The sequence below is a fragment of the Coleofasciculus sp. H7-1 genome, assembly GCF_057473865.1.
The window spans coordinates 52,237-109,907 of the sequence record NZ_JBYCCT010000051.1 but is presented as its reverse complement, the minus strand read 5'-3'; the positions used below and the strand labels follow the sequence as shown (position 1 = coordinate 109,907).

The 57,671-nt window shown below is 47.2% G+C and carries 46 protein-coding genes (1 of these 46 running past the window's edge); 16 read left to right on the top strand and 30 right to left on the bottom strand.

Translation table 11 applies throughout. The features are described 5' to 3' along the window. The 3 genes from AC2VDX_RS12660 to AC2VDX_RS12650 all read right to left on the bottom strand — a co-directional run. On the bottom strand, nucleotides 1-1,405 hold the 5' portion of the coding sequence (locus AC2VDX_RS12660) for a xanthine dehydrogenase family protein molybdopterin-binding subunit (RefSeq protein WP_378180628.1). The gene continues 821 nt to the left of window position 1, outside the view; only the first 1,405 of its 2,226 coding nucleotides appear in the window; its start codon is at nucleotides 1,403-1,405; its stop codon lies off the left edge, out of view. Beyond that, complete coding sequence (locus AC2VDX_RS12655; RefSeq protein WP_378180625.1) at nucleotides 1,402-2,388, bottom strand: FAD binding domain-containing protein; 987 nt, start codon at nucleotides 2,386-2,388, stop codon at nucleotides 1,402-1,404. The genes AC2VDX_RS12660 and AC2VDX_RS12655 overlap by 4 nt, the downstream gene beginning before the upstream one ends. Nucleotides 2,389-2,455: 67 nt before the next feature. Further along, nucleotides 2,456-3,103, bottom strand: a complete 648-nt coding sequence (locus AC2VDX_RS12650; RefSeq protein ID WP_378180622.1) for a (2Fe-2S)-binding protein — start codon at nucleotides 3,101-3,103, stop codon at nucleotides 2,456-2,458. A 641-nt stretch (nucleotides 3,104-3,744) separates the two neighbouring features. Between AC2VDX_RS12650 and AC2VDX_RS12645 the strand changes: the two genes are divergently transcribed. Both AC2VDX_RS12645 and AC2VDX_RS12640 read left to right on the top strand, forming a co-directional pair. After that, nucleotides 3,745-4,254: a GNAT family N-acetyltransferase gene (locus AC2VDX_RS12645; protein WP_378180619.1), complete on the top strand. Its 510-nt coding sequence runs from the start codon at nucleotides 3,745-3,747 to the stop codon at nucleotides 4,252-4,254. Nucleotides 4,255-4,314: 60 nt separating this feature from the next. Beyond that, complete coding sequence (locus AC2VDX_RS12640) at nucleotides 4,315-4,770, top strand: low molecular weight protein arginine phosphatase (RefSeq protein WP_378180616.1); 456 nt, start codon at nucleotides 4,315-4,317, stop codon at nucleotides 4,768-4,770. 95 nt (nucleotides 4,771-4,865) lie between these two features. Here the strand turns inward: AC2VDX_RS12640 and AC2VDX_RS12635 are convergent, their stop codons facing one another. From AC2VDX_RS12635 to AC2VDX_RS12600, 8 genes are all read right to left on the bottom strand, one after another. Further along, nucleotides 4,866-6,077: a DUF3747 domain-containing protein gene (locus AC2VDX_RS12635; RefSeq protein WP_378180613.1), complete on the bottom strand. Its 1,212-nt coding sequence runs from the start codon at nucleotides 6,075-6,077 to the stop codon at nucleotides 4,866-4,868. Nucleotides 6,078-6,185: 108 nt separating this feature from the next. Then, on the bottom strand, nucleotides 6,186-7,772 hold the full coding sequence (locus AC2VDX_RS12630) for a mucoidy inhibitor MuiA family protein (protein WP_378180610.1): 1,587 nt from the start codon (nucleotides 7,770-7,772) through the stop codon (nucleotides 6,186-6,188). Between the two features lie 91 nt (nucleotides 7,773-7,863). Continuing rightward, a complete protein-coding gene (locus AC2VDX_RS12625; RefSeq protein ID WP_378180606.1) occupies nucleotides 7,864-10,113 on the bottom strand; it encodes a DUF4139 domain-containing protein in 2,250 nt (749 codons plus the stop codon). Nucleotides 10,114-10,235: 122 nt separating this feature from the next. Continuing rightward, a complete protein-coding gene (locus tag AC2VDX_RS12620; RefSeq protein ID WP_378180603.1) occupies nucleotides 10,236-12,497 on the bottom strand; it encodes a PAS domain-containing sensor histidine kinase in 2,262 nt (753 codons plus the stop codon). A 281-nt stretch (nucleotides 12,498-12,778) separates the two neighbouring features. After that, nucleotides 12,779-16,366, bottom strand: coding sequence for a PAS domain S-box protein (locus tag AC2VDX_RS12615; protein WP_378180600.1), 3,588 nt, complete (start codon nucleotides 16,364-16,366; stop codon nucleotides 12,779-12,781). 78 nt (nucleotides 16,367-16,444) lie between these two features. Continuing rightward, entirely contained in the window at nucleotides 16,445-17,446 is a 1,002-nt protein-coding gene (locus AC2VDX_RS12610) for a BMP family protein (RefSeq protein WP_378180598.1), read from the bottom strand. Between the two features lie 334 nt (nucleotides 17,447-17,780). Then, a complete protein-coding gene (locus AC2VDX_RS12605) occupies nucleotides 17,781-18,377 on the bottom strand; it encodes a 3'-5' exonuclease (RefSeq protein ID WP_378180596.1) in 597 nt (198 codons plus the stop codon). 73 nt (nucleotides 18,378-18,450) lie between these two features. Then, nucleotides 18,451-19,803: a UDP-N-acetylmuramoyl-tripeptide--D-alanyl-D-alanine ligase gene (locus tag AC2VDX_RS12600; protein ID WP_378180593.1), complete on the bottom strand. Its 1,353-nt coding sequence runs from the start codon at nucleotides 19,801-19,803 to the stop codon at nucleotides 18,451-18,453. Between the two features lie 427 nt (nucleotides 19,804-20,230). On the opposite strand from AC2VDX_RS12600, the gene AC2VDX_RS12595 reads away from it, so the two are divergent. Further along, nucleotides 20,231-21,511: a hypothetical protein gene (locus AC2VDX_RS12595; protein WP_378180590.1), complete on the top strand. Its 1,281-nt coding sequence runs from the start codon at nucleotides 20,231-20,233 to the stop codon at nucleotides 21,509-21,511. A gap of 718 nt (nucleotides 21,512-22,229) precedes the next feature. Beyond that, nucleotides 22,230-22,412, top strand: coding sequence for a 30S ribosomal protein S21 (gene rpsU, locus AC2VDX_RS12590; protein WP_378180711.1), 183 nt, complete (start codon nucleotides 22,230-22,232; stop codon nucleotides 22,410-22,412). 41 nt (nucleotides 22,413-22,453) lie between these two features. On the opposite strand, the gene pth is transcribed toward rpsU, so the two are convergent. From pth to rsmA, 7 genes are all read right to left on the bottom strand, one after another. Beyond that, nucleotides 22,454-23,107, bottom strand: coding sequence for an aminoacyl-tRNA hydrolase (gene pth, locus AC2VDX_RS12585; protein ID WP_486928169.1), 654 nt, complete (start codon nucleotides 23,105-23,107; stop codon nucleotides 22,454-22,456). 68 nt (nucleotides 23,108-23,175) lie between these two features. Continuing rightward, nucleotides 23,176-23,763: a protoporphyrinogen oxidase HemJ gene (gene hemJ, locus AC2VDX_RS12580; protein ID WP_378180585.1), complete on the bottom strand. Its 588-nt coding sequence runs from the start codon at nucleotides 23,761-23,763 to the stop codon at nucleotides 23,176-23,178. Nucleotides 23,764-23,831: 68 nt separating this feature from the next. Then, nucleotides 23,832-24,056: a DUF2811 domain-containing protein gene (locus AC2VDX_RS12575; protein ID WP_378180582.1), complete on the bottom strand. Its 225-nt coding sequence runs from the start codon at nucleotides 24,054-24,056 to the stop codon at nucleotides 23,832-23,834. A 522-nt stretch (nucleotides 24,057-24,578) separates the two neighbouring features. After that, entirely contained in the window at nucleotides 24,579-26,246 is a 1,668-nt protein-coding gene (locus AC2VDX_RS12570; protein WP_378180579.1) for an HD domain-containing phosphohydrolase, read from the bottom strand. Between the two features lie 806 nt (nucleotides 26,247-27,052). Beyond that, nucleotides 27,053-27,388: a DUF3082 domain-containing protein gene (locus AC2VDX_RS12565; RefSeq protein WP_378180576.1), complete on the bottom strand. Its 336-nt coding sequence runs from the start codon at nucleotides 27,386-27,388 to the stop codon at nucleotides 27,053-27,055. Between the two features lie 45 nt (nucleotides 27,389-27,433). Then, complete coding sequence (gene ispE / locus AC2VDX_RS12560) at nucleotides 27,434-28,381, bottom strand: 4-(cytidine 5'-diphospho)-2-C-methyl-D-erythritol kinase (RefSeq protein WP_378180573.1); 948 nt, start codon at nucleotides 28,379-28,381, stop codon at nucleotides 27,434-27,436. A gap of 150 nt (nucleotides 28,382-28,531) precedes the next feature. Further along, nucleotides 28,532-29,383 carry a 16S rRNA (adenine(1518)-N(6)/adenine(1519)-N(6))-dimethyltransferase RsmA gene (gene rsmA / locus AC2VDX_RS12555; RefSeq protein ID WP_378180708.1) on the bottom strand — a complete coding sequence of 284 codons (852 nt, stop codon included), beginning with the start codon at nucleotides 29,381-29,383 and terminating at the stop codon, nucleotides 28,532-28,534. A gap of 212 nt (nucleotides 29,384-29,595) precedes the next feature. Here rsmA and AC2VDX_RS12550 point away from each other — a divergent pair, with 212 nt between their 5' ends. The 5 genes from AC2VDX_RS12550 (at nucleotide 29,596) to AC2VDX_RS12530 (ending at nucleotide 32,824) form a co-directional block, all read left to right on the top strand. Then, nucleotides 29,596-30,261, top strand: coding sequence for a TIGR00266 family protein (locus AC2VDX_RS12550; RefSeq protein WP_378180570.1), 666 nt, complete (start codon nucleotides 29,596-29,598; stop codon nucleotides 30,259-30,261). A gap of 68 nt (nucleotides 30,262-30,329) precedes the next feature. Beyond that, nucleotides 30,330-31,007 carry a TIGR00266 family protein gene (locus tag AC2VDX_RS12545; RefSeq protein WP_378180567.1) on the top strand — a complete coding sequence of 226 codons (678 nt, stop codon included), beginning with the start codon at nucleotides 30,330-30,332 and terminating at the stop codon, nucleotides 31,005-31,007. Nucleotides 31,008-31,100: 93 nt separating this feature from the next. Then, nucleotides 31,101-31,796, top strand: coding sequence for a TIGR00266 family protein (locus tag AC2VDX_RS12540; protein WP_190674864.1), 696 nt, complete (start codon nucleotides 31,101-31,103; stop codon nucleotides 31,794-31,796). A gap of 61 nt (nucleotides 31,797-31,857) precedes the next feature. Continuing rightward, nucleotides 31,858-32,001, top strand: coding sequence for a hypothetical protein (locus tag AC2VDX_RS12535; RefSeq protein ID WP_378180563.1), 144 nt, complete (start codon nucleotides 31,858-31,860; stop codon nucleotides 31,999-32,001). A gap of 1 nt (nucleotide 32,002) precedes the next feature. Continuing rightward, the gene (locus tag AC2VDX_RS12530) at nucleotides 32,003-32,824 is read left to right on the top strand and encodes a M48 family metallopeptidase (protein WP_378180560.1); all 822 of its coding nucleotides are present in this window, start codon (nucleotides 32,003-32,005) and stop codon (nucleotides 32,822-32,824) included. A 152-nt stretch (nucleotides 32,825-32,976) separates the two neighbouring features. On the opposite strand, the gene AC2VDX_RS12525 is transcribed toward AC2VDX_RS12530, so the two are convergent. Beyond that, complete coding sequence (locus AC2VDX_RS12525; RefSeq protein WP_378180558.1) at nucleotides 32,977-33,489, bottom strand: hypothetical protein; 513 nt, start codon at nucleotides 33,487-33,489, stop codon at nucleotides 32,977-32,979. Between the two features lie 112 nt (nucleotides 33,490-33,601). Here AC2VDX_RS12525 and AC2VDX_RS12520 point away from each other — a divergent pair, with 112 nt between their 5' ends. Beyond that, nucleotides 33,602-34,027, top strand: a complete 426-nt coding sequence (locus tag AC2VDX_RS12520; protein ID WP_378180555.1) for a hypothetical protein — start codon at nucleotides 33,602-33,604, stop codon at nucleotides 34,025-34,027. Here AC2VDX_RS12520 and thrB read toward each other — a convergent pair. From thrB to AC2VDX_RS12505, 3 genes are all read right to left on the bottom strand, one after another. Further along, the gene (gene thrB, locus AC2VDX_RS12515; protein ID WP_378180552.1) at nucleotides 34,014-34,979 is read right to left on the bottom strand and encodes a homoserine kinase; all 966 of its coding nucleotides are present in this window, start codon (nucleotides 34,977-34,979) and stop codon (nucleotides 34,014-34,016) included. The genes AC2VDX_RS12520 and thrB overlap by 14 nt on opposite strands. Nucleotides 34,980-35,069: 90 nt before the next feature. Then, on the bottom strand, nucleotides 35,070-36,179 hold the full coding sequence (locus tag AC2VDX_RS12510; RefSeq protein ID WP_378180549.1) for a hybrid sensor histidine kinase/response regulator: 1,110 nt from the start codon (nucleotides 36,177-36,179) through the stop codon (nucleotides 35,070-35,072). A 6-nt stretch (nucleotides 36,180-36,185) separates the two neighbouring features. Then, a complete protein-coding gene (locus AC2VDX_RS12505) occupies nucleotides 36,186-38,522 on the bottom strand; it encodes a CBS domain-containing protein (RefSeq protein ID WP_378180545.1) in 2,337 nt (778 codons plus the stop codon). Between the two features lie 622 nt (nucleotides 38,523-39,144). Between AC2VDX_RS12505 and AC2VDX_RS12500 the strand changes: the two genes are divergently transcribed. After that, nucleotides 39,145-39,729: a Yip1 family protein gene (locus AC2VDX_RS12500; protein WP_378180542.1), complete on the top strand. Its 585-nt coding sequence runs from the start codon at nucleotides 39,145-39,147 to the stop codon at nucleotides 39,727-39,729. 219 nt (nucleotides 39,730-39,948) lie between these two features. On the opposite strand, the gene thrS is transcribed toward AC2VDX_RS12500, so the two are convergent. After that, nucleotides 39,949-41,775, bottom strand: a complete 1,827-nt coding sequence (gene thrS, locus AC2VDX_RS12495; RefSeq protein ID WP_378180539.1) for a threonine--tRNA ligase — start codon at nucleotides 41,773-41,775, stop codon at nucleotides 39,949-39,951. 171 nt (nucleotides 41,776-41,946) lie between these two features. Between thrS and AC2VDX_RS12490 the strand changes: the two genes are divergently transcribed. Further along, nucleotides 41,947-42,276 (top strand): DUF2605 domain-containing protein, encoded by a 330-nt coding sequence (locus AC2VDX_RS12490; RefSeq protein WP_378180536.1) that lies wholly within the window; start codon nucleotides 41,947-41,949, stop codon nucleotides 42,274-42,276. A 119-nt stretch (nucleotides 42,277-42,395) separates the two neighbouring features. Then, nucleotides 42,396-42,713 (top strand): DUF2973 domain-containing protein, encoded by a 318-nt coding sequence (locus AC2VDX_RS12485; protein WP_378180533.1) that lies wholly within the window; start codon nucleotides 42,396-42,398, stop codon nucleotides 42,711-42,713. A gap of 509 nt (nucleotides 42,714-43,222) precedes the next feature. On the opposite strand, the gene AC2VDX_RS12480 is transcribed toward AC2VDX_RS12485, so the two are convergent. Further along, nucleotides 43,223-45,520: an amylo-alpha-1,6-glucosidase gene (locus AC2VDX_RS12480; protein WP_378180530.1), complete on the bottom strand. Its 2,298-nt coding sequence runs from the start codon at nucleotides 45,518-45,520 to the stop codon at nucleotides 43,223-43,225. Nucleotides 45,521-45,944: 424 nt separating this feature from the next. On the opposite strand from AC2VDX_RS12480, the gene AC2VDX_RS12475 reads away from it, so the two are divergent. Next, nucleotides 45,945-47,444, top strand: a complete 1,500-nt coding sequence (locus AC2VDX_RS12475; RefSeq protein ID WP_378180525.1) for a glycoside hydrolase 100 family protein — start codon at nucleotides 45,945-45,947, stop codon at nucleotides 47,442-47,444. 19 nt (nucleotides 47,445-47,463) lie between these two features. Here AC2VDX_RS12475 and AC2VDX_RS12470 read toward each other — a convergent pair whose 3' ends face one another. The 3 genes from AC2VDX_RS12470 to AC2VDX_RS12460 form a co-directional block, all read right to left on the bottom strand. Continuing rightward, nucleotides 47,464-48,501 carry a glycosyltransferase family 4 protein gene (locus tag AC2VDX_RS12470; RefSeq protein WP_378180523.1) on the bottom strand — a complete coding sequence of 346 codons (1,038 nt, stop codon included), beginning with the start codon at nucleotides 48,499-48,501 and terminating at the stop codon, nucleotides 47,464-47,466. Between the two features lie 75 nt (nucleotides 48,502-48,576). Next, nucleotides 48,577-48,939 carry a hypothetical protein gene (locus AC2VDX_RS12465; RefSeq protein ID WP_378180520.1) on the bottom strand — a complete coding sequence of 121 codons (363 nt, stop codon included), beginning with the start codon at nucleotides 48,937-48,939 and terminating at the stop codon, nucleotides 48,577-48,579. 312 nt (nucleotides 48,940-49,251) lie between these two features. After that, a complete protein-coding gene (locus AC2VDX_RS12460) occupies nucleotides 49,252-50,634 on the bottom strand; it encodes a cytochrome P450 (protein ID WP_378180517.1) in 1,383 nt (460 codons plus the stop codon). Nucleotides 50,635-50,899: 265 nt separating this feature from the next. Between AC2VDX_RS12460 and AC2VDX_RS12455 the strand changes: the two genes are divergently transcribed. Continuing rightward, a complete protein-coding gene (locus AC2VDX_RS12455; protein WP_378180514.1) occupies nucleotides 50,900-52,180 on the top strand; it encodes a cation:proton antiporter in 1,281 nt (426 codons plus the stop codon). 351 nt (nucleotides 52,181-52,531) lie between these two features. Here AC2VDX_RS12455 and AC2VDX_RS12450 read toward each other — a convergent pair whose 3' ends face one another. Continuing rightward, a complete protein-coding gene (locus AC2VDX_RS12450) occupies nucleotides 52,532-52,834 on the bottom strand; it encodes an antibiotic biosynthesis monooxygenase family protein (RefSeq protein ID WP_378180511.1) in 303 nt (100 codons plus the stop codon). Between the two features lie 294 nt (nucleotides 52,835-53,128). Further along, on the bottom strand, nucleotides 53,129-54,868 hold the full coding sequence (gene mutL / locus AC2VDX_RS12445) for a DNA mismatch repair endonuclease MutL (RefSeq protein ID WP_378180508.1): 1,740 nt from the start codon (nucleotides 54,866-54,868) through the stop codon (nucleotides 53,129-53,131). A gap of 197 nt (nucleotides 54,869-55,065) precedes the next feature. On the opposite strand from mutL, the gene AC2VDX_RS12440 reads away from it, so the two are divergent. Then, nucleotides 55,066-55,599 (top strand): rhodanese-like domain-containing protein, encoded by a 534-nt coding sequence (locus AC2VDX_RS12440; RefSeq protein ID WP_378180505.1) that lies wholly within the window; start codon nucleotides 55,066-55,068, stop codon nucleotides 55,597-55,599. 2 nt (nucleotides 55,600-55,601) lie between these two features. On the opposite strand, the gene AC2VDX_RS12435 is transcribed toward AC2VDX_RS12440, so the two are convergent. Further along, nucleotides 55,602-56,987, bottom strand: a complete 1,386-nt coding sequence (locus AC2VDX_RS12435) for a DNA cytosine methyltransferase (RefSeq protein ID WP_486928168.1) — start codon at nucleotides 56,985-56,987, stop codon at nucleotides 55,602-55,604. Nucleotides 56,988-57,671: the final 684 nt, after the last annotated feature.

Here is a 57,671-nt window from a genome sequence, read left to right as displayed (position 1 = left end):
TCTCTTGGGAACCACTCTGCGCCAAGGCGGTGCCGTCTTGCAAAATGCGGACTCTAGCGCTAGCGGGAAAATGGTTCACGGGATACGTGGCGCTTGCCATGCCCATCCCAATCAAGTAACGACCATCCCGCATCGAACGCGGTTCGGGAGTGCGCCGCGACCAGCCAAATTTTTCTGCGCCGAGTTGGTAACATTCTTTGAGCGACTTGCTCGACCAAGGTAGGTTATTGCTGGGGTCTGTGTCTGCGTGATTGCGGAGGCGCAACTCAATCGGGTCGAGTTTCAAGGCATAAGCGAGTTCGTCCATCGCCGATTCCAGGGCAAACATCCCCGGAGTTTCGCCAGGGGCACGCATAAATGTCGGCGTCCCTTTGTTGAGACGGACGAGACTTTGCTTGGCTTGCAAGTTCGGAGTGGCGTACATCATGTGTGTCCCCACGGTGTACGGTTCGACGAATTCCTCGAAGGTTGAAGTATGGGAAATGCCCCGATGAGCGATCGCGGTCAATCGACCGTCGCGCGTTGCACCGAGTGCTACTTGTTGCTCAGTTTCCGCCCGGTGCCCGACGGTGGTAAACATCTGTTCGCGGGTTAAAACTAATTTCACAGGACGACGAACCTGACGGGCAGCGATCGCAGCTAGGGTTACGTGGGGCCAAACCGAACCTTTGCAGCCAAACGCACCACCGATGAATTGACACACGACGCGCACGTTTTCTTCGGGGATACCCAGCGTCGTCGCCATCGCCTGACGCACCCCGAAGTTGTACTGCGTCGCGTCGTAAACGGTGAGCCGATCTCCCTCCCACACGGCAGTTGTCGCGTGCGTTTCCATCGGGTTGTGGTGTTCGGTGGGAGTCCGGTAAGTTTCTTCAATCCGCACCTCCGCAGCGGCTAAGGCTTGCATCGGATTGCCGCGTATCGTCTCTGGCGGTCTGCCAAACACTGACTTCGGTGCGTATGCCTGCGCCTTTTCCATCTCCACCACCGGCGTTTCTGCTTCGTAATCGACGCGGACGAGGGATGCCGCGTAGGTGGCGTTTTCTAGGGTGTCGGCAATGACAACGCCGATGTGCTGACCGATGTGATGTACAACCGCTTCTTGCAGCACCAGGCGGTTTTCAGCGGCAGCGCCACCCCCTAACAAGGTGGCAACTGGGCGGAGTTTAGGCGCGTTGAGGTGCGTCAAGATGCCCAGTACACCCCCGCACTTTTCCGCCGCACTGGTGTCGATGCTTTTAATGCGTCCACAGGCGATCGCGCTGCCGATAGTGACGGCATAGGCGAGATTTTCTAGGGGGATTTCTGCCGAGTAGCGGGCACCGCCCGTCACCTTCAGGCGTCCATCCACCCGATCCATCGGCTTGCCCACAGCTTGGTTTGTTGCATTATCAGATTGACTCATACCGTGCCTCCTGCTGCCTTTGTGAGTGCCCGCGCGATCGCTCGTTTCGCCATTTCAACTTTGAATCGGTTGTATTTTTGGGGTTTGGCTTCGCGTATCGTTGCCTCTGCCGCTGCTGCAAAGGTTTGCTCGTTTGCTTTGGCACCAACTAGAATTTTCTGGGCCTCTACCGCCCGCCACGGCTTATGTGCCACGCCCCCCATCGCCACTCGCGCCGCTTTAATGATGCCATTATCAATATCGAGGGCGGCGGCAACAGAAACCAGGGCAAATGCATAACTCGCGCGATCGCGTACTTTTAAATAATGCGATCGCTCGGCAAAGGGTGAATTGGGCAAGTCAACCGCCACAATTAACTCGTCATGTTGAAGCACCGTATCGATTTGGGGCGTATCTTCCGGTAAGCGGTGAAAGTCACTTATCGGAATTTGTCGCTCTCCGTTCGATCCCTCAACGCGCACCACGGCATCCAGCGCTGCCAGCGCCACGCACATATCCGAAGGATGCGTTGCAATGCACTGTTCGCTGGCACCGAAAATCGCGTGAATGCGGTTATACCCTTCAATCGCCGAACAACCGGAACCGGGTTCGCGCTTGTTGCACGGCATCGCCGGATCGTTGAAGTAGTAGCAGCGCGTTCTTTGCATCAAGTTTCCGCCGACGGTTGCCATATTCCGCAGTTGCGGCGACGCGCCAGCGAGTAATGCTTGAGAAAGTAACGGATAGCGATCGCGCACCAGCCGATTATTTGCTACGTCGCTGTTACGTGCCATCGCCCCGATGCGTAAGCCATTCGGTATTGCCGTAACATCTGCCAATGGTAGCCTGGTAATATCTACAAGTTGGTCAGGCTGCGCCACCCCTCCTTTCATCAAGTCAATTAAATTAGTGCCACCGGCGATGAATTTCGCTGCCCGATCCCCGGCAACTGTCTGGATGGCTGTGCCTTTTTCAGTAGCACGCACATAACTAAAAGGTTTCATTAAAACTCCTGTGCAGTTTTCTCCTCTCACGGGTAATGGATGATTGGTATTTCTTCCCCATTACCGACTACCCATTGCTACTCTGCATCTGATGAACTTCGCGCACGGCGGCAACAATACCAGGATAAGCACCGCAGCGACAGAGATTACCGCTCATGCACTCCCGAACTCCCTCATCGGATGTCGGGCACCCTTCTGCCAATAGACCCACCGCAGACACGATCTGACCGGGTGTACAATATCCACACTGAAAGCCGTCATGCTTAATGAAAGCCGCCTGCATGGGATGAAGTTCATCGCCGCGAGCTAAACCTTCAATCGTTGTAATTTCTGCGCCTTCCTGCATCACCGCCAACGTCAGGCACGAGTTGATGCGCCGTCCATCCACCAACACAGTACACGCACCGCATTGTCCGCGATCGCAACCTTTCTTGGTGCCTGTCAGACCGATGCGTTCGCGCAGTGCGTCCAGTAGCGTCACGCGCGGTTCTATTTGCAAAGTGTGCGCTTTACCATTGATCCGCAGCGTCACGTCAATACTACCAGGCTCCAGCGTTTTCGCTACTGCGGTGGAAGTCTTAGGGCTTGTTTGCATAAAAATATTTTTTGTAAGGTTTGCATTTGCGAAGCGAGATGCGATCGCGTCCTTGGCAACGACTAAGGTACTTGCGATCGTTAGCTGACCGAACCGTCGCCGTGTTATCCTCAGCTTCATTTTTGCACCGTCAAAATTGGTCTAATAATAAAGATAGTGCGTTTTACAATACTTGGCATGAAAACGGAGTTTATTGAGAATTCAGCTAGATCTAAAATTCCTCACCGTCGCCAATAACGTATTGCACCTCATATCTTGCACCAAAGTCATCACCCGCCAGGAAATCAATTTCTTTGCTGATAGCTTGCATTCCGTTAAAACGGACTAAAATTCAGAAATATCAAGGCTTTTAGTCCATTTCAATGGAATGCAAACTATAAGCTGTGGAATTCAAATTCCGAGCGGGTTATCGGTTTGGTGCAAGATATTAGCCAGGGGTTCAAACCCAACAAAGCTCCGGTAGGAATCTGGATTGGGCTTGTTGCAATAACCAGCCCGCCAGCCCGGGGTTCAAACCCAACAAAGTTCCGGTAGGAATCTGGATTGGGCTTGTTGCAATAACCCGCCAGCCCGCCAGGGGTTCAAACCCCTGGCTAATAGCTCAAGTCCACTAAAGTGGACTGGGGAAGAACTTCAGTCCACTTTAGTGGACTTGAGCTATTAGCCCGGAACTTGAGTTCCGGGCGGGATTGGCGGCTTGTTAAGAATGGTGCAAGATATCAGTTACACCCGGCTTTGTAGAACAGCCACCCAAAAATCAGATGATTGTAGCTGAAACACCTCGCTTAATTCTCCGACATCTCACCTGGGATGATGTAGACGACTTGGCACCCATTTTTGCAGATCCAGTCGTGATGAAGTTCTTCCCCAACACGCGGACATCCGAAGAAACCAAGCGCCACATCGAGTGGATATTCAGCTGCTACGAGAAACACGGCTTCGGTTTGTGGGCGACAATTCACAAAGCTGACAACAAGTTTATTGGTCGGTGTGGATTAATACCGCAGCTAGTGGATGGGCAAAAAGAAGTCGAGATTGGTTATATGCTTGCTAAGGAATACTGGGGAAAGGGTTTGGCAACCGAAGCTGCTAGTGCAATTCGGGATTATGGTTTTAAGATTGGTTGTAACCGCCTCATTTCCTTAATTGCTCCGGGAAACATCGCGTCTGTGAAGGTCGCAATGAAAGTCGGCTTGACTTACGAAAAAGACACAATTATTCAGGAAAAGACTGTTCGCGTTTATGCAATAAACAGACCCGATCTTCCGTAGAATTAACTACAGCAGTTTGATCGGCTGAGCAACAGCGAGATAGAAAAGGGAGGGTTACAAATGCGGATTTTATTTGTGTGTACTGGCAATACCTGCCGTAGCCCAATAGCAGAAGCGCTATTCCGACAAAAAGCCAAAGGAATGGAAGTCGAGGTGCGGTCGGCAGGCGTCGTGGCGTTTGCGGGAGATTCTGCATCCCCACAGACCCAGCGCGTCCTGAAGGAGTATGGTATCCATCACTACCATGAAGCGAAGCGACTGGATCGCCAGCTGATCGATTGGGCGGATTTGGTGCTGACCATGACGGGCGGGCAAAAGAAAGCGATCGCTGATGCATTCTCTGCTGCTGCCGACAAAGTATATACCTTAAAAAAATACGTTGGCTATCACGAGCGAGCTGAAATCGCCGATCCCTATGGTGGAGACTTGACAACATATCGACAGTGTGCTGGAGAAATTGAGCAAAAACTGGATCTGTTGTTAGAGAAGCTAGCAGATTTTCGTAGGTTGGGTTGACGGAGGAAACCCAACACGTGCATGGGTTACGCGATCGCTAACCCATCTTACAAATAATTAATCCCGCCTACTTAGGGGCGAGAAAATAATCGGGATTACTCAGTTTTGACGCAGTTGAGCATCCGCAAAGTGGCGGCGGCAGCATAGTTGCGGCGAGTCGGAGAATTTGGCTCAAACTTGCTACCGACTTCATTGACTGGGGAGGCAACGTTGCAATAAGAAGACATTTGGCTAATCAGCGAGGCAGCCCAGTGTTTTTCGGTGTCTGAGAAGGTTTTTGCTGAGTTTTTGATCGCTAATTCTGGGGCAAGTCCACGCATCGTTTTACCAAATTCAGCAGCACGTCGCAGCACTGCCATCAATTCAGCTCTGGTGACGGGTTGAGTGGGTTTAAAGGTGCCGTCTTGGTAGCCACTGACAATTTTGTTATCCCGCGCCCATTGAATTTTAGCGGCACTCCAGCGCGAAGCATCGACATCGGGATAGGGTCGAGATGCAGCTTGAGTAGGGATTGTGACATTAGCTCCTGGTAGCTTCGTTAAAGATTCCAACACCATAGACACCAGTTGCTCTCTGGTTAAGGCAACTTGAGGGCGGAAGGTGTTGTCTTCTTTGAAGCCAGCGACGAACCCCAGCGCCACAGCTTGTTCAATTTCTTTAGCGTAGACATCTGAGGCGATATCTCCGAAGGCGGAGCTTCCGGGAGTCGTTGCGATATCGCCAGGGTCGATTCCCGGCGCGGCTTGGTCGCTGGCAAGATAGACGTGACCGAGGGTTTTACCGTTGTAGGTTCTTTTGGCGAACCGCCATGCCGGATCGAGATTGATTTTTATAAAGCCATCGCTGATGCCGTTGGTTCTGCCAATTTCAATGGTTGGGACAGTGCGATCGCTAAAGTTGGTGCCGACGAGGACGAGTTCGCCGTTGCGCTGAACCAGGTTGAAGCTGTACTTCAGTCCCAAATCCGTCCCCGCCATACGGATAGAATAGCCGTTGCTGTCGGTACTGCGTCCGCAAATGCCGCTGAAGTCAAAGTTGAGTAGCAGCGGATCGACTGCCACCGGGCGATCGCCACTTTCACTCCAACACGCCCGTTTATCTGATATCTGTTCCAGAATTAGCAGTTGATGACTATTCGTGCCGTAAGGGGCAGCTACGGCGATAAATTTACCTTGTTCAACTTCTTTTTGAGTAAAAATAGCTGCGGGGCTGGGGTTGACGGCATTGAGGGTGGAGAGGACGACGGTGGCTAGGGCGGCAATCGACCGTCCAAATAGACGCTTGGAGGAGCTTGAAGGCAAAGACATGGTGAGGAGGTTATGGAGCTGGGTAGATTTCTTTTCTTTAGTTATGTGATATTATGCTTTACCCAAAAGTTCCCCGCTCATGTCGCCCAAATCAATATGAGCAAGGCGCTAGATGCCTTGTACTTCCGGTGCGGCTGAAACTTGGTAGACGAGGGATGCCTGGAGTTGAGAATAAGGTTCTAGGGTAAAATTCCAGGTGCAAAAGCCGTTTTCATCGGGTTGCAGGCGATTTGTAGTTTTATCGGAGATTACCTCAACTTTCACTTGCTCTAGCTCAGAAATTGGCACCCGCTCGGTAGTTTTAATTGCTCTCGGTTCTGCGCCAATATTGGAAAGGAACAATGTTGTTGTAGTTGTGATAATGTTCCATTTAGTAAGATGATCCTGTTTTCTTTTTTGGGTTTGGGTGCGCTGCACGCGCATTGCATTATCCGATCCCCATCCCAAAGCAAATTTCTCTCCAGGCGCGATAAATAGAACTGCGGTGCGACCGACAAAGCCAGAAGTCCGCACTAAATCCACTGGTCCGGCTAGAATCGGGAATTTAGAAGTGTTTGTCTGTTCGCTCTTGAGGATGACTTGATAAGACAACTCTGGCATCAAGACATACTCTACAGAGGCGGGAGAGTCGAAGGAGAAGATGGAAACGCGGTAAGGGCGACCATCTGAGGGAATGGTTGCTTTGGTCTGGCTGCGTAGGTTGCGGACTTCGCCGCCGTCATCAACGCCGGGTAAATCGACGGTAGCGGGGGCGGTGTCGGTTCCCAAACCTGTTGTCTGAACTTGTTGATCTCTAGCTTGAATGATGATCTGCTGAGATTTTTCTTGAACATTTAAAGGGTCATCTGTCAATAGTGGTGGTTCAGTTCCCAAGGAGGCGCGGGCGGTGGAAAAGACTAAATCTACGTCTTTCCAATCTTCTCCAGTGCGTTGCCAGACGCAGCCATCGAAGCGGAAAGAGAGACTCGGTTTTTCGGCGAGGAGAAGGCGTGCTTGGTGCCAGGGTCGCCATATAGCACCGGGAACCACGTAGTCGAAAGCGATCGCATACTCTCCTGCTTGGGGAATCATTAAGTCGGCTTCGATGTTGGCAGTGTAGACCCTATCCGGGCGGGATAAGGCTTCTGCTTGGGTAATTAAGTCGTTAATTTGTTGGTGCAGTTGTTCTTGAGTGTGATAGCTGCTGAAGATTTCCGATCGGAAATCTCGCAATTGTTTAAATAAACTGGAAATTTGCTCTCGCCAGGATTTGGGGTCGATTTGTCCCCAAATTGCATCCACGGGGAGTTCCTGCAAACCTTTAGCAAGTATGGTGTTTACTCGCTCGAAGCACGATTCGAGGTGCTGGCGGTCTTCGCTGATATTGTTGAAGGAGTTGAGTAGCGATCGCAGTTCTGCTTGTAGAGATGCGAAATTTCCCGTCTCTACATTGGCTAGTCGATCTGTTTCCTTAACCAACATCTGGCGGCGAACGCGAACATCGTCAATTCTTGCCTCTGGATATTCTTCACAAAACTCTGCCCGGAGAGATTTATCGGAGAGGACTGGGGCAACTTTCTGGACTTGGATTCTCCACAGTCCTTGGGTTAAATTAATTTTGCCAATTCGTCGCACCTGGGCGCGGTCTTCTAAGAGTGTGACAATTGAAACGGGTGCATCTAGGGTTAGTTCATTGATGACCTGATTTGCTTGCATGAGATGAAAGTGATGAGGGTTTGAACCACAGAGGCAAGAGAGAACACAGAGGAAGAGAGGGAAAGAGGAGAATTTCTCAATTAGCAATTTATTACTCTTCGCGTCGATTTCCGCCGATTAGTTGGCTATCGACAAAAGTTTTAATGGTGTAATCAACTGATAGGGTAGTTTCCTCCTTGGCGGGTACTTCGACTTGCCAGAAATAACCGCCTTTGATGGGTAAGTTGCGTTCTTGTTGTTCGTATTTTTCCCAAGGTGGCGAGACGCGATCGCACTGGATATCTACTTTGGCTCCTTCTTGGGCAATGGGGAGTCTTTCCCGTACTTCAATCTTGGCAACTCTTGGTAGATAGTTGTTAATATCGATTTTAATTTTGTGGCGCAGTTCGTTGAAGGAGACGATGGTTTCGCCGGAACGAACTTCTTCATAAACTGTGTTTCGAGCAACTTTGATGGCTTGTTCTACTCCTAGCCCTAATTCCATCTGTGCTTTTGGTGGAACTGTGGCAATATTTGTAGATAAGATGTACTCGCCATCGACGTAGATATCCGCAGGACCAGCTAGTAGCGGTGCTTGTAGGGGGTTGCGGAGTTGGGCAATTCTGAAGACGTTGGTATCTTCGCGGGGAACGACAATGTAGCGCAAATCTACATCTGTACTGTTGCTAGTTAGGGCGACGGAGTGAAATTGAGCGTCTGAGGGGACATCAATTCGTCCATCGGCGCTGTAGGCATAGTCGAAGGAACCCGCAACGCTTCGCACGTTAATACCACCGGGAGGAAGTGCAACTGAGAGACAGTTTTGGGCGTTAGATACAGCCTGTTTCACTACCTGCATGACATTAAACGTAACCGTAACTTTCTGACGTTGAAGGATTTCTAAATATATTTCCTGCTGTTGTTCTATCGACAATTTACCGCGCTTTGCTCGGTCATCTGCTGTTCCCATTCGCATAAGACCGTATGCAAGTAAATCAGTTACAGCATTCTCATCTGTAGTATCCTCCAGTTTCTGCCTCCTTCGACGCTGGAGAAATTCCGGTGCTTCTGGTGGGGCAGATGCCGACCTTTTCAGTGCTTTGTGGGTCGCTAGTCGGTCTCCTAGGGAAAGGGATTCCACTTCCGGTGCCAGTGATTGCTCCACATCCTCATATTCTGCACAAGGCGCTGCTGCTGGCATAGCCATTGCCATACCATAACTAACGTGCATTTCGGAGTGATACACCATCAGATCGGGTAAGGGTGGGACTGGAGGAGAGTTGTATAAGAAATTCGCCGCCCTTTGTGGCGACGCCCTTTGTGGCGACACAGCAGCTAAAGCGGTCTGTTTCTGGCTATCGTAGTCCTCAAATAGTATCTCTGCACCAATTGGCGGTTTGCGCCAGCCTGATTTTCCGATCGTTGGTTGCACTCGTCCTAGCCGCAATGAGGGCAATTCTGGCAACTCACACCAACTTATCGGTTCAGCTGTAGAAAGTTCCAATCTTACCCCTGACCAATCTTCACCTGTACGCTGACAAATTAAGGCTCTGACGGCAATACTGGCACTAGATTCCGCACTATTTAGGCGGCAAACATAGGTGGGTGTCCAACGCGCACCAGGGACGAAATACTCGATAACTAAGCGTGAAAAACCTAACCTCCCTTCCCCCTTTCCTACAAGGGAAGGAGGGGAATTTTGACTCGACTCTCCTACAAGGAGAGGGGTAGGGGGAGTTAACTCTTCGTAACTCAAACGGACAATTACCGTCTTGCGAAGCTCATTTGGTCTAGCATTTCTGGCGGTGGAAGCAATAGCCTGCTTTTGTTGCAAATCGGCAAGATATTCTTGAGCTAGACGCAATTTTTCCAAGTTTTCCCGCTTTTCCTGCATTCGGGCGCGGATTTGTTCGTCGCTGAAGTTTGCCAAAGCAAGCCTAGCGTTCATTGGCGAAGGCGGCGGTGCTGTCCCTGGTTTAGTTTCGGGGCGATCGGGTACTTTTAGATTATTGAGGACGACGATCTCATTTTCGATGAGGGCGATCGCGTCCTCAATGCGTTGTACCTCAGCCGTCGCTGCACGCAATTCCTCATCAGGTGGTGGGTTCTGTGTCTCTTGCGGCGGGGGAACGGCTAAACCAATGCGAACATCTGAGGCAATGGGGGACGGGATTTGCGTCTGTAGAGATTCAACCCTCACCCGGACGCTACTATCGTCTAGCGCTAGAGGCAGTCCGGCTATCTCAACGTATTCTGGCATTTCCCCAGCGTTCAGCGGTAACTCAGCAATCCGAGTCACAGTGGCACCGGCAGCGTAAACTTTAACTGTGTCAATCCGAGAAGCCAGTTCTTGCATCGCCATGATGTTCGCGCTCTCGTTACTGCCTATAGATCCAGTAAGGCACAGGTGAAGAAGCGATCGCAAGTAACTCAATTAAAAATTTAAAAATAAAAATAGACTTTAAACTTTTTAATTTGGCATTTTTAATTCTCCGCTGTCGCCAAAGGGAATGTAAACCAGAAAGTAGAGCCGCGATTCGGGCGACTTGTCACTCCAATTTCTCCACCGTGAGCGGTAATAATTTGCCGACAGAGATACAACTTTAAGCCGATGTTGGTCGAGCAGCGAGCTTGAGGAGCGCGGACGAAGAGATTGAATAAGCGATCGCACTCAAGCTGACTCATTCCTATACCATTATCCTCGATAGTAAAGCGAATCATCTGCCGTTCAATTTTAGCTTTTAGGGTCAACTTCAATCCAGGCGGATTTTGTTTCAAGGCATAGGTAAATAGATTTTCAAAAACCCGCTGACTCTGATACGGATCGACCATAACTAACGGTAAATTTGCCGTTATCATATTTTTGATAGTTGCTTGATTTTCCATTAACATAGGTTGCAAGTCTCGGAGAATCGCCGGAACCAGTGTATTTAATTGAACCAACTCCCGCTGAAGGACAATTCCTCTATTTTCGGTGGTATTTGTTTCGATTAATGACTTAATCATGCTTAGTTGGCGTTCGTTGCCTTGAATCATTCGCTCTACAAGAGAACGAGAAATTGTCACTTTTTCTTCTGGCGAACCGAGCAGATTATTTAACACCATGATAGTGCCCAGAACCGAGGTGCGGAGATCGTGAGAAACTGTATGTAAAACAACGTCTTTAATCCGATTCAGCTCTTGCAGTTCCTGCATTTTCTGCTGTAGCTGAGCGGTACGTTCTTCTACTTGGCGTTCCAGATTGGCATTCAGCGTTTGTACTTGTTGGAAGAGAGAAGATTGCTGAATTGCGATCGCTACCTGTACTCCCAGTTGATCGAGCAAGTCAATTTCACACTGCTGCCACTCCCTTGGTGCAGAGCATTGATTGGCAATTAAGATGCCATAAAGTTTGTCTCCCAGCATAATCGGGACACCAATGCCAGCTTTGACTTGATATCGATTGTGGTACTCAGCGATAAATGCAGATTTCTCTACTTTCGTTGTATCATTGACAACTCGGATGCGATCGAGTTCAAATATCTGTTGAATTTCCTGGTAAGCAATATTCTCTGTAACCCAACCCAAAATTGACGAAAAATTAGGATCTACCGACTCTGCTACGGCTGTGCCTTGCCCTTTTTCATCAAAGTAACTAATAAAGACGCGATCTGCGTGCAAAAACCGCCTAACTTCTTCAACGGTGGTGTTAAGAATTTCATTCAGATCGAGCGATCGCCTAATTTTCAAGGCAATCTCGTAGAGCAAACGCTCTCGTTCTGCGGCGGCGCTAACCAAAGCTTCAGCAGCTTTGCGCTCAGTAATATCGCTACTTACAGAAAGTAGGCATGATTCGCCACTAATGTTGACAATTTCTGCTGAAAACAAATATATTCCCACTTCGCCAGACTTCTTGCGAAACTCAAATTCCTGGTTGCGAATCGCTCCCTGTTCCAGCAAAATCTGTTGCATCCTAATGCGTTCTTCTGGATTCACCCAAGCATTGATTTCAATTGAGTTACGACCAATAATTTCTTCTCGTTGATAATCGCTAAGGCGGAGAAAGCTATCATTGACATCAATATAACGCCCTTCATTGAGTGTTGTGATACTCATGGCATCAGGGCTATAACGAAACGCTATAGAAAATTTTTGTTCCGAAAGCAAGAGTGCCTCATCGTGAGTCTTGCGCTCGGTAATATCTATCAGCAAGCCATTCCAATAAATGTCGTCATTTCCTTGCAAAATAGGTCGAGCCGCAGTTTGCATCCACTTTAGTTTTCCCGATTTGGTAATCACACGACCTTCCCATATCCAAGGTTGGAGATTAGCTGCCGAAATAGCTAATGACTGTTCATAAGCTTCCCGATCGTCTGGATGGATCGGGTTCCATAATAGAGTCAGGTCAGTATAAGCTGAATAAGGCGCTAATTCTAAGAATTCTTGACAGTCGGAATGGGCAAATAGTAACCAGCGGGAATCATCATCGCGATTGAGGAGCTGAAAAATAATTCCTAGCTTGTTGGCTGCCACTTTTTCAAGTTTTGGATCGCTTTGTGGCAGTGGAATATCTGCGGGTAAAAGATTTTCCCAAGAATGGGTGACAGTTGGTAACTGAAAATCTGAATCAACTTGTGTTACCGGCTGGCTGACTATTTCTTCAATACTTTGTTCCTCCAAATTCAGGAGCTGCTTTAACTGTTCAAAAGCTGCTTCATCTCGACAGCAAGCCCGTAAAGCTTGTAAATAATTTAAATCAGAAACCATGTCCCTCCTAGATATGGGATTATGCTGAAAAACTGATTGATGAGCAGCAAGTGACTGAGTTCCCTGAGTTAAGAATTTCTTTTTCAGCATTGCACTCATCCTTCATTTTCAGTATTATTCAGTCTTATTCCAAGTTACAATAAGCACTGGCGATCGCCTTCGTGCAGGTGACTCACCCGATTGGGTGATTTTTAGTCATTAATAACCTGTAAGGGCGAAGCATTCACCTATAACAATTTACGACTTACCGATAATTTATCTGCGCGAATACTTCGCCCCTACTAATGACTTATTTCTACAGTAGGAGACATAAACAGAGGTAATGTGAACCAGAAAGTTGCTCCAGTTCCGGGGGCGCTAATGGCACCAATTTGTCCCCCATGAGCAGTTATGATTTGCCGACAAAGATATAACCCTAGACCGATGCCAGTTGAACGGGCGCGAGAGCCGCGCACATAACGATCGAAAAGGCGATCGCACGCTTCTGGATTCATCCCGATGCCGTTATCAGCAACGGTGCAATGAATCATCTCTTCTTCCACAGTGGCTTCCAAGGTGAGGCGAAGTCCGGGTGGATTATGGTTCAGGGCATTGGTGAGCAAATTTTCAAAAACTCGCCTCAGCTGCAATGGATCGGCTGTCACGCCCGGTAAATCGTAGGGAACTAGATTTGTCAGCGACGCTTGATGTTTTGTTAGCAGCGGTTCTAAGTCTTCTGCGATCGCTTGAATCAACGTACTCAATTCTACAAACTCATATTGGAGGACAACGCCGCGAACTTCGCTGGAATGCGCTTCCAGGAGGGAATTGATTAAGCTGAGTTGGCGATCGCTACTCTGAATCATCCGCTCTAAAATTGAGCGAGGAATGGGAATCGTGTCTCCTGGCTTATTCAACAAGTTATTCACTACCAAAGACATTCCCATAATTGGCGTGCGAAGATCGTGAGAAACTGCATGAAGAAACTCATCTTTGAGTTCATTCAGCTCTTTAAGTTCCTCCATTTTTTGAATGAGTTGGGCAGTGCGCGTCTCAACTTGACGTTCCAAACTAGCATTTAGCTCCTGTACTTGTTGATAGAGTTTTGCTTGCTGAATGGCGATCGTAACTTGAGTTGACAGTGATGAAAGCAAATCAATTTCCAATTGCTTCCAGTCACGCGGTGCCGTACATTGATCGACCATCAAGAGTCCCCACGGCTCGTCATTGAGCAGAATCGGTACAGCCAGATAAGCTTTGATATGATAATTGGAAAAATCTTCATAAATGAGTGAAGAAAGCTCTATTTGAGAAGTATCTTTGACAACGTGGATACTTTTATTCTCAAACATCGCTCTGATTTGTTGCAAATGTTCTTCATCTGTTGGACTCCATCCCAAAACAGGTCGCCAAGGGGGAGCGACCGATTCTGCAACTATCTCAAAATTGCTATAAATACGACTGATAAAAACCCGATCTGCTAACAAAAAATTCCGGACTTCTATCACGGTAGTATCTAGGATTTGCTGAAGATCGAGTGATTGTCGAATTCGGAGCGCCATCGCGCCCGACAAGCGATCGCGCTCCGCCGAGAGTAACAGCGCTTCTTCCGCACGCTTGCCCTCGGTAATATCAATTCCTAACCCAAAGAAGAAGTCAAGTTCCCCATTTTCTTTCGCAACTGACCTACCGTGCCATTCTACTAGCAGTTTTTCGCCTTGTTTGGTAAGAACGTAGTTGTTTCTTTGAGGCAGTTGCTGTAGTTTGATGACACCCTCAAAGACTTCAGAAACGATTGCGCGATCGCTTTGGGGAATAAAAGTCGAAAGATAATCAGTTCCTAAAACCTCCTCCAGGGTATAACCAAGAGCGTGAAGCATTGCGTCATTCATCATCCTGACTGTGCCATCCGGATTGATAGCCACAAAAAAAGCTGGAGAAGTTTGGACAATGGTGGTGTTAAAGTCTCTTTCTTGGCGTAGTTTCTCCTCTGCCTGCTTCCAATCGGTAATGTCTTGCGTCATTACCATCGCCGCAAAAATTTCTCCGCCTTCATTTTTGACAGGAAGTGCGTGCAAAAGATAGATCCGGGAAGCGGAGCGATCGCTATCAGGCGAATTGTTGTAGGGCACTTCAATAACAGTGGCTTTTCCTGCCAGCGCCGCACGATAAGTCGGCTCTAACAATTCACAAGTTTCAGAAGGTAATGCCTGCCAAATAGTCTTTCCTTCTAACAACTCTTTAGAAAGACCGATAGCAGCTAATCCTGCACCTTCAGCGATAGTGTAACGGAGGTCTTGATCGAACAAGAAAACAGCGCCGTTCGGAAAGTTCCTTGCAAGCGTGCGGTATAATTCCTCACTTCGCGTGAGTGCCTCTTCCACTCGCTTTCGTTCGGTGATATCTATCCCAATACTGATGATGTAATTAACTGAGCTATCAGCATCAACGAGAACCGTATTCGACCAAGCAATCGGTCGTCGGCTTCCATTTTTCGTTACCCAGTAGTTTTCATACGTGCTAGGAAACTCACCTGCTTGAAGAGCTTTAAAGACGGTTTTGACGGGTTCCACTTCTTCCGGAATTAAAAATAAATCCCAGAAATATTTGTCCTTGACTTCTTCAAATGAGTATTGAGTTGTTTTCTCGCAAGCTCGATTAAAACGTATGATTCGCCCTTGGCAATCGAGAACTACCACTAAAGCCCCAGCCGTATCAAGGATGGCAGAAACAAAATTTCGCTCCTTCCTCAAATCCTTAATTAGCCCCCGCAATTGAGCCGTCATTTCATTAAAAGTGGTCGCCAATACCCCCAATTCATTGCCTTGTCTAACTGTCACTTGCGTATCCAAATTTCCCCCACTAATTTGGGCTGCTGCTTTTGTTAAACGCTGCAAAGGTAATACAATTTGCCGGGAGAAAAACCAACCCAACTCAGTCGCCACTAGCATCGCCACGCTCAATGCTATACCCATTACCAAAAGCATTTTTCGCACCGGAGCGTAGGCTTCAACCGTGGGTAGTTCTACCACCACCTTCCAGCGCCCAGTACGGATGGTAGAAATGGCTCCCACTACCTCAACACCTCGCAAACCTTGATAAGTAGTAAGCCGTTTTGCACCATTTAATTTAGTTAATTTTTGGATGAATGGATAGTCCGAGAGGTCTTTCAGATTAAAATTTTCAGGAGATTTTCCTTTCTCAGCAATTAAATAATTGCGGTTATCGATCGCATAAGCATAACCCGTCTTACCTACCTTGGTTTGGGAGAGAACATTCCAGAGAAACTTTAAATTGATCCAAGCCATTAAAACGCCATTAATTTCATCCTGTTGGTTGCGAATGGGCACGGCTAAGATGACCGTCTGCAAGCGAGTTTTAGGGTCAATTCTAACGGAACTGACAAAATCTTCCTGTTGTCTAAAAGCTCGTAAAAATGATGTAGAAGCTTCTTCTCGATAGAAAGTTGCCTGACCATAAGGCGAAGAGGAAGAAACGATTTTATCCTTATTATTAAAAATTGCCACTGTTTCATAAGCGCTATTGTGGCGGGTTAAGGCTTCCAGAAATCTATCTTGAATCTCAGGCGAAAGGTCGGTCAATCCTTGCACTCTAGCTAAATAGCTTAGTTTACGCTGCAAGTCATCCAGGTAAGCATTGATTTCCCCAGCAACCGCATGACTACGCTCTTGTTGGGCAATTTCTACTTGTTGCAATTGAGCTTGAAAGCTTAGATAAATTAAAATTCCCGAAGTGAGCAATAGCGTTAAAACGACTAGCAAGACCAGACCGTATCTCAGCTGATTTGCAATTGAAAAAAGCCAAGATAGGGGTAAATTTATACCTGTATTAGCTTGATGCGAAGCACTGTTGCGATTTCTTTTGTTCATCGTGCCTCCTAGCGCAGAAAGTTGCACCCACTGATTCGCTATTGTTTTAAACCCTTAGAAAAGCGATGTAAATTGCCTCTAGGGCGAAACATTTATTTTGCCAGTGATGATATCTTGCTTGACAGAATCGACGAAAGCTTCTTGCTCTGGAGTTAACGCTCCATAAAAAGGAGCTAAATCTTGGACTTCCTCTAGCAGTCCAAACTTGTATTGCTTGCCTTCCCATCGCCCCTGTTGTACCAAGGTTGCTCCCTCTAGCATTAACATTGGCACCTGCTGGACAACGCTGGTAACAATTGTCTTTGGAGCCAGTTTGTGCCGATTTTCCATCCCATTAATGGCATGCGTCCAGCCAATAACATAAACACCCTTACTTTGGGCAGCTATAATAACACCTATATTGGCTCTATCGGCATCAACAACTAAAACATCAGTTCCCGCCGCAACTTGCTCTTGGGCAATTTTTCTAGCTTTATCTGCATCTGACCAACTGTTAACCCACTTGATAGAAACTGTACTGTCCAGTTTCGTTTCCAGGACACCCCGTTTAAATAAGATAGCCTCTTCTTCCATCACTGGGTATGCTTGACCGCCAATAAAGGCAACTTTTTTGGTTTTGGTTTTGAGTCCGGCAACGACCCCAGTTAGATAACCCACTTCCCCACTCCGAAACGCCAAAGCACCCACGTTTTTATTGTTACCGGCATAACTGCTCATTACTGCAAATTTAGCGCGGGGAAAATCTTTGGCGACCGTTTCGGCGGCGTCGCGGTATTCATCACCATGACTGATCAGAAAATCAAAACTTTTTTTGGCATATTGACGAAAAAGTTTCTCACCATCGGCTTCAGGAACGCTAGCACTATAAGCCACCTCAGCCCCAAGTTCTTTTTCAATTAATTTCAGCCCTTCGTAACCTGATTGATTCCAACCTTTGTCATCTACAGGGCCAGGAAAAAGCATCGCTACTTTAAAAGTCCCGGCTTTTCCAGTCTCAGGTGTAGGTGTAATCTTGCTTCCGGTTGCACCGCAGGCCACCAGAAACAAAGTTAAGACCAGGCAAATAATTTTCTGGGTCATGGATAGTGGGTAGTGGGTCATGGGTGGTAGGTAGTTGGTAAGAGTGACCGCCTATTACCGACTACCTCTTGACTAAGGACTCAGGACTACTAAGACACCAAAAGGATTTTGCTTCTAGATTCTATCTACTTTCACCCAATTGGGCTAGCTGAGTGCAGGAGGAAATTATCCTCTCCAGAAAGCGTTTCTCAGGTTCAGGAGCAATTTCTTAATTGATAAACATTAAATGAAGTATTTTATGAAATATAGGGTAAATTTCATTGCGGCTATTGATGCTATTTCCGTAAGGGCGATCGCTCCGATTTTCTTCTTAGCTAACTTATAATAATAACAATCAGGGCTTACGCAACATCACCACATCTGCCACCGCAGTTACATTGATTCTTTTTTGTAATATTAATTTCGATAAAATACTGGCTATATTCCAAGCATCATCTCCTCCTCTATGGTGAGTTCCTTCAAGGGGAAGATTCAGTAATTCTAATGCCATATCCATGCCAATTTCATTAGGCAAGGCATGAATAATGCCAAAAAGAGTTTTGACATTGATATGTCGGGTTCCGAAAGGATAGCTGATCTGGCGAGATTGGCACTGTTTTTCAAATTGTCGTCGGTCGTAGTCGCCGTAGCTTGCCCAAACTCTATCTTTAGATAAATATTTTTTCTTTAAAATTGAACAGGCAGATTCAAAAGAAATCCCTAGATTAACTTGTGCTTGAGTTAGTGTGGTTAGATTGGTGCAAAATTCACTAACTTGGGAACGTTCGGGTTTCACGAGGATACTTTCTTTTTCCAAGCGATCTCCCGTAGCGATATCAATTGGACAAATCCCAATTTCGATAATTTCGTTTTCTTGTCCAGCGGGTGGGTTTCCTTCCCAGCAAGTTGATTCAATATCAACCACAAGGATTTGGTCTAATTTCTTAGCCATTTTGGGGTGACTTCTTGTTTGATGTGGGCACCCATAAGAGGTGCCTCTACGGGGTGTTGGGAATTTTAAATAATTAGTCAGTCAATTCGGCGCGAAGTTGATTCACAACTCGATCTAGTGCTACTGAATGGGAGGCTTTGAAGAGGATGCGATCGCCTTCTTGCACCATTTCTTTCAAACGCTCTACCATAGCCTGATGCGTCGAAAAGCACTCAGCGGGTAAAGGGGCAGCACCCAGCGCGATCGCTTCGGCTTCTTTGTCATCTACCAGCACCAGCAAAGCGTCGAGATTCAACTGCCGCGCCGCTTCTCCAACTGCAAAGTGGAATTCGCGCGATCGCTCTCCCAATTCCTTCATCGTCCCCAGAACCGCAATATGCCTTTTTCCTGGCGTTTGTGCCAACAATTGCAGCGCCGCCAGCATCGACTCTAGCCCAGCATTGTAAGTCTCATCCAAAATGGCAACATCGTTGGGCAAATCGTAGCGCTGCGCCCTCCCAGATGGGAGATGCACCGACAAACCGGCGGTTAACGATTTCCAGTCAACCTGGAGAACTTTAGCCACCGCCAAGGCTGCCAGGAAGTTAGATGCATTGTGACGCCCCGGTAGCGGTAACGGCAGATGCACACCTTCGACGCACAATGTCTCGTTATCAATCAATTCCCCGCGCAAGTCTCCCCCTTCCAAGCCGTAGGTAATGGTTTGCCCTTGCCAAACTGTTGCCGCAGTTTCCATTAACAAGCGGTTGTCGTGATTCAGAACAGCGATGCTAGTGGAAGGCATTTCGGCAAGTAATTCGCATTTCGCTTGCGCGATCGCTTCCTCAGAACCCAGCCGCCCAATATGCGCCGTTCCCACATTCGTAATTACCGCTACAGAAGGATGTGCAATTTGTGTTAATAGCGCAATTTCACCCCTAGCACGCATTGCCATTTCAATCACGGCATAGTTATGCATTGGTGAAAGTTCTAATAGTGTTTTGGGAACACCGATTTCGTTGTTGTAATTAGCCTGAGTTTTAAGAATGTCTCCCTTTGTTGACAAAACAGCTGCAATTAACTCCTTGGTAGTGGTTTTACCTACGGAGCCGGTTACAGCGATTACAGGGATGTCGAACTGCAAGCGCCACCAATGGGCGAGCATCTGATATGCTTTCAAGGTGTCTTCTAAGTACAAATGCGGAATAGACACCGACAATGGATGGTCAGTAATGACTGCCCTAGCTCCTTTTTCTAGAGCAGTTTCCACAAACTCATGCCCGTCAAACTTGTCTCCGCGCAGTGCCACAAAAATTTCCCCCGGCTTCAGGCTACGGGTGTCGGTTGTAATTCCTGCAACATCTCTCGCCAATTCGGCGTCAGATAGATTTATTGGTGTCGCTGCTATGATTTGGACTATTTGAGAGAGGAGGACGTGACAAGGCATGAGGCTTATGTTCAAACTTCAAGAAGATTCATCCTTATCATGCACCACGCAACGCATCAGAACAAAAGATGCATTTTGAGCAGTGATTTCAATCACATAATCCGCTATCTTGTCCCACTACTTTAGAGGTAGATGGGCCAAGTAAAGAATTGATGCTTTGCGGAGTCCGTATCTCTACTTCATTGAAACTTCACAATTTTGCCGTAAATATGCGGAACCATTTGAAGAATAAACCAAGATATGCTCTATTTGGGGTAATATTTCTCCGGTTATAGGAGTATAGAATATGGCCCCCGTTATCAGGGTGATATCTAGGGTGCATCGAAAGTTCAAGCGTCTACTACACGACAGTTGCAATCGAAATAAACCGAATCCACCGAACTGATATAAACTCAGCCCTAGCGTGCATACGTAGGGGGGCATTGACGTGACAACCTGGACAGACTGTTATCACCGACACACTAGCACTGAAGAGCAGCAGCTTTACGATCATCTGCTTTACTGGGTTCAACATGAATCACCCAGTCGGATGATTGAGCGATTTCGTCAGCTATTCATGGATGGCGTGGGATACTCGGAGCCAAAAATCTGGATGGTGCTGGAGAGAATTACGACTTCCAAGCAGGCTGAGCAGGAATTTCGGTTTATTCTTAATCGGTGCTGCCACATTCTGATCAATCGCTGGCAGATGCACCCCAATCTCCAAGCGTCTATCCCGGATTTGGTAGACATATTCCTGACACCTCCAGTCATGGGAACGGTTCGCTCTCGCGGAGCCAGACGCTTGCGAGAACTGGTGAGGCTTTTCAACCAAACGGAGCAATATCTGACGCTGCGACGGCTAGCGCAGGTGATGAGTCAAGCCGCAGAGGCAACTGGCAATGGCTCTAAGCCTTTGGGAAGCTTAATTCGTCGGTATCCCTACCTATATGAACATTGCCTGCTGAGCGAAGACAGCTCTTACGAGCATCAGCAAACGGTTCGGCAAATTCAATCCCGAATTCAGCGGGGATTTGAAGTCGATTTGTCTCAGTACGTGACTTACCAAGTACGGCGTGCCCAGGTGTCGCGTCAGACTTGCCCAGATAAACCCGAAAGAATTATCCAGCCGGTGACAAATCCAACGTTATTGAGCGATCGCGAACTGGGTGTTGCTCTCAAACAATTTTACGGCAAAGTAGAAGGCTCCCACACCTACCGGGATTTATCCCAGCGCTTCCTCACCCACACCAGCCAAACGCCGTCCTACAGAGCTTTTAAATGGGATTTATATGAATATCTGACCTCTTCCATTGACCCAGAATTTGGTAAACGTCAGTTTAACGAGCGCTTGTATTCCCAGCTAAAAAACACTCTCCCGAATAGCGATTCCCAAAGACCCAGCGAATTCCTGATTGTACGAACTTGTAGTCAATTGTTGAACTTCTTAGTGGTAGAAAGTCCGCAGCGACCGAATCACTATGTCTTCGTTGACCTAATTACGAACCTGGGGGCGACGTTCACAACCGGGTTGCTTTTGAAAATAGTCCTGCTGTGCCGCAAGGTCAAGCCCTACTTAGAAAAGCGATTTTCAATTCTTTTTAACCACTACGAGTCTTATGCCAGAGATGGTGTGCCGTGGTTAATCAAATCTCTGGAAAATCTGAATATAGCTTTAAGCCTTCACTTTGGGGATGCTGATGTTTCCTGCTTGAGCCAAATCTTATAAGGAATTGCCTCCTGATTGCCCTAAGGAAGGCAAGAGGCATGATTTTTTAATTTTCTAGTTTTTCCGTTTTTACTGGATTGTTTCCACTCTTTAGGCTGCTGCAACGCCATAGACGGGTCAATTAGTCAGATGCTGTGCCTTTAACAAAGGCATATATCGATTGCTTGTAATTCTCCGCTTAATTTCGGTTAGGAACTAGCAGTGTTAGTTGGTCAAAATTTAGTAAAAATGCGCCCAGCATCCTACGACTACACCAGACCAGGTTAGTCGTAGGATGCTGGGTGGCGCATGGTACAATCAATGCTTAGGGTGGCTCAAGTGTGCTGCTCACCCGTCGTTTGGCTGGAGTCAATCCAGGTACTCAGAGCGACTGAATAAGGTAGGGCTGCTCCTGGAAGTCCGAGACTGAGTAAGTTGGTAGGCTAATCGCACTCGTCGGGAAAAAAATCAGCAAAAAGCTTTGTACAGAAGCGATATTGGGTCTGTACAACTCCAGTACGCAAATGGTCTGGAGGTAGGGCACTAGAGACTTGGCAGCCGAGTCTTTACCCGAAATTACACCGAGAACGGCAGTAGGGGCATGGGCATAACCCTTGCCCCTACTCCAATCGCAGGAGGAATGAACGAAAAGCTGCGATCGCTCAAGCGAAGCCATCGATCGTGGATTAAGTTCACACCATCTAGCAACTTAATCACCTATACGGAGGAATCATCAAGAATGACCCAAGTGGTTTTAGGCGAAAATGAGGGAATAGAATCAGCTTTGCGCCGCTTCAAACGGCAAGTTTCCAAGGCTGGCATCTTAGCAGATGTCAGATATCGGCGGCACTTTGAAACTCCCCAAGAGAAGCGCAAGCGCAAGGCAACTGCTGCTCGCCGCAAGAAAAGGAGTTTTCGGTAACAAAAGTGAGTTGCCCTGGCGTGCTACCACTACAACATCAGCTAGGGCGATTCTTTATTTTCAATAACACTACGGCTATTGTAAAGACTCATAGATTTCTCAAACCCTTGTTTGAGGCTCAACTCCACCGCCTCAACCACGAGTTGCAGTACATCAGACAAAGTTTGACTTTCATCAGGTGAAAACCGACCCAAGACGTGGGAAACCGCGTCCTGTTCTGCTTTGGATTTGCCGATGCCAATCCGCAAACGAGGGAAATTTTGAGTACCGAGATGAGCGATCGCAGACTTCATCCCATTATGTCCCCCAGCCGAACCAGAAAGACGCAAGCGAATCTTTCCCAGCGGCAAATCCATATCGTCATAAATTACTAGGACAGACTCTGGCGGCAGTTTATACCAATCCGTCACCGCGCGAATTGCCTGTCCGGAGAGATTCATATAAGTAAGGGGTTTGAGCAACCCCACCTTGTCTCCGTGTAATCCACGTCCCTCCCCAAACTCCCCCTGAAACTTGCGATTTTCACTCTGGGAAATTTGCCAGGAACGCGCTAGGGCATCAATCGCTTCAAACCCGATGTTGTGTCGCGTCTTCTCGTACTTAGGTTCTGGATTCCCCAGACCAACGATTAGCTGGGGAATCATTAAAGTAGATGTTGCCTTTTCGTTGTTAGTGGTCATTTGTTGATTGTCCATTATCAATTGTCTGTTATTAGTAACCACTAACCTGGGTCAAGCGAATTAAGAAGCGTCTGCTAACTTCGTCAGATTACTTGTTGAGCCTCTTCTTGAGTAACAGAAGCCATGAGTTTTTCTTGGTCTCGCTTACGTTTTTTCGCATAAAGCTGAATGGTGGCTGCCATCGTCACAATCAGCCCCACAACGAGCCAAGTGGTAATGTCTGTAGGCAGGCTATTCTTAAACACAGCCAGCAAAACAATCACCACTAAAAGTAACGTCGGCGCTTCATTCAAAGCGCGTAACTGCTGACTATTCCAGGTGCATCGGTCTTCGGCTAACTGTTTGATGAGACGACCACAGTAATGATGGTAGCCAATCAAAACAGTCACCAGACCGAGTTTGATATGCAACCAACTCTCTCGCAGCACTTCAGTCTCAGTACTTACCAGACCAATTGCCATCGCTACCGTCACAATCATGCCCGGTGTTGTGATGATGTTGTAAAGGCGTTTTTCCATAATCTGATACTGATTCTTCAGAATCGTTTGGGCAGGTTCTGGCTGCTCCGAAGCCTCTACGTGATAGATAAATAAACGTACCAGGTAGAACAAGCCTGCAAACCAAACCACAAAGCCGACAATGTGAAAAGCCTTAAACCAGGAATAAGCCATCAATCGTGTCCTCTACAGTCAAACTCTGTAAGATCAACAAGTTTTTGTAAGAGTAGCAGAGCTATTTCTCAAACTGAGTGCTGGAAGAGAGTTTCCAGATAGACCCGTGCTGCTTTGCGATAACTCCGCGAAGCTTCTGGGGTGTTGCCATTACCATTTTGCAGCAAGAACAGCGACAGCGCTGCGGCAAACACCCGGTCTTGATCCCAATCGGGATGAGTTTCCAGGTAGTTTTTGAGAGATTCGTGTAGGTCTTCGGGAATTTCTGCCAAGATACTGATATTTGCGTTCATAGAATTCCTTTGCGTTGTCTATGGGTAGGGGCGCAACAGCCCCATGCCCTTACAAGGGTCAGTCTTGCAGTTGCCAATCACACTGACCGTCGCATCATTGTCTGCTGAGAGGGGGTGGGGTTGTCAATGCTGCGAAATATTACAAGCGGGGGTATCTCTAAAAAATATTCACGACTTAATCAGCCTTGTAGATAAATTTTTGTTACTTATCTTTATAAAAACTCGGTTGCTCCCGGCTGAGCCACTGTCTTTTAGAAAAATCCCCAATAGAACAGCAAAACCCGATCAGAGTGTTCAACCCTGTGGAAAAGGTCAGAGAACCTGTGGAAAAAGTTGAACGTCTTTGTGGAAAGGCTGGGGAATGGGTGGGGAAAAGTTGGGTGAAAGATAAGAATTGCAAAGTGCTAATCGCTAACGGCTAATGGTCAGTCGAGGGTTTAAATGTTGACACGTTAAAACGTTGGTAGGTTAAGGTTTAACGTTTCAACCCGATCCAACCTTTCAACTGCCTATCCTACTGACTCAGGCGGCTGAATGAGCTGGAACCGAGAGGGAATGACCCAAAGCAGCGAAAACTTGGCGTTGCTCAAACAGGGTGACGAGGTCGCTGTTGATTTTGTTTTGGGCGGCTTCTGCTTTGAGGATTTTCAGGGCGGTTTCTACGGACAAGCGGCGCTTATAGGGGCGATCGCTTGCCGTCAGAGCATCATAAATATCCGCAATTGTCAATATCTGAGACTGAATTGGAATCGCTTCCTGTTTCAAGCCTTGAGGGTAGCCACTACCATCGAGTTTTTCGTGATGCCCTGCGGCGATCGCCGGAACATCTTTGAGATGTTTCGTCCACGGAATCCGGTTGAGAAATTCAAAGGTGTGCGTGACGTGCGCTTGGATGATTAAACGCTCTTCGGTTGTCAGGTTGCCTTTTGGCACCATCAGCTGAGCGATCTCTGTCGGTGAGAGGAGAGGCTTGATCTGTCCATCCACATCTTGATAAGTGTAACCAGACAGCTCTTGGAGCCGTTCTGGAAGCTCTTTGGCGAGAATCTGGGGTTCGTTCGCCTCTAGTAGGAGATGCCAATATTCATTGAGTTGAGCGATCGCATCTTCTAACTGACAATCTAATTGTTGTAGCTGTTGGCAGTGAGAACAGACGATTTGGGAATCTTTATGTTGGTGGCTGGGATGCTCCAGTAAATACTTAAATTTAGTCTGGGCGCATTCCATTTCCAGAGTTCGTTGCGCCACCGCAAAGCGGTTACGAATCACCTCCATCTGGGATGGGTAGAGTTTTTTCTGCTTCCCCAGAATGGCTTCGGGTGTACTGACTTTGCCAAAGTCATGTAACAGTGCAGCATAGCGAATTTCTTGGATTTGGCGCTCGTTAAAATAAATCGACCGCAGCGATCCCGTGGTAATTGTACTGGCTTCCTGCGACAGACGCACCACTAAGTCGGCAACTCGTTCGGAATGCCCGGATGTTGTGGGATCTCGCGTTTCAATAATCTGGACAGAAGCTCTAACAAAGCCTTCAAATAGATTTTCAATACTTTCTTGCAGCTGATTGCGTTCGATCGAGATCGCCGCTTGAGAAGCAAGCGATCGCACAACTCGCTCTTCCCAAGCAGAATAAGGCTGGGTAACATCTAGCACATTCTCAGGCGTGACAATCGCATCACGATTCACCTTACGATTAATTAGCTGAAGCACCCCGATAATTTCCCCTTCACCGTCTTGCATTGGTAGCACTAAGACGGAGCGAGTATGGTAAGGAATCGAGCTGTCAAAACTGCGATCCAACTGGTAAGGAACATCCGGCGGTAAATTATAAGCATCCGGCAAATTTAAGCTTTCACCTGTCAGCGCCACATACCCTGCCAGACTTTTCGGAGTCAACGGCATAGAAAACTCTTGAAAGGAAGCGCTGCATTGAGAATCATTTTGCGCTACCTTAAACAGTAACTTGGGAGTCTCACTACTTCGCTCTATTAAATAAACACTGCCCGCATCGCTACAAGTAATTTCCCGACTCTTCGATAAAATCAGATTCAGTAATTCTTTTAAATTATGACTGCTCGAAAGCGCTGTCCCGATTGCCAAAAGTTGCTCGATTAGTTCTGCTGGCTCTTTGATTTCCGGAAACCATACCTGGCTCTTAGCTGTGATTATCTGGCAAGGGGAGACAGTCATAAGTATGCACCGTTTTATTACACTTAAGCTTGATTGTGGCTGCTTTAATATAGGTTCCTAAAAAAGTAACTCATGCACCAGAGAGCATGAATACCGGGTTTATCTTTGCAGCCTGTAATTGCGTTCGCTCAACCAGGAGGATTTCAACGCTAGTTTTCGGAGCGAACCTCTCTATTACTATCATCTGCTATTTCCACTCAGCTAAAAATCTAAATTTTAAAGAAAAGATAAAGTAAGCAAGATTGACGACGAAATCTGAAGGATAGTATGTATTGAAAGTTACTGCTAAGGCTGTTGAAAAGGCTAAACACCGTCTTTTTAGGGTGTCTACTTTCCTGCATACTTCATCTATTCTTCATAATTCCTTTTTTAAAATTTACACTTTTTGCTGAATCCTAAATGCTAATTCCCAGCCAATTTGGCGTACCAGTCATCGGCATTTTTACGGATTTTTTTAAATGACTTTGGGGGAATGCGAGCTAAGTTAGCCAGAATCAAGCTCATCCTGCCTTGAAATAGGAGTTTGTGGCGGTGATGGGCGAGAAAGCCCCAGTAGAAAAAATTCCCAGGACAAGTCTTTTCGACAGTGCGATCGCTGTAACGAGCGTTACAATTTCCCTAGTAGTTGCTCCTCTGATTAGGTAGTTAGCTGACGGCGCGGAAAATTGGGAAGCTAGCACCCACCATCGGCAAGCTGCCCCCTATTCATTCCATTTGTCTTAATGGAAAAATGCCCACCCGACTCTTGGTATGTTAAAGCTCTCGACGGGTATCTTGCCCCGCCATGAAAGTAGATTGAAAGAGTTCTAATTTTGGGTAGGTGGAGGCGTCCGATTGGTTAAGCGTTGAAAGGCGATTTGGATCGCTAAGGCGACTAGACCAACAGCCACTAAGGCAAAGATGGAGGTTGCCAGCGTGCTGACGCCTACAACGAGGGTGCGAACAGCGATCGCAATATTGATGGTCGTTACATTATCCGAGTGGATAGGCTTGGCGGCAAAGCTTTGAGCAATTGAAGTGGTGAGGAAATAACAACCCGTTGCCATTGTTCCTGCGATCAACGCACCACTCAAACAGCGCAGAGGACTCGTGGGCGTTTTGACTGGGGCTGGTGGGTTTTGGGTGGTGTTCGGATTATTCATAGGTCAATTGAGCGATTAGGGATCGGTGATGAATATTTAGCTCGATCAATGGGCAATAACCCGAATCCCAGTGGTGGTAAACGGTGCTACCCACAAATCTAAATTGGGGTCGGGGATTGACTTTCTCACGTACTGCTGTACTTGTTGTGCCTTGGCTTCCGATTCCGAGAGAGCAAACACGGTTGGCCCCGATCCCGACATCATTGCCCCCAGTACACCCGCTTCATAGAACGCTTCCCGCAGTCGCAACACTTGGGGATACTCCGGCAATACGACTTTTTCTAAGTCATTGTGCAGTAATTGACCGATTCTCACCTCATTTTTCTTGAAGATGGCGTTAACCATCGAGCCAGAATGCACCCGTTGTCTGCGGGCCTCCAAACTATCAGCGTCAGAAACGTAGGTACTAATATACTTCTGCCGGTAAGTTTGATAAGCCCAGGGTGTGGATACTGCAAGGTTGCGGTATTTGCCCAACACCACCCAGGGATGCTCCAAATTAGGGAGGGGAGAGAGTTGTTCGCCTCGCCCAGTTGCCAGCGCTGTCCCTCCCGCGACGCAAAACGGGACATCTGAGCCAATTTTTGCTGCCATTTCTTGCAATTCCGACTGAGTGAGTCCTAGATGCCACAGCAAATCGATTCCCACTAAAACAGCAGCAGCATTGCTAGATCCCCCTGCTAACCCTGCCCCTACAGGGATTCGTTTGTTGATGGTAATCTCGACACCGCCGTACCGGGCAAAAGCTTGGGGAAATTCTACCGCCATCAATTCTGCCGCCCGGTAGGCAAGGTTGGTTTTGTCTGACGGCACTAGGGGATGATCGCAGTGAACGTGGACTGATTCAGTGCTAATCGAACGCAAATCAATTTGGTCGGTAAGACCAACGCTTTGCAGCACCATCGCCAGTTCGTGATAACCATCCGGGCGATCGCTGATAATTTCTAGATACAGATTAATTTTGGCTGGGGAAATCAGGGTATAGGAACGCATTGGGGTTTTGCAGATAGATGCCCACAGGCTCTCATACTGGGGCTACACAAACCAAGTCTGACGAGAGCAGGCTTAGTCAAACATTAGTCAAACAAGTGATATTTTCACTATCCAAGCACCATCCGGACGAGAGTTTGTGTAGCCACAACTTCAGTCGTCAGGCTTGAGCAAATTACTCAGGGCAACCCACTGGGTAAGACTCAGGTCTTCGGCGCGGACTTGAGGGTTTACTTCTAATTGTTCCAGTAATTGGGTGAGGCGATCGCGCTCAACGACACTTTTCAGATTATTTCGCAACATTTTGCGCTTCTCGGCAAAGCCGATCTTGACCAAATTCTCTAGGTGCTTGGGGTTATGGGCGGGCGGTTCTATCAATCGGGGACGCAGCCGCACCACCGCTGAATCTACTTTGGGCGGCGGATAAAATGCTCCCGCTGGCACAATACAGATTAACTCGCACTCTGCCAAATACTGCACCCGCACGGTTAATGCCCCAAAATGTTTCGTGCCTGGTTTGGCGTAAAGCCTTTGTGCGACTTCTTTTTGCACCAGCAGCACGATGGAATCAAACGGTTTGGCGGCTGGCTGGGCAATTGTACCTAACAACTTTTCCAGAATCGGGCCGGTGATGTTGTAAGGAATATTGGCAACAACTTTATTGGGATTTTGGAAGGCTGGAAAAGAAGCGAGTTGAGCGTCTAAGTCGAATGAAAGGAAATCGCCTTGCAAAAGTAAAAAATGATCGACTTTACCTAATTGTTTAGCCAGCAGTTGACATAAATCGCGGTCAATTTCAACCGCAACAATAGATTGAGCTAAAGGTAATAAGCGGCGAGTGAGGATGCCGGTGCCGGGGCCAATTTCTAAGACCCGTGAAGCTTCAGCTTCGCCCCCAGGCGAATCGCGGGTGGATAACTCAGCTGCGGCGACAATTTGATTGAGCGCCTTGTCACTCCGCAGCCAGTGTTGAGCAAATTGTTTTCGAGGTTGAGGCGATCGCATGGAGGAAAGGATGCTTTTACAGTCTTCCTTCCAACCTACCACGCGGTCAAGTTGCTGCTTCCCCAAAACTAAATAATCCCCTAAATCCAGAGTCAAGCCATCCCAGTCGCCCCAGATCGACTTATTGCTTTTTCTTAAATAAATTTGGATACCGGAAAAACTTCTGCCAGACTTGTATAGGTTTGCATCCTCCACAAGCAGGAGATTTGTCGGTGAAGTACGAAATTCGCTATAAACCAGCCTTTGCCTCTATTTTTGTCATCCTGAATCCGGGTGATAGCCTCACTGCTGAGGCGGGAGCTATGACCAGTATGGATGCCCAATTGTCTATAAAGACGGAATTTTCAGGGGGTTTAATCTCTGGATTGCTAAAGAAATTCTTTGGTGGGGAATCCCTATTTGTGAATGTCTTTACCAACAATACACAGCAACCTCTGAATTTAGTATTGACTCAATCTACCATTGGCGATATTGCTTGTATTGACTTGCGGGGTGGACGAGAAATTTGCTTTCAACCGGGTGCTTATATTGCCCATAGTCCAGGTGTGAATATGGGAGTTCAGTGGGCAGGTTTTAAGAGCTGGATATCAGGAGAAGGACTGTTTAAGCTAAAGTTAAGCGGTCAAGGTCAGGTGTTTTTTGGTGCTTATGGCGGCATCATTCAAAAACGGATAACCGGAGAATTTGTGGTTGATAGCGGGCACTTAGTTGCCTATGAACCTGGCATCAAAATGAGTGTGGGACTAGCTGGTGGATTGCTTGGTTCTGTCACGTCGGGGGAAGGATTAGTGAACCGACTGACAGGGCAAGGAGAAATTTATTTACAATCTCGCAGTGTTGGTGGTTTGGTCGGATATTTACGTCCTAAATTTCGTTAAGAAAAAGCTAATTAATAATAGTTTTTTCGCCTAATTGCTAAGTGCATAAATCAAGAGGATTTGAAGCGATGGATGTGCAAATTTTACATCAACCGGACAGCGCGATCGCTCGCGTTACTCTCAGAGCCGGTGAAGAATTAATCGCAGAAGCTGGCAGGATGATTGCCATGAGCGGTTATATCAATGCCAGTACGACTTTACGGCAAGGAAAAGGCGGCGGAATTTTGGGCGGACTGAAACGCATGGTTGCCGGTGAGTCGCTGTTTTTGAGCGTTTTTCGCTCTCCCACTGCTGGAGGTGAAGTATTTTTAGCTCCCAAATTGATGGGCGATATTTTGCTTTATCAAATGACTGGATCTGGATTGGTCGTGCAATCTGCTTCTTACCTCGCTAGCGAGTCAGATGTTGATATTGAGTTAGGATTTCAAGGCTTAAAATCTTTGTTTTCTGGCGAATCAATTTTTTGGTTAAATGTCAGCGGTCATGGTTCCGTTCTGCTTTCTTCCTTTGGGGCTATTTATGAAATTCCTGTGAATGGTGAATATATCGTTGACACCGGACATATTGTGGCATTTGAGAAAAGCCTGAAGTTTGAAATTAGAAAAGCAACTTCCAGTTTAATTGGTTCCTTTTTGGGCGGAGAAGGATTCGTTTGTCGGTTTCAAGGACAAGGTCGAGTGTTTTGCCAAACTCACAATCCGGGTGCCTTCGGTGTGCTAGTTGGTTCTCAGTTGCCGCCGCGATAAAGAGTGGTAATTAGTGATTAGTCATTGCTCATTGACAAATGGCTTTTGAACAATCCTTCAATCCAACAAGATAGTAATTAGCAAAGGATAATTATGAATGAGATTGCCTACGAAATCGAGCATTCCCCAGCCTATGCTTCCCTGCGCCTCGACTTACAAGCAAATCAAACTGTCTTAGTAGAATCGGGCGCAATGGCAGCAATGGATACTTGCATTAAAATGAAGTCTAAAGTCAAAGGTGGCTTAATGCAAGGTATCGGTCGGATGCTGGGCGGTGAATCTTTATTTTTGAGTGAATTTACCGCTGAAGGAAGGGCAGGACAACTCTATGTTTCGCCTGGAGTACCTGGAGACATTCAACATTACTACCTAAGTGGCAATGGATTGATGGTGCAATCTTCGGGTTTTGTTGCAGCTAATCCCAGCGTCGAAATTGATACTAAGTTTCAAGGTTTTAAAGGCTTCTTTAGTGGGGAGTCGTTGTTTTTGCTGAGAGCAACTGGTCAAGGAGATATCTGGTTTAGTTCTTATGGGGCAATTGTAGAAATTCCAGTTGCAGGGGATTATGTAGTAGATACTGGCTATATTGTGGCGTTTGAAGACTCGTTACAATACAATGTCGAAATGTTAGGGGGCTTGTCATTTAAAGGGCTGAGAACTGGAATTTTGGGCGGGGAAGGATTGGTTTGTCGCTTCCGGGGTCAAGGACGTTTATGGATTCAGTCGCGTGAGCTTTATGCACTGATAAATTTCTTGAATCCGTTCCGTCCAGTTAAGAGTAGCAACTAAGCTGAATCTTGCTGTAACCGCACCCAATAGAACTTTTAGGTAGCCGCATTATATCGCTGAAATGACGAGCGATCGCGTGCAGGTAACTCACGATGCAAGTTTACATATGAAGGTCGAAGCATTGTTTGGTCGGGTCGTCAAGAGTTGCCTGCATACCGGATGGGGCAATGCAGATTTAACAATAGCGTTTTTGGAGCAAGCCTGAAGTGTCTGGAACTGCAACATCGAGCGATCGCAACCCACCTCCCAATAACCGTCAGTTACTGATTCTCTTAGGGCTATTTATTGGATTTATCGTCGGCGTTATTTGGCTGCTGGGGTTGCTAATTAATAGCTTGGTTTGGGTAATTCCTCCCAAGGTGGAGCAACAGTTGGGTGCCCTCATTGTCCCGACTTATGAGCGCTTGGCTAAGCCTTCACCGGCTCAAGATACGCTAAATCAGCTGCTAGATAGGCTGGAGACAAAGTTGCCTTCCGAGCAGCGCCAAGAGCGAGATTATCGGGTGCTATATGTTCCCGATAATACGGTGAATGCGCTAGCGCTACCAGGCGATCGCATTATCATCTACGCCGGTTTGCTGAAACAGACGGAATCAGAAAATGAGCTGATGATGGTGTTGGGGCATGAGTTGGGGCATTTTGCCCACCGCGATCATTTACGGGCATTGGTGCGACAGCTGCTGTTACCCATTGCGATCGCTACTGTCTTTGGGGATGCCGGTGGGTTATCATCGGCAGCGGCGGGGGGTGTTCAAGCTGTCAGCAGTTCCCGATTCTCTCAGTCTCAGGAATCTGAGGCGGATGAGTTTGGCATAAGATTGTTGCAACAAACTTACGGTCATGTCGCGGGTGCAACCGACTTTTTTGCCCGAATGAGTCGCAAAAGTGGTGCAGATTTTGATTTCTTGACCTCCCATCCTGCCCCTGGTAGGCGCGTTAAAGAATTGCAGCGGTTAATTGAGCAGCGGAATTATCCTGTACAAGAGCGATCGCCTTTACCGGAAACGCTGGCGAACCTGGAAAAATAGCGGGTGCTAACCCCCAGCCCCTTCCCTACCTTTCTAAGGGGAGCCAGCCATCTTCAAAGCCCCTCTGGGCATCGGAGAGGGGTTTGGGGAGTCTGCCTGTGGTGTACACGGTAGCCAATTGGGCGGGGGGTATAGTCGCGTTTTCTCACGTTCTACACGACTTGATTCGTAATCATCCACACAGCGCCATCCGAGCGGACGAAGGGAACCGAAATTTTGCTGAATCCAGTAATAAAAGGTCTGTTGTACAACTGCCAATAACTGGGACTAATTTCATCAGCGATCGCCTTGAGCGCTTGCACTTCCTGCTCCAGTTCTTCCGCCAGTTCGTTAATTCGTTCGGCGCGATCCTGAGCGCGTTGTTTACCTTCCTCTACCTGCGCGGCGAGAGGATCTGGTGTCCCCCCCTGCAATAACTGTTGCAATCCTTGCGATCGCCCGATCTCCCTCAATTTAGCTTCCAAGGCAGCGATCGCATCATCGATTCCCTTGACTTCAGCAGAGATTTGTGATGTTTCTCTGGCATGACGACGATAAGCCTCAACGATCGCTTCTGGCGTGTTGTAGCTTGGCAATACTGGATCGACTTTCAGTATGGCGCGTTCTTCCTTGAGCGCCTCAATCTGAGTGCGAATCGCTTCAATTTCTACTTGAATTGGCTCCATAATTACTTTCCTAACTTAGGCGAATAGTTCCGTAAAACTTCTGGCATTTTGTGAATCAATTTCCAGGGTTGCGATCGCTCAACATTAATTCCTACATTTCTCGACCTAACTTATGTTGAACCGAATTAGTCCTAAACAGAAAGCAAATTCGTTTTTAGCCATTGCCACAATTTTAAGTATGAAAACCGGATTGCTTACTTTGTCAATGCCTGCTTTAGCCGATACAACGACGAGTGATTGGAGCGAATGGATTGAAATAAATGAAACCAGCAGTGTCAGCCGAGTGACTAACAGGAGAGATGATACCAGCCAGAACAACTGTCTGGATAATGCGCTGGAATTCCTGAAAAGCAGTAACGCCAAAGAGACAGGAGTTATCGCAGAAGCGGCTTACGGACGATTTGGGAATCTGTCAGCTTATTTGATTTGTGCGCCTTCTGGTGATAGAGTTCTTGTTTTTGTTTCAGGACCTACAAATCAATATCGACAAATTCAGCAGTTACGCAAAAGTCTGAGTTACGAATTTAGGAGATATTAAAGGTTTTCGCCCCGTGGGTGTCAATCGAGAGCGATCGCACTTGTGCCATAATTCCCTCATCCTTCCAAGCCGCCGCCATTGCCTCCACAACTGTCGGTGCCGACGCCGCCTCTGCTAAAGCTAATAAAGTTGGTCCCGCACCACTAATCACCATCCCGAAAGCACCAGAAGCCATTGCCGCCGAGCGTACAGCGTCATATCCTCGAATCAATGCTGTCCGATAAGGCTGATGGATTCGGTCTTGCATGGCAACTCGCAACCAGTCACCCCTGCCGGTTTCCAACCCTCGCAACAATAAACCCAGATGAGCCGTATTAAAAATTGCATCCGCACGACTGTACTGAGTTGGTAAAACCCGCCGCGCTTGTTCAGTCGAAAGTTCAAAATCCGGAATCGCCACCACGGGAAGAATCTCAGAATGCCAGGGAATCTCACAGATTTCCCATTCTTCTTTGCGTTCTCCGTGTCTGTGCGGTTCGTCAATCAAACCTGTCGCTGCCAGACGACAACCCCCCAACAGTGCTGGAACCACATTATCAGGATGTCCTTCCAGAGCGATCGCAATTCTTCTCACCTCATTTTCATCTAGAGGTGCCCCAGCCAGACAGTTCGCACCCACCAAACCTCCCACAATTGCCGTCGCCGAACTCCCCAATCCTCTTGCCAGCGGCACACCCAGCTCGATCTCAATCTGCACCGGCGGTGGCGTCTTCCCGATATGTTCGTACAATTTCACAAATGACTGGTAAACCAGATTATCAGCACCCGTGTTGACTCGTGCGGCTTCTGTACCCTGAATCGTAATGCTGAGTAGTGTTGCAGCATCCGCTTCCAGGCGAGTGAACTTGAACTGGTTGTACAGCCTTAAAGCTGCGCCTATGCAATCAAAACCCGGCCCCAAGTTAGCAGTTGTGGCTGGAACGGTAACGGTAACGGTAGAAACAGGATGCATCTCAACTTGGCGAAATAGACTATTGTAGACTCTACCGCGTCAAAATGGTCATTTTTAACAGTCTGCTGTCTTTGAAGGAACGTTTTTTCCCTACATTTGTACGCAGATGTTCAATGGTAGCGTGACTGTAAAGGTAGTCCCCACTCCAACTTCACTGTTCAAGGCAATCTCTCCACCCTGTAATTCTAAACATTTTTTGACAATCGTTAGCCCTAGCCCATGACCGGGAATACTACCCACATTTGTAGCTCGCTGAAATGATTGAAACAAAAGTTCTCGATCGGCTGGAGGAATGCCAATTCCGTTGTCTTTTACCTGAAAAATTGCCTCTCCATTCTCACACAAAAGTTCCAAGTAGATATTGCTGCCTTGGGGTGAATACTTGATAGCATTTCCCAATAAATTGCTAAAGATATGCCGTAGCAGTTTTTCATCCAAACAAGCATCAGTACAGTCACCTAGATTTGTGAAATTAATTCTATGTTTTGAACCAGAGCTGAATTGCATATGTTCTACCAAATCCCTGCAAAAATCCACTAAATCCAGCGGTTCTGGGTTGCATTCTAGTTTTCCTTCTTCTGCTTTTCCAAACTCTAAAACTTCATTTAACAAATTGTTCAGCGAATGAACCGAGGTTTGAATAAGATAGAAATATTCGCGTCTTTTAAGTTCTGTTAATTCGTGGCTATAAGATTCTAGTAATTCAGCAGAAGATAAAATTGCGGTCAGCGGGTTACGGAATTCGTGGGCAACCATGAACCAAAAGCGAGATTTGAGTTCGCTGAGTTGTTTTTCTTTTTCCAGAGCCACGCGAGTTGCTGCTTCGGCTAAATGTCTGCGAATTGCGATTTCAATCGTAGTATGTAAATCTCTTTCATCAAAGGGTTTAACTATATACCCGAAAGGCTCTGTAATCTTGGCTCTTTCCAGTGTCTTTTCATCAGCATAAGCAGTTAAATAAATTACCGGAATATCAAAAATTTTATGAATTTCTTCAGTGGTTTCTATTCCATCCATTTTTCCTTTTAACATAATATCCATTAACACTAAATCGGGCTGCGTTTCTGCTACTTTTTGAAGAGCTTCCTCTCCCGAAGCAACAGAAGCGACAACCTTATATCCTAAACGTTGCAAGCTTTTTACGATATCCTTGGCAACAATTCTTTCATCTTCAACGACTAAGATTTTTTCATTTGCCATTTTTTTTTATTTATGCCTTCCTATGTTGCCGATTTCTGAAAAGGTGATATTAAAGCTTGTCCCCTTACTGCTATCAAGTTCGATAGTCCCGTCTAATTGTTCTGTAAGGGTGCATACTAACTCCAAACCCAAAGATTCAGTATTCCGGAAGTCCAAGTCTTTCGGAAAGCCGATCCCGTTGTCACTGACGCTCAAAATAAATTGATTATTGCTGCTTGAGTAAATATTAATACAAATTTTATTATCTTTACTGGGAGTTGGAAAAGCGTGTTTTAGAGAATTGGACATTAATTCATTGATAATTAGACCACAAGGAATCGCTGTATCAATGTTTAGGGTAATGTCATTAACGGTTGTTTTCAGCGTAATTGCCTGGGAGCTTGCTTTGTAGGAACGAAGCAAATTGCCTGTCAGGTCGCGGATATACTCAGCAAAGTCTATCCTAGATAGGTCTTTGGACTGATACAATTTTTCGTGAATGAGAGCCATCGATCGGATGCGATTCTGACTGTCCTTGAACATTCCCAGAACCTGGTCATCTTTGGTATAGGCAGATTGCAGCTTTAGCAGACTAGAAATAATCTGTAAATTGTTTTTGACGCGGTGGTGAATTTCCTTAAGTAGCACCTCTTTTTCTTTGAGCGATGCTTTGAGTTGCTCCTCTGCTCGTTTGCGCTCGGCGAGTTCGGCTTGTACTTGCTGATAAAGTTCAGATTGCTGGATGGCGATCGCTATCTGCGTTGACAATTGTTTGAGCAAATCAATCTCAAACTCCCGCCAACGCCTGGGTCCCGAACAGTGATAGGCGCACAGCAGTCCCCACAAATGTTCTCCTTGCAGAATCGGCACCACCAGGCTACCTCGGATATCATACAAAGCCAGGATATCGATGTGACACTGGGTTAAACCGGCGGTATAAATATCTTCCGTGACTTGAATGCGCCCTTGTTGATATGATTGGGCATAATTTTTCCCAAAGCAATTGTCTTGAATTGTGCTGTTTAGAGCAGGTTGCCAGCCGTCAGCGACAGATTCGACAACGACAGTGCCACTCAAATCTGGATTGAAACGGTAGATAATCACGCGGTCAGTTTGGAGAAATTGTCGCACTTCGGCTACTGCCGTGTTCAAAATTTCATCCAAATCGAGTGATTGATGAATGCGGAGGGCAATTGTGGTTAACAGGCGATTGCGCTCAAGCTGTTCCAACAGTTCCGCTGGGCTTTCCTGTCCTTGAGGTTCCAGGGTGTCATTGTGCGGGGGGAGGGAGGCAACTTCGGCTTCAAACTGCTTGATCGATTGCTGCAATCGCTCTACTGCTGTAGATATTTGTGTGAGATCGAGGGTTTGCAGAAAGCTGGTTTGGGTAACAATACCCAACAATTCCCTGCGATTCTCCGACACCACGACTCGCTGCACCTGCTGCTGCTGCATTTCCCAAAGGGCAACTAGCACTGAATCTGAGGGACTTAAAGACAACACGGGTGCGCTCATTACCCTAAACGCCTGTATCTGCGATAAATCCAGCCTGAGAGCCTGAAGCTCGATGATGTCCCGTTCGGTGACAATCCCCACTGGCTTCAGGAGTTTTGTTAGCGTAGCGGTGCGTAGCAGGTTTTGAGTTTTGTTAGCGTAGCGGTGCGTAGCACGTTTTAAGTTTTGACCCTTCGCTTCGCTCAAGGGCATGGTTTTGAGTTTTGTTAGCGTAGCGGTGCGTAGCACGTTTTGAATAGAACTCGACTCTGGACTTGCTTGTGTAAGCACAACACAATTAACCTGGTGTTCTGCCATTAGCTGAGCTAAACTTAGCGCCGAAGCCGTCGCTGGTGCTTGAATAACCGGGGCAGTCATCGCCTCTGTCAAAGGCTGCAATTTGATTAGCTCGTCGAGTGGCAGTGCTTGACGAATACTTTCGAGGGTGACAATGCCCACGAGTTCACTTTGAGCGTCTATAACAGGTAGGTGGCGAATTTGGTGCTGGCGCAGGATTGACAATGCTGTGAAAATATTGTTTGTGTCAGATTCAGTCAAAGCGATGCTCGGCTGCGTCATCACCGAGGCAATATTGACTTCTGCTAAATTTATTCCTGAGGCGATTACCCGGATAGCATCTGTGTGAGTAAACACTCCGATTAACTGCAACCCTTCTACCACGAGGACACTGCTAGCTCGTGCCTCGCTCATTAGCACTGCTTCTGGGGGTATCTTCATACTAGGAAGTACGCAGCTGCTTTTCGCTTTGCCCATCATGGCGATCGCATCCATCAGTGGTGTGTCAGGCGATACAGTCAAAGGACGACGATCGATGGCAGACTCTAAGCTAAGCAATCCCTTTGTTGGCATGGGTTAACCTGTATATTATTGCGGTGGGCGATCGCATACTTGCATTTGTAATTCCTCTATTGCCGAATAGATTTTGCCAAAAGCAGTTACTCCCTCACTTAGGATTCCCGCCAAGGCTGCATTAAGTATCGCATTGCCGCCTCGCAACGGTATTTATTTGACACAAATTGCCGCGCCATTTTCGGTACGAAGTTCAAAATTCACCACTCGCCGCCACCAGCACAATATTAGCGTGCAGGGAACCTGGTAAATCTTCGATTCGTCTCTAGGTTTCGCGTGCTTTTGCCTTCATTGAGCAAATTTGTGGCAGCAAGAAAACATCCCCGCCACAGTGACATCCTACATGATTAGGATGTTTTTCCAGGGCGATCGCTATTTTTATCATCTCCACCTTAGCTAGAAGCTACCCAGCCAGATAGTTAAGAGAAAACCCTTTTTACGATACCTTTTGCTAATCTTTCTAGTCCTTTTGCCAAAGGAATATTCATCTGACCCAATATCTGCACTGACAGCATCTGACAAAAGGCTGAACTCCTAATAATTGGGAAGATATATAGTGTTTAGCTGGGTTGGGGCTTAAAATCAGTCCTGCTACATTAAATCGATAAAACAGAGCCAAAAAATGAACTTAATTAAGCGCATTCCCAACATCCTGTTGCACCCCAAAAGTGAGTGGCGAGCGATCGCCACAGAAACGACCTCTAGCGCTAGATTGTATAATACTTATATTGCTCCTCTGGCAGCGATCGCTCCCATCGCTGCTGCTGTTGGTTGGGCAGTTATCGGCATCAATACCTCCAGCCTTGCCACGTCTCGGTTGCCATTAGTGCCAGCTATTTTATATGCAGGTGTTAGCTTTTTACTAACGCTATTAAGCGTATTTTTATTATCGCTAATTATTAATGCCTTCGCCCCTCAATTTTCAGCCAAGAAAGATCGGCTACAAGCTCTTAAAGTGGCTGCCTATGCCAACACACCTGCCTGGTTAGCAGGTATCCTCCGAGTCATGCCAAGTTTCACGATTTTCGCGTTTCTCGCTGGGTTGTATAGCGTATATCTGCTATATTTGGGATTGCCGATTGTAATGAAATGTCCGAAAACAAAAGCAACCGCCTACACTGCGGTAACTCTGGCGGGTGCGGTTGTACTATATGTACTTGTTATAGCGATTAGTAATCTATTTGTGATCTTTCCCAAGGCGCTTTAAAAATTGTGGGAATAGGCACAATGACAGCATTGGCAAGCTGAAAAAAATAAATATTAAACCTATTTAGATTAGGTTTTTTTTCATACTGACAAGACTGGTGTCATCCAAAATCTGAAATGTATAACCTAGTTAAACTTACCCCTTGATTGCCATAGGAAAAGGCGTAATTTATGCAAAAGGGCACCCACAAGAGGTGCCCCTACAGGAACAGGCAACGTCTTAGAAATTGTCAAAGTTAGCGATCGCGTTTTTCATCTTCTCCAACACTTCTTCTACAGGAATTACGCCCACATCGCCAGCAGCGCGGGTGCGAATACTCAGGCTATTTGATTCCAGCTCTTTCGCCCCTACCACCGCCATGACGGGGATTTTGTCCTTTTCGGCATTGCGAATCATTTTGCCCATGCGATCACCACTGGTATCGACTTCAACGCGAATACAGAGCGATCGCATCTTCTGTGCCACTTCCTGAGCAAAAGGCAACTGGGCATCGCTCACCGTCAGCAATCGCGCTTGTACTGGCGCTAACCACAGCGGGAAATCTCCCGCATACTCTTCAATCAAGATCCCGATCAGCCGTTCCAAAGAGCCAAAAGGAGCGCGGTGAATCATCACCGGACGCTTCCGGGAACCATCCTCCGCCACATACTCCAAATCAAACCGTTCTGGCAGGTTGTAATCCACTTGCACAGTCCCCAACTGCCACTCGCGGTCTAGGGCATCGCTGAAGATAAAATCCAGTTTGGGACCATAAAATGCGGCTTCGCCAATGCCTTCAAAGTAGTTCATGCCCAAGGTTTCCACGGCGCGGCGAATCGCACCTTGAGACTTCTCCCAAGCTTCATCAGAGCCAATATACTTATCAGAATCCGGATCGCGGAAACTGAGTCGCGCCTTGAAGTTTTTCAGTTGCAGACTCTTGAACACCGATAGAATCAAATCCACAACTTTAAGGAATTCGCCATCCAGCTGTTCTGGCGTCACGAATAAATGGGAATCATCCACCGTGAAACCGCGCACCCGCGTTAAGCCTCCCAGTTCCCCAGATTGCTCGTAACGGTAGACGGTGCCAAATTCCGCCAGACGCATCGGTAGTTCCCGATAGGAACGCAACTCGCTCTTATAGATTTGGATGTGGAAGGGGCAATTCATCGGCTTCAGGACGAATCCCTGTTCTATCGCCGCCGCCTGCTCATCTTCCGCCATCAGCGGGAACATATCCTCTTTGTATTTCTGCCAGTGTCCGGAAGTTTTGAATAAATCGACTCTGGCAATGTGAGGCGTCACCACCTGCTGGTATCCACGTTTAAGCTGTTCCTGCTTCAAGAAGTCTTCCAGAACACTCCGCAACACCGTTCCCTTCGGCGTCCACAGAGGTAATCCCGGTCCCACCGGATCTGAGAAAATAAATAATCCCAGTTCTTTGCCAAGCTTGCGGTGATCTCGGCGCAGCGCTTCTTGCTTGCGGCGCTTATATTCAGCCAGCTGTTCTGGCGTCTCCCAAGCCGTGGCATAAATGCGCTGGAGTTGAGCTTTCGTTTCATCCCCGCGCCAATAAGCACCAGCAACGCTTTCTAGTTCGATTGCCTTCGGGTTCAACTCACTGGTATTTTCTACATGAGGACCTGCACACAAATCCCACCATTGATCCCCCAAGTGGTAGATGGTAATTGGTTCCTCAATGTCTTCTAATATTTCTAGCTTGTAAGGCTCATTAATTGCCTTGATCCGACCTTCAGCTTCCTCGCGGCTGACTTCTTCCCGAATCACCGGCAATTTCCGATTGATGATTTTGACCATCTCTTTCTGGATAGCCTTCAAATCTTTTTCGGTAAATGGCTCTGGATTATCAAAGTCATAGTAAAAGCCGTTTTCTATCCAAGGGCCGATAGTCACCTGCGCTTTAGGAAACAGTTTTTGCACCGCCATTGCCATAACGTGGGAAGCGGTGTGACGGATTTTCTTCAACGATTCAGATTCGCTGGTACGAGGCAAATACATTTTTTCTGGCTGTTCCTGAGACGCTGGAGATTCTGAGACGCTCATCGGCGGTTCCATAAGGACGAAGAAACGGGCAATTAATTGGGTGTTACTGCCTCTATCATACCGAGGTTGTTTTTTCCTGGCGATGCTGGCGCTGCTTAAGAGAATCTAAAACATTATTACGAATTGTAAACTACGTTAAGATTAAACTAGATAGTATTCGGTTTTTGATTCATGGCTCCTTCCAACTTGCCTGAGAATGAATTGCTGAAAACGGTATTACAACCGCTGTTAGAAGATTTTCAGTATTGGTTTGCGCGATCGCGCTCTCTATTAGAAACTGAAGAAATTACTTTTTTAAGTGTCCAACAGCAATCCGACTTGCTGGATCGAGTTAAGCTTGCTCAATCTGAAGTCAGCACCGCTCAGATGCTCTTCCAAGCCACTGATGCTCAAGTTGGCATTGAAACGTCGGTTTTGATGCCGTGGCACCAGTTGGTCACTGAAGGTTGGCAGGTGGCAATGCGCTTCCACTCTGAGCAATCCACTTCCACTAACAAGTAAATCTAAGGGCGAAACATTTTTACGGAAAATCTGGGGGCAAGCATTACAGTTTCGCCACGAATGCGAAAGCCCCTATTCACGAACAACCCATTAGACTGTGCGGCTTGGAGGAAAATCGTATGTTACACCTGCTTTATCTAATTGCCTTTACCATCCTGGCGTTTCTTGCCATTGGGAATATGCTCCGCAACTTGTTAACCATCAGTAGTATGGATGCTCAACGGCGCTACCCACCAGGGATGCAGTCCCAATTTAGAGCTTCCCGCTATCCCTATGGGTCGGTACCGCACCCGGAACTATTAGATGATGCCGGGAACCCCATTAATGAACCGCTTCTGGTGATGCGTTCCATGACCGTAGAAGACGCCCGCGAACAATTGGATGCCCTCTACAAATCTTCTCCCGGCAACAATGGGGAAACCTCTGAGGAAGCATGAATCAGAGGTATTTCAAAAGTGAAATCGGATAATTTACCCGTAAAATTGGCAAGGCTTTTTAGCTTGTTCGGCGGGAATCCCCACACCATACGCTTGGTTGGTGTGGGATGAAAGCCAGGTTTGTTGAGGAGAATCCCCTGACCAATGCTGAAAGCGGAGGAAGGGGATACCGACGAAACAAACACACTCTTAGAAACGAAGGGACAGTTCTGATATACTGGTTTGCAAAGCAACATAAATGTCGCAATGATTGCAAAAACCAAGCAATCAGGATCGTGAAAACCAAGCGGTCAAAGTGGCTAGTCATGGATGTTTAAAGAATTTGGGTCTTGGGAACCAGGACTCCTGCCCTTGGAGGGAATCTAAGACCAACGGAATTGCGGAATTCTAGAGGCGGTTCCCGATGAATTGGGAAGCCCACAACGTACCGCTAGAGCGGTCGGTGTGTGGTAGTTCACTGGCAATTATCTTGACAGAGCTAGGTGGGCAGTGCCCACCCAACTTCTAAATCAAGCTTCAATTACAACCCGCAAATTGCCGCGTTTTTTGGCAACGCGACAGGCAGTGGTATTGCCGGAACGCTCAAATTCCAAATCCAGCAGGGTTGGCCCGACTCTCAAGTTTTGCAGCGCTAGACGATTAATCGACTCAGGCAAAGCGGGGTCAATTATCCGCAAGCAGTTATTGGGAGCATCAGGCACCAGATTCACCATCATTTGCAGCAACTGGAAGATACTGCCAGTTGCCCAAGCTTGAGGAGAACAAGCGACGGGATATTTGACCGTAGTGTTATCTTCTGTGCGTTCGTAGCCGCAGAAGAGTTCTGGCGGTCGTTGATAGGGTTGCTGTAAAGTCATATCAATTAAGGCTTTGGCAAGTTCCAGCGCTTGATCGATTAGACCGAGCGATCGCACCCCCATCGCCACCATTGCATTGTCGTGAGGCCAAACAGAACCGACGTGATAGCCCATCGGATTATAAGCCGGTGACAAACTACTGAGCGTGCGAATCCCCCAGCCGTTGAACATATCCGGTGCCCGTAGCCGTTCTGCCACGCTATAAGCTTTTTCCGGTGTCAGGATGCCCAAATACAGACAGTGACCGGGGTTAGAAGTAATACTGTCAACCTGCTTGCCGTCGCCATCCAAAGCCAAGGCACAGAAGTCTTCCTCTGCCATCCAAAAATCCCGATTGAAGCGATTCTTCAAATCTCTCGCCTCATCTTGCCACCTGTCCGCTAAATCAAGGCGCTTCTTCATTCGGGCAATTTCTGCCAGACGGATTTTGGCAGCATAGACATAAGCTTGCACTTCACAAAGAGCGATCGCGCCCATCGCCATCTGCCCTTTGCGATTCACAATACAGTCGCCAGAGTCTTTCCACCCCTGATTCGCCAGACCCCGCTTAGATTGGCGTTGGTAGCTGAGGTAGCCAGTTTCCTTGCTGTTGCGGTCAATCCAATCCATAGCCCCCAAAGCATTAGGCCACAGTAGCTCCAGGGTTTCCCGATCCGCTGTCCAGGCAAAGTGTTCCGCATACAGCATTAACCACAGCGGTGTCGCATCTACGGTGCCGTAATAAGGCGTATGGGGAATTTCTTCACAACGAGCCATTTCACCCAAACGCAGCTCGTGCAAAATCTTCCCAGGCTGCTCATCGCGCCACTCATTCTCTGTCTTCCCTTGGTATTCAGCCAAGACAGTTAGGGTTTCGCGGGCAATTGTCGGGTCGAGCATCAGCGTTTGCGACGCCGCAATAATCGAGTCGCGCCCAAACAGCGTCGAAAACCAAGGCACCCCAGCGGAGAGTACCTTGCCTTTGCCAAAAGACTGGCGCAGTAAATAAGTATCCTGCTCGGCTCGCTCGATCGCTCGATTAAACGTGTTTTTGTCTGAGCGAATTCCGGTTACGTGTTGACGCCACTCTTGCTGCTCCGATAACTCTGCGGCTCTAGCCTGTACCAACGTTACTGGGACAGATACCCTAGAAGTGGGACGGTTATTGGTACGCATTTGCAGCCGATAGCCCAGTTTTTGGGTTTCGTGGGAATCCATCTCTAGCTGCCAAACCGCCGTATAACCGCTGAGAGTGTCTGGCTGGCGATGAACAAACTCAATGTGAGATTCCATTACAGAGCCATCCAGCCCTTGATAAGCGAGCGTCATTTCTTGCTTTTCTGGTTCTGCGGCTTGACATTTAGGCACGGCTCGTAAAAGCTGTCCCTTGTTTTTTCGACCATATCCCCGGACTACAAATAAGTCCACAAAATCCGCATCAAAGCTGAGACTAAGTTGAAAGCGAATGGAACTGGTGCTGTAGTTGGAAACTGTTAATTCTTCAAACAGCGCTCCATTTAGGACAATTTCCCGGTTAATTCCGATGGTGTCGGCTCTCAGGGGCGCAAAGTCAAAAATTGCCCCGCCGTCTATTTGCGCCTCTGGCTCTAATTTATCGCCTCCCTCTAATCGCTCTCCTCCATCCATGCTGGGATTGGTACACAGAACGGAAAGGGCAAATCCTTTGTCAGCTGTGCTACTGAGCAAGACGGGGGGGCGTCCGTTAATTTGCAGTTCCAGGCGACTGAGGAACCGCGTATCGGCACAGAACAGCCCCATGCTGGCATTCATGTCATCGCCTAAACACCCAGCAATGTTGCCTAGGGTGTCGGTGACTAAAAACAGGTCATTATCTTTAATCGTGAGAGTCGGTTGGGGGCGATCGCCAAGAACGCAAGCCCACTCAGGAATGGGCAGCTCTTGTGCGGGAACAAAGGTTTTTCCGTCCAGTTCAAGAATATCCGGTGCCATGAATCAGGTTTCTGCTCAAGAATACAGGGTCTTTGTGAGGCTTTGATGGGGGTCACACAATCTAATTTAAAACCTTACCTATCGCTACTGATATTCAGTAGGGGATCGAGGTTCCGACAAATGTGACCTTATTTATACTTCTACAAATCTAATCACCGATCCGCTCTATTGTTCGGAGAGAACAAAATTTCCGATTTTTTTCCAGCTCTCCGGCTGCGGACGGATTTTTCCTTCGCTCAACCTGGTCAATCGTGCCCTTTGCCGGGATGACGGCGTTAAAAGGAAATTCAACAATACACCCTGCATTATATAGTACGCTCTATTTAAAGGATTATGTTGCACAATTTCCTGGCTTAAAAGTTTCTGCGATCGAGCAGCATCTCGTATAATAGGTTGCTCTAAAAATTAAGGAGGTTCGCATCTGATGGGAGTAGAGGCGCTGGAAATAGAAGCATTACAAATACTGGTAGAGTCGCTGATCTCCTATAAAGGACGGCTGGTTGGAACTCCAGCAGCTCATACTTACAAAAGAGATAAAAATGAAATTAATATCCAGAAAAAAGTTAGTAAAGATACGCTTAATTATGACCAAGTTTTTATCCGAGATTTTGTTCCTGTAGCACTTTTATTTTTGGTTAAAGGTGAATTTTCTATTCAACTTGATGACAAAAAAGAAGTAACAATCAACGGCAAGGAAATAGTCAAAAACTTTCTAGAAGTAACCTTAGAACTACACCAGCAAGAAAGAACTGAAACTTTTTTGAATACGGGTCGAGTTTTAATGCCAGCCAGCTTCAAAATTCTTAAGAATAAGAAGGGAAAAGAACACCTAGAACCCGATTTTGGTCAGCACGCGATCGCTAGAGTCACGCCAGTTGATTCCAGTCTCTGGTGGATTATCCTGTTGCGGGCTTATTGGAAAGCAACGGGAAACACCTCTTTAGTCCATCAAGTCGACTTCCAAGAAGCAATCCGGTTAATTCTGGAACTCTGCTTTAGCGATCGCTTCGATCGAGAACCCACTCTCTTAGTTCCCGATGGAGCTTGTATGATTGACCGTCGGATGGGCATCTATGGATACCCTCTAGAAATCCAAGTTCTATTCTACGCTGCCTTGCGTGCTGCTGATGAGCTACTCGATCGCAAAAATCACAACAATAAAGATATTCTCTCAGCGGTACAGAAACGATTGGGTTCTCTGGCTAACCATATTCGGACTGAGTATTGGATGGATATGGATCGTTTAAATCAAACCTATCAGTACAATGTTGAAGAATATGGGGCAACTGCTATCAACAAATACAATATCTATGCCGCATCCATTCCTTATGCTAATTTAGACGATTGGCTGCCAGAAGACGGGGGTTATTTAGTCGGGAATATTGGCCCATCGCAGATGGATTTCCGATTCTTTTCGGTGGGTAACTTGATGGCAATTGTTTGTTCCTTAGTTACCAAGCCTCAGTCCGAAAAAATTATGAATCTTATCGAAAAACGAGATAAAGAGCTAATTGGACAAATGCCTTTTAAAATCTCTTACGCAGCCATAGAAGACGAAGACTGGAGAATTTTGACAGGTTGCGATCCTAAAAATAGTCCTTGGTCATATCACAATGGGGGCAGTTGGCCCGTTTTGATGTGGATGTGGGCAGCCGCTGCTCGAAAAGTGGGTCAAGAAGCAAAAGAAGAGGAATATATACAGTTCGCCAAAGCAGCAATTGAAAAAGCTGGAAAACGTTTGCAAAAAGAAGAGTGGCCTGAATATTATGATGGGAAAAGCGGTCACTTGATTGGCAGGGAAGCGAGAAGGCATCAAACCTGGACTTGTGCCGGGTATTTATTAGCAAAAGAATTGATGACGCCCTCTGGTTTAGATCCCCTAGAATTAATCAAATTTAAGGAAAAAACTTATCCCAAAAATTAGCAATTTCCTAGTTTTTTCCTCATTCCGGATTCCCCAGCAGTGCCATTTGGTAAGCTCGTTCATACTCATCCACCATCGTCTTGACGCTAAAGCGACTCAAAACGTAGTCTCGGCACGTCTGGCGGTTTAAGGTCATTGCCTCTGGAACTGCGTCAATCATTTCTTGCAGAGAGTGGCAAACAAATCCACTCTTGCCATGCGCGATGACTTCTGGCACCGAACCCATCGCCATTCCAACCACCGGCGTCCCCGTTGCCATCGATTCAATCATTACCAAGCCAAATGGTTCGCGCCAGGTAATCGGGAACAGCGTCACTGTGGCACCTCCTAGTAACTGCACCTTTTCTTCGTGAGAAACTTCACCCAGATACTGGATTTGTTCGCCATCAATCAATGGTTTTATCTGTTCCTGGAAATAAACCTTGTCCACTGAGTCAACCTTACCAGCCATTTTCAAAGGATAGCCGCTGGCACGAGCAATTTTTATCGCTCCTTCCGGACCTTTTTCTGGGGAGATGCGCCCCACAAAGGCTAGATATGGCGGTTCAACTGCTTTTTCCTGGAAGGAATATACCACTGGGTCAATGCCGTTGTAGACCGTATGGATGTAATTTAAACCGAGTCGGGGTTCCCTCTGAGCTTCACTGATACTGATATAAGGCTCCCATGCAAATTGCCGGAATAGTTTCTCATTATCCGGTGTAAAAATGCCGTGTGTAGTGTGTACGGTTGGCGTCTTCACAAAAGTAGTATAGGGCAGAGCTGCACAGCCGATGTGGGAGTGAATAATATCAAAGTGATGCGCCTGTTGATAGACCTGAGAGAGCATCATTAACTCATAAAGTCCATGCTCTTTAATCTTTGGATCTAGGCGCAGCGCTTGGTTATGCACTGACTTGAGCTGAGCTTTTGTAATCGAGTCGCCAGAGGCGAATAATGTTACCTGATGACCGCGCCGAACTAATTCATCAGTTAATAAACTGACAATTAGTTCAATTCCGCCGTAGCGCAAAGGTGGCACTTGTTCCCACAGTGGCGCAATTTGGGCAATTCTCATAGGATAAACTGGAAGATGACAATCTTAAAAATTTTAGCTTAGTTTGCTCCGTTTAGAAACTAGATGCTTCTCCCGTTAGCGATATTTGTTGCGAATCGCATTGCGGATACTCCAGTACAAGTTACTCCACTCTTCTACGAAAGTTTTAAGCATTAGAAAGGCGAAGGCTATAATTCCTACTGTAATAGCAGCTGTTTTCAAAATGCTTATCTGGGCACCCGCTACTTTAAATATTCCCGCACAGACTAGAGCAATTATTACTCCAATTATTAGTGACTTTGCCGTTTTCAAAAGAATGGCTAGAATCACCATTAATATAGATTCTAATCCTGAAATCAAGACACTCATTGCTCTAACTAACTCTTTTCCATAATTTAAAAGTAACCAACTACTAATACCTAAAGCTGCACAAATTAGAATAACATTAAGTATCACCATTACCTTGCCATGATTACTTCTTAACTAAACATACTATGCTTGACTAAGGCTGAGAATGAAGAAAATACCTAAAAATTCCGAACTTCGACTAGCATTTAGCTAAAAACACATAGAAACTGAGGATTTACCTCACTATAGCAATCCTATTTTAGTTGTGAGATGCCAGCCCTTCAGATCCCCGACTTCTCTTACGAAGTCGGGGATCTCGCCTTCACGAATCATTTAGGACTGCTATATATCTATAAAATTGTCGTGGTTTTTCAGTTTTAAACGAGAGGCGATCGCTACCTTGGCAGCTGAGCTAGCAGTCATTTATGCAGAAGTAGAAAGGGGCTGATGTGTTTGAGCATTCTGGGGACGCTGACTGGTTACAACCATCCGCATCGTTGCTGGGGGTGCTAAGGTAACGCCACGACGGACAGGTTTAACGGGACGTTTATCAGTTAGAGCCAGTTGATAACGAGAGAGGATCGTAGCCAGTACCAATTTCATTTCAAACAAGGCAAATGCCATGCCGATACAGCGACGGTTGCTGCCACCAAAGGGCAAATATTCATAAGGAGAAAATTGCCGTTCCAGAAAGCGTTCTGGCTTGAAACAATTTGCTTGGGGGTAGATATCCTCGCGGTGATGGAGCAGATAAATACAGGCAGTAAGCACTGTACCGGCATCAAATTGATAGTCCATCAGCTGCACTGGCGATCGCGCAATTCGACCGAAAGTAAATATCGCCACTGGGTAAATTCGCAACGTTTCCGAGCAAACAGCGTTGAGGTAGGGAAGTTTAGAAATGGCGCTGACATCTGAAACATCCCCAACACTATCCAGCTCCTGAAGAAGCTTGTCATGTACCTCTGGTTGACGGTGTATCCAATACAACGCCCAAGCGATCGCTGAAGCTGTGGTTTCGTGACCCGCAAACAGGAGGGTCATTAACTCATCGCGCAATTCCTCATCGGTCATCGGTTGCCCGTCAGCATCCCGCGCCGACATCAGCAGCGTCAGGATATCTGCCCGATCCGGCTCGAATTGCTCCCGGCGTTGCTGAATCTCAGCGTAAATGAGTTGATCAATTTGCTGTCGTTGGCGAAGAAAATTTCCCCAAGGACTCCAAGAACCCAAATCTCGTTGGAGTGATGGAAAAAACAGGACGGCGGACGAGAGGGGAGAACTCACCGCATCCAGCATCGAAGTGAGGAGTTCCTTGAGTTGCTGGAAACGCTGACCCTCATTGATGCCAAAGACAGCGGCTAAGATGGTTTGCAGAGAAATCTCTTGCGTGGTAGCCCGAATTGGGAAGGGTTTGCCAATCGTCAGCCGACTCATGACTTCCTCGGTAATGTCACAAATCAACTTGCCGTAAGCTCGCATTCGTTCCCCGTGAAAGGGGGGTGTCAATAGCTGTCGCTGGCGCTGGTGGCGATCGCCATCCAGTAATACCAGAGATTGGTCGCCCAGAAAAGGTTGTAAAATCTTATTCCCACTACCGCTGTTAAACTGTCTGGGATCTGCCGTTAACAGCTCCTCAATTCCTTGCGGGTGAGTTATGAGTACATACGGGGGAAAGCGACCCCAGCGGGCTGTGAAGCAGTCACCATAAGCTTTAACAGATGTTTCTAGGTACTGCACAGGCTGGGAAATCCATTGGAGTAGTTGCAGGAATTTTGGCGTCTGCGGCCCATCAGGCAGTGTCATGGCGTTTTTCCTTTTATCGATCGCAAAACTAAGCTAGCAGAGGCAGGGGTGCGATCGCTGCAATCTGAGGCGAAAACTTTCCACTACAAGATAATTTGGCGTCAGCGTTTAGAGGACAGTTTCAAAGAGTGAGATCCTCAGCCTTCAGTCGTAAAAGTAGATAAATCGCATCCTGTCTAAAATCTAGCCGGGTGATGATTTGGCGTTTTCAGCAAGTCAGTAAAGTACTGAGGGTACTCTTTTCAAATATGCGATCGCTAAGTCTATGCTCCAAGTCCTATTCCCTCCTGTATCTATTTATATTCTTAACCTGCTGGTTATTGGTCTACTCCTGCTGATGGTTACTTTGGGATCGAGCTGGATTAAACGATTACCCCTCTCCTATGCCATCATTTACCTGCTCGTGGGTATCTTCTTAGGGCAATACGGGCTTAAGTTAATTCACATACGACCTGATGCCGAGTTTCTGGAACGACTGACGGAATTTGTGGTGATTGTCTCCGTCTTTGGCTGCGGTCTGAAGATGAATCGCCCACTCAGATTAAGGGCTTGGAATACAACGGTGCGGTTGATTGGATTTCTGATGCCGATTTCAATTTTTGCGATCGCTGCTGTTGGTCATTGGTTTTTAAAAATGGATTGGGGGCCAGCTATTTTACTCGGTGCAATTCTCGCGCCAACCGATCCCGTCTTGGCTTCAGAAGTTCAGATGGGGGATATAAAAGATAAAGATGAGCTGCGCTTTGGTTTGACTTCGGAAGGCGGTTTAAACGATGCGCTAGCTTTTCCGTTTGTTTATTTCGGGATTCACGCCTTAAAAGATAACAACTGGGATAACTGGTTTAAACAATGGGTGGCGGTTGATTTACTTTGGGCGATCGCAGCTGGCATCGTCATGGGAATTATCGCCGCAAAAATCGTTGTTTGGATCGACCAGCAACTGCAACGTTTCCGACCTGTCGATGAATTGATGGAGGATTTTGTTGCTCTGAGTACGATTTTGATCGCCTATTCCTTGACAGAAATTGTCAACGGCTATGGCTTTTTGGCGGTTTTTGTGGCTGGAGTATTCGTTCAGCGGAGTTACCAAGATCCAGAAAAGAAAATTTCTCAATTTGAATTCACCGAACAACTTGAGAAACTACTGGAAGTCGCGACAATTTTGCTCTTAGGAACGCTATTGCGATATGAGCCGATTCGCCAGTTTGGTGGTCAAGGCATCTTGGTGGCAGTCTTGTTGATTTTTTTGATTCGACCTTTGGGAGTTTGGATTAGCCTGCTCGGTCGTCGCTATCCCCCTGAAACCCGCTGGTTGTTTGGCTGGTTTGGCATTCGTGGTGTTGGTTCTTTATATTATCTTTCCTATGCCTTTGGCGAAGGTTTAAAAGATAGTTTGGGCGAACAGATTGCCTGGATTACTTACATCGTCATCGTGATTTCTGTATTTTTGCATGGGGTTAGTGCCACTCCTTTGATGAATTGGTACGAACACAATATCAAGAAAATAGGTAGGAAACAGAAACAAAAGGTTACTGCTGATTCTTGATAAGCCGTCAGACTGAATGCTGCTATAGCAATCCTAAATGATTTGCACTCTCCCTGTAGAGACGCGATGAATCGCGTCTCTACACTAAGGCGAATACTCGCGACTCGCGCACAACTTAAATAGGATTGCTATATACAAACAATTAGCCCACGCAGGCTAATTGTTTGTATTTGAGTAAGCGTAGGGAATGGTTGACTCACCTCTTGCATCAGTTGGATAGACTACCTAAAAAGGGTGTATTCATAAGTAGTTGCTTGAGGCTGAAAGGTGACACAATGGAGTGATTTCTGCCTGTGCAGTTCATTCGGCTGCAAAACCAAATTCAAGTTTTCCACAGCACCTTATTACTTATCAGACCTCGTTGCTTACAATCCTTTTGTAATGTTCCACCGTCGGAAATGGCTCGTAAAAATGGTGTAATAGCTGACACCATTTCTGATACTCCGGTGATTGTCGGAAACCAAGCGTGTGGTCTTCCAGTTTCGCCCAACGCACTAGCAAAATGTATTGGTTTTCAACTTCCAAACACCGATGTAGCTCATGGCTAATGTAGCCAGACATTGAGGAAATGATTGATGATGCTGTCGCGAAGGCTGCTTCAAATTCAGCAGCTATTCCAGGTTTAACCTTGAGAATTGCAACTTCCAGAATCATGCTTTAATTTCCAGCATTCTACTTTTTTATACCATACTTGACAACTGGTCAACATATAGCAATCCTATTTCAGATGTGAGATGCCAGCCCTTCAGATACCCGACTTCGTAAGAGTTGCCCTAGGAGTTCGCTTTTACGGATCATTTTGGAAACAATTTATTACCGATTACCAAATCCAAGGGTTTACAATTTAATTCGGCTTGTTGTTTAAGAATTGGTTGGGTTTTGCTTTAGCTTAACTACAATTATCGGAAAAATAATTGCTAATAGTAAAACCACAATTACTAAATATTCCTAAATCCCATGACTTTTGCCAATTACCCAATGACGGCGGAAGAAACGCGAAAGCGATGATTCTTCTAGGGACAAATAAATTGGACGACCGTGGGGACAGGTGCGAGGATGACGAGTTCGCTGCCATTGCTCTAAGAGAGTTTGCATCTGGAGCAAGCCGAGAGGAGTCCCGTTGCGGATGGCGGTGCGGCAGGCGATCGCTACTTGAGCGGCTTGCAAATCTCCACCCAAGCTGAGTTCCACGAGGGCATCTGCACAATCTTCTCGCTCTCGCAAGGGTGCGGGTGCCGTGCGAATCGCCCACAGTTGCTCGCCAAAAGGTTCAATATCTAAGTTGATATGTTCGAGTTGCTGAATCTGAGCGGCAGAGAGATGATTCAAGATGACGGGGGGTTCTAGGGGGACGAGTTGCCAAGCGTGGCACAACTGCTCGTACAAAACCCGTTCGTGGGCAATGTGCTGCTCCACCAACCACACCCCAGCCGGATGCTCTGCCACAATGTAGGTGTTGTGAACCTGGGCAACAGCTCGGAGTTCCATCAATCCGATCTCATCCGGTTTCTTTGCCTGAGTATCCGTTGGTTGCGATTGAAGGGAACGATTGACGCTGTAGGCACTTTTCGCTTCCGCTGCTTTGATGAGGCGGCTGACTCGCTCTGGGGTTTTTTCCAGAATCGTCCCCACATTTAGACGCAAGGCTTGCTCAATGGCTGATGTCACCTGCTCTTGCCAGTAATTGAGCTGGTTTAAGTAAATTTCTGTCTTGGCGGGATGGCGGTTCCAGTCTATTTGACTGGCACAGATGAAAAGATGGAGAAAACAGATCGGGTAGCGATCGCGCGGCAGAGTTCGCATTAAAGCGCCCAGGATCGTTTGCTCCAGTTCCGGCGACTTTACGTGCCGTCCATTCATTGCTACCCGCACCCAATCGGGACGGCGGCGATGGCATCTGTCTGGCAAGCCGAGTACCACCGTCAGGGTTGAGTTTTGAGTGGAGTTGCATTCTCCCCCACTTCCCGGCGCGTCGGCTCCTGTTTTTTCTGGAAGCGTTGGCACTTCCACCGTCAGATGCTGCAAATCACTCGGTCGGATTTCCCGGAGAATTTGAGGCAAAATCTGTTGCGCTGTCTTCCCAGGACTAATGGTGAACCATTGGCGGTCATTTTGCTGAACCTGCCAGGTGACATGAGGATGACAAAGCGCGATTTGCTGAATAGTCGCTTGCACTGCTCTGAGTTGTTGGGCGACGGAAGGCATTCCCTGACGCCGCGCCAACCAGTTGCCAAACAGATTAGAGACGGTGACAACGGTGCCGGGAGCGATCGCCACTGTCTCCACTTGCATGGATTCCCCGACTGAGTTATAAGCCACTCGCCAACCCTCACAACTTCCAGCAGAACGGCTAAAAATCTCCAATTCTGCTAAAGCTGCCAAACTGTGCAACGCCTCTCCCCGAAATCCCAGACTGCTAATTTTCCACAAGTCTTCCAAGGCGCGAATTTTGCTGGTGCTGTGGGCAGTTGCAGCTTGTTTCAGGTCTACCAAACCCATGCCGCAGCCATTGTCTGCTACTCGCACCCGCCACTGTTCCGGCGATAGGGAGACGCTGATGCGCGTTGCACCAGCGTCTAGGGCATTTTCCGCTAATTCCCGCACCACAGCAACCAGAGAGTCAATGACCTCTCCAGCGGCGATCAGATTGACTACCTCTGTCGGTAGAGTTTGAATACTAGATACCATGAGATCCAGTTTAGTTTAGGCAAGAGTCACTGTTTATTTGCAGCAATTTTGCCGGAAATATTTGTCGATAGGGATAGGAATTTTAACACTTTACTCTGCCTAAAGAAGGATTAATTAAATGTTCTTTCTAGAGAAAGAGAAGTTAAATATCAATTTTTGATTAAATTTCCTATGAACAGATCAATTAGAGTTTTTTTATGAGTGACATTCAAAACAACATTGAAGGCGCTAAAGACAAAGTGACAAACAGCGTTGAAGGCGCTATCGATAAGGTTTCAGAGAGCGTTTCCAAGGTAAAACAAGCCATTCCAGACATTACTCCCACCCCACCGGAAATGAAAACGCAGTCCAGCGTTAATGACCTCAAATCCCGTCTGGAATGGGGCGAACCAGCTTTAACAATTCTTGATGTGCGCGATCGCGGCGCATTCAACGACGGACACATCATGGGAGCCATGCCCATGCCGATGGATGAATTAGTAGAGCGCGCTAAAGCTAGCCTTCAGCCCGCCCGCGATATCTACGTCTATGGCGACAGTGACACCGAAACCTCTAGCGCGGCTTCCGAACTCCGCTCGGCTGGGTTCCATTCCGTGGCTGAACTCAAAGGCGGTCTTCCCGCATGGAAAGCCATCGGCGGTCCTACAGAAGGGGCTTCAGAATCCCAAAATCCCCCAGGAGCAGCGGGATACAATCCCGTCTCCGCAACAAAAAATCAGCTACAAAAGTAGATTTAGCGAGTTGTCAGACGGCTGAGTGTTGTCCAATAGTGAGCCGCTTCCCACGGGTTAAACCTCAAAGCCTCGATGTCACCCAATTTTATCGGCTGTTGTGGCATGGGTGGTCTGATCCCTAGCGCGGCAATAACTTGGTACCCTACAGCTCTTGCCAGCATTGGCGGCACGGCGTTTCCAATTTGTCGAAACCCGTGCCATTTTGTTGTATGGAAGCGGAACCAGTCAGGAAAAGAGTGCAGTCGCGCCGCCTCGCGTACCGAAATCACTCTAGGATAAGTTGGATGAATCGGACGGGGAGAGGTGTAGCGACCGCATCCAGAACCCGTACCGGCTCGTAAGGTATGGGACAGATGATCCCAATTCAACCGTCGAAAGCGACTCACCGATTCTAGTTGTCCGGGCAGTGTTTTATCGAACCGTTCAATCGAAGTTGCCGTGTGTTGGGTTCGCAGAGAGCTAGTTAATAGATGAGGATTGACAAGCCTGGGATAGGCGAAATTATTCGGTTCGGGTGCGATACTGATTAAGTGCAGTGCATAGATGCTGGCTAATGTCTGCATCTGCTCTAGTTGTGCAGGCTGTAGCAGGACTTCATCGGTTGTCAGGAGTTCGGGAAAATCATCTAGATTGGGGAGATCGGCGATCGCATCCTTCACTGTCACTCTAAAAGATAAAGCGTGCAGGATAAAAGGATTTTTCTTCTTGCCTCTTTTCTTTGGCAAGGAAGTATCGGGGGTTATCTCAACGTGCTTACCTGCGACTAAAGGATAGGACAAAGGCACTTCCCCCGCACGAGTTCCCAATAAAAACAGCCTTTTCCGATTCTGCGGCACCCCAAAATCTGCCGCGTTCAACACCTGCACGGGTTCGGTGATGTGGTATTGAACTGATTTAAACTCACTCTTGAGTCGCTCCAGATAAATCGCGTGTTCTTTCTGAGCAATGCCGGGTACGTTCTCCATGAGAAAGTAACGGGGTTGCAGTTCAATGACTAAGCGGCAAAAATGCAACACTAGGTCGTTGCGCTCATCGTCGAGACGCCGCTTGCCCATTAAAGAGAACCCTTGACAAGGTGGTCCCCCAATTGCTAAATCAATTTCACCATTCCAGGCAGGTGCGGGTGGGGAAACCCCAACCCAACCCTTGTGCAATGCCCATCTCTGTACCGCCTTTCTAATCGCCTCACCGGATAGCGTCCTCGCATCTGCACACAAAACCTCGGTATGGGGAAAGTTAAAGGCGTGAACGGCTGCGTGAACGGGGTCAACCTCAACTGCCACCGCTACATCAAACCCAGCCTGCTCAATCCCCAGAGAAAATCCACCCGCACCCGCAAATAAATCGACCGCAACCGGACGGCGATAGAAATGAACCATCCCCATACAGGTGTTCTGACTTGGTAGGGAATTTGTATTCTATCGTCAGTCTCTTTCATCGAAAAAATTTTTCCAGTCTCTTGACGGCTTTGTATTATATTTGTAGTATATAAGAGTATCTAATTTTGAAGCCATCTGCTAGTAGCTCTGGAAGCGCAACCTACGCTTTTAGGCGACCTGATTTTATATCAAAAAGCAGACTGCGCTTATATTTTTCCGCTCCGCGCCCGGATGAGTGAAGCATACACACATAAGGGTTCTGGTTGTCGTGGGTTCAAATCCCATTATCTCCATTTGGAGATATAGCTCAGTGGTAGAGCATCAGAAAAAGTGAAACGGCAAAGCCCGACTTGCGCGGAGCTTATAATTTCCAATTCTTCAAGCGTTCACCTCGTATCCAAACCGAGAAAGCATCTTCGCTTCTGTCCGCCAGAGACTGAAGTCTCACAGCTTAAACTCAAGTCCGTTGAAACGGACTCAAGAAAATGATTATTAGTCGGTTTTAACCGACTTTAGCTATTAGCCAGGGGTTTAAACCTCTGGCTGGCGGACTGGCGGACTCTCAAGAAAATGATTATTAGTCGGTTTTAACCGACTTTAGCTATTAGCCAGGGGTTTAAACCTCTGGCTGGCGGACTGGCGGACTCTCAAGAAAATGATTATTAGTCGGTTTTAACCGACTTTAGCTAT

Coding starts and splice junctions, on each gene's coding strand:
- AC2VDX_RS12545 (WP_378180567.1), top strand. CDS start 30,330: ATGGATGTGCAAATTTTACATCAACCGGACAGCGCGATCGCTCGCGTT.
- AC2VDX_RS12505 (WP_378180545.1), bottom strand. CDS start 38,522: ATGCCAACAAAGGGATTGCTTAGCTTAGAGTCTGCCATCGATCGTCGT.
- mutL (WP_378180508.1), bottom strand. CDS start 54,868: ATGGTATCTAGTATTCAAACTCTACCGACAGAGGTAGTCAATCTGATC.
- AC2VDX_RS12640 (WP_378180616.1), top strand. CDS start 4,315: ATGCGGATTTTATTTGTGTGTACTGGCAATACCTGCCGTAGCCCAATA.
- AC2VDX_RS12480 (WP_378180530.1), bottom strand. CDS start 45,520: ATGGCACCGGATATTCTTGAACTGGACGGAAAAACCTTTGTTCCCGCA.
- AC2VDX_RS12630 (WP_378180610.1), bottom strand. CDS start 7,772: ATGCAAGCAAATCAGGTCATCAATGAACTAACCCTAGATGCACCCGTT.
- AC2VDX_RS12510 (WP_378180549.1), bottom strand. CDS start 36,179: ATGGCAAATGAAAAAATCTTAGTCGTTGAAGATGAAAGAATTGTTGCC.
- AC2VDX_RS12460 (WP_378180517.1), bottom strand. CDS start 50,634: ATGACACTGCCTGATGGGCCGCAGACGCCAAAATTCCTGCAACTACTC.
- AC2VDX_RS12570 (WP_378180579.1), bottom strand. CDS start 26,246: ATGACTGTCTCCCCTTGCCAGATAATCACAGCTAAGAGCCAGGTATGG.
- AC2VDX_RS12620 (WP_378180603.1), bottom strand. CDS start 12,497: ATGGTTTCTGATTTAAATTATTTACAAGCTTTACGGGCTTGCTGTCGA.
- AC2VDX_RS12500 (WP_378180542.1), top strand. CDS start 39,145: ATGAACTTAATTAAGCGCATTCCCAACATCCTGTTGCACCCCAAAAGT.
- AC2VDX_RS12440 (WP_378180505.1), top strand. CDS start 55,066: ATGAGTGACATTCAAAACAACATTGAAGGCGCTAAAGACAAAGTGACA.
- AC2VDX_RS12645 (WP_378180619.1), top strand. CDS start 3,745: ATGATTGTAGCTGAAACACCTCGCTTAATTCTCCGACATCTCACCTGG.
- AC2VDX_RS12650 (WP_378180622.1), bottom strand. CDS start 3,103: ATGAAGCTGAGGATAACACGGCGACGGTTCGGTCAGCTAACGATCGCA.
- ispE (WP_378180573.1), bottom strand. CDS start 28,381: ATGCGTTCCTATACCCTGATTTCCCCAGCCAAAATTAATCTGTATCTA.
- AC2VDX_RS12475 (WP_378180525.1), top strand. CDS start 45,945: ATGGGAGTAGAGGCGCTGGAAATAGAAGCATTACAAATACTGGTAGAG.
- AC2VDX_RS12540 (WP_190674864.1), top strand. CDS start 31,101: ATGAATGAGATTGCCTACGAAATCGAGCATTCCCCAGCCTATGCTTCC.
- rpsU (WP_378180711.1), top strand. CDS start 22,230: ATGACCCAAGTGGTTTTAGGCGAAAATGAGGGAATAGAATCAGCTTTG.
- AC2VDX_RS12485 (WP_378180533.1), top strand. CDS start 42,396: ATGTTACACCTGCTTTATCTAATTGCCTTTACCATCCTGGCGTTTCTT.
- hemJ (WP_378180585.1), bottom strand. CDS start 23,763: ATGGCTTATTCCTGGTTTAAGGCTTTTCACATTGTCGGCTTTGTGGTT.
- AC2VDX_RS12535 (WP_378180563.1), top strand. CDS start 31,858: ATGACGAGCGATCGCGTGCAGGTAACTCACGATGCAAGTTTACATATG.
- AC2VDX_RS12470 (WP_378180523.1), bottom strand. CDS start 48,501: ATGAGAATTGCCCAAATTGCGCCACTGTGGGAACAAGTGCCACCTTTG.
- AC2VDX_RS12490 (WP_378180536.1), top strand. CDS start 41,947: ATGGCTCCTTCCAACTTGCCTGAGAATGAATTGCTGAAAACGGTATTA.
- AC2VDX_RS12465 (WP_378180520.1), bottom strand. CDS start 48,939: ATGGTGATACTTAATGTTATTCTAATTTGTGCAGCTTTAGGTATTAGT.
- rsmA (WP_378180708.1), bottom strand. CDS start 29,383: ATGCGATCGCCTCAACCTCGAAAACAATTTGCTCAACACTGGCTGCGG.
- AC2VDX_RS12525 (WP_378180558.1), bottom strand. CDS start 33,489: ATGGAGCCAATTCAAGTAGAAATTGAAGCGATTCGCACTCAGATTGAG.
- AC2VDX_RS12615 (WP_378180600.1), bottom strand. CDS start 16,366: ATGAACAAAAGAAATCGCAACAGTGCTTCGCATCAAGCTAATACAGGT.
- AC2VDX_RS12520 (WP_378180555.1), top strand. CDS start 33,602: ATGTTGAACCGAATTAGTCCTAAACAGAAAGCAAATTCGTTTTTAGCC.
- thrS (WP_378180539.1), bottom strand. CDS start 41,775: ATGAGCGTCTCAGAATCTCCAGCGTCTCAGGAACAGCCAGAAAAAATG.
- AC2VDX_RS12625 (WP_378180606.1), bottom strand. CDS start 10,113: ATGGCGATGCAAGAACTGGCTTCTCGGATTGACACAGTTAAAGTTTAC.
- AC2VDX_RS12605 (WP_378180596.1), bottom strand. CDS start 18,377: ATGGCTAAGAAATTAGACCAAATCCTTGTGGTTGATATTGAATCAACT.
- AC2VDX_RS12610 (WP_378180598.1), bottom strand. CDS start 17,446: ATGACCCAGAAAATTATTTGCCTGGTCTTAACTTTGTTTCTGGTGGCC.
- AC2VDX_RS12600 (WP_378180593.1), bottom strand. CDS start 19,803: ATGCCTTGTCACGTCCTCCTCTCTCAAATAGTCCAAATCATAGCAGCG.
- AC2VDX_RS12635 (WP_378180613.1), bottom strand. CDS start 6,077: ATGTCTTTGCCTTCAAGCTCCTCCAAGCGTCTATTTGGACGGTCGATT.
- AC2VDX_RS12450 (WP_378180511.1), bottom strand. CDS start 52,834: ATGATTCTGGAAGTTGCAATTCTCAAGGTTAAACCTGGAATAGCTGCT.
- thrB (WP_378180552.1), bottom strand. CDS start 34,979: ATGCATCCTGTTTCTACCGTTACCGTTACCGTTCCAGCCACAACTGCT.
- AC2VDX_RS12655 (WP_378180625.1), bottom strand. CDS start 2,388: ATGAAACCTTTTAGTTATGTGCGTGCTACTGAAAAAGGCACAGCCATC.
- AC2VDX_RS12575 (WP_378180582.1), bottom strand. CDS start 24,056: ATGAACGCAAATATCAGTATCTTGGCAGAAATTCCCGAAGACCTACAC.
- AC2VDX_RS12435 (WP_486928168.1), bottom strand. CDS start 56,987: ATGGGGATGGTTCATTTCTATCGCCGTCCGGTTGCGGTCGATTTATTT.
- AC2VDX_RS12565 (WP_378180576.1), bottom strand. CDS start 27,388: ATGAATAATCCGAACACCACCCAAAACCCACCAGCCCCAGTCAAAACG.
- pth (WP_486928169.1), bottom strand. CDS start 23,107: ATGGACAATCAACAAATGACCACTAACAACGAAAAGGCAACATCTACT.
- AC2VDX_RS12455 (WP_378180514.1), top strand. CDS start 50,900: ATGCTCCAAGTCCTATTCCCTCCTGTATCTATTTATATTCTTAACCTG.